This window comes from Legionella birminghamensis, from assembly GCF_900452515.1.
Lineage (GTDB): Bacteria > Pseudomonadota > Gammaproteobacteria > Legionellales > Legionellaceae > Legionella_C > Legionella_C birminghamensis.
Genome location: NZ_UGNW01000001.1, coordinates 2,998,909 through 3,056,579, shown reverse-complemented (window position 1 = coordinate 3,056,579; position 57,671 = coordinate 2,998,909). Strand labels below are relative to the sequence as shown.

Genomic DNA, 57,671 nt, shown 5'->3' with positions numbered 1-57,671 from the left:
CGGCAGGGTGTCCCGACCCGGTATGGTTTCTGGCTCAGGAAGGGGTAATGGCATGGAGTGAAATTCTTTGCATGGCAGTGAGGGTTTGATAGCCGGCCTTTTTGGAAGCGACCAACTGGGGTATTTCCTTGATATGCTGCCAAGCCTGGTACTTAATTCCTCAATTAGCTCAAAATATTTGGGCTGCGCATAACTATGGCCGCAGCAATCCAGATAACCAATGATAAGGGCTGGATGCTGATAAACCTTTTTTGCATAAAGCTGTTCAAAGTCGTGAACGGTGTTAGCTTCCTTATCGGCTTCAGCATTAATCCATCCTTCTAAATATAAGCCCCATGCTTTGCTGAACCTGTCATTGTTAAGGCCGGTAAAATAACCCTGGATATAATAAAAATCATAACCGCCGGCAAATAATTGCGACAATGGCATACATTGAGTCGTTAACTTATCTCGCATGGCGTCATTGATGCCCTGTACCTGTGACTGAATGTTTTTCTTGTTGAGCATGCCAGAAACAACATACTGATCGATTTGCTGAAATCCTTGCAAATAATTTGACCATGCTTCGATATAAGATAACCCCCCCAAACCTATAATGTACCCTCCTATATAGGCAGGGTTCATCCCAAGTAAGTGTTCAAAAGGCATGGGCTTGATCACTAGAGAATCATTTCGGCCTCTGCCAAGTCCCTCTCTTTGTTTTTTAATTTCGCTTAAAACAGGCATAAAACCTCAGTAAAGAGTTAAATAAATTTGAATTTCCGAATTCCGACTGGGTTATAAATGGACATGCGACCGGTCATAACCCATTGCTTTTTGCTAAAATTGCTGGCAGCAGGCAATTGTAAGCGTTTAAATAGCCCATTCGGGTTTAATCCCGCAGGAAGCTTCAGCTGGAGTAAAGATTCCATGCGCTCTGTCGTAATATCTAGCCGATAAGCGGGAAACTTGTTCGGAAATGATCCGGAAAGCGAAGCCTGGCGGTAATCCGGATAGCAAGGATCCCGATATACAAAACAGGGGGTTGGCTTGGGCATATTGCTCCCGTTTTGAATAACAAACGAACATTGTATACAAAAAATGATTTTTTTCCCAGCGTTTTTGTGAGATACGATAAGAAGATTATTGGCTTTGGCTGCGTCATAAAAACAGGTTAGGATAAGGCGTTTTTCTAATTAAGGATAAAATCAAATGGATCAACGCAAGAAGGGAATTGTAATGGCATGGGCGTTAATGCTGTTGCCATTGCATGGCTTTTCCAGCCCGCTGGATTATTATTATCAGCGATATCTGGATAAAAGAAGCCACATCAGGCTGGGGCAAAGTATTGAGGAGCATTACTTCAGCCAATTGATTAAACATGAGGATCCAGCTGCAGGCCGCTTTTCGCAACGTTATTATGTAGATGAAACCTATGCGAAATCGCCTGATTCACCTGTATTTTTTTACATCTGCGGCGAAGCAGCTTGCTCACCCTATGCTTTATATGGTGCTATCAGAACCTACGCTGAGCAATTTAATGCCAGGCTAGTAGCTCTTGAGCATCGATTTTATGGAAAAAGTCTCCCAGGTAAATTGTCTGTTGAGAATTTACAAAATCTCTCCACCCAGGCAGCACTCGATGATCTGGCTCATTTCCAGAAAAGCATGATGGCCGAAAAGAACTGGAAGGGCAAATGGGTTTCTTTTGGGGGCTCTTATCCCGGTTCCTTGTCTGCCTATTACCGTTTGCAGCACCCGGAGCTTGTAGTGGGGGCATTGGCCTCCTCGGCGCCGGTGAGGGCGAAAGAGGATTTTAATGAATATGATCAACATGTAACCCGAGTGGCTGGCGTGGAATGCGCAACACAAATGCGACAGGTTGTGCAGGAAGTGGAAAATGTGCTCGAACTGGATGATCAGCAGGCTATTGCACAGTTGAAAGAGCAATTCTCAGCTGGCGAATTAACGGATAATACGGATTTCCTCTACATGATTGCTGATGTGGGTGCCGCAGCCGTCCAGTATGGTATGCATGAAGAGTTTTGTACTTTGCTGTCAAAATCCACCACTGCGCTGGAAGGATATGCGACATTCACCAAAAAATTGTTCCGCCGATGGCAAATGACTGCCAGCGACATGACTCCGCAGGGTGCATTGAATGAAGATGGCGATTACTACAGTCAGGGTGTTGGCTCGCGGCAATGGTACTATCAATCCTGCACTGAATACGGCTATTGGCAGAATGCCCATCCTGATCCGCTGCAGTCGACACGCTCTGCAAGAATTAATGCAGAATACCATCGTAATGTATGCTGGCGTCTTTTCGGTATTGATGCAGGGGTAGATACCTCCTACATTAATCAGAATTTTTATTCGCCCTTACTGGATTCTATTGTGTCCAGAATCTATTTCACTAATGGCAGTAATGATCCCTGGTCAAAGTTATCGCTTTCACTCGCTAACGGAAATGCCAATAATCCGAATTTAAATTACAGCCTGATTGATGGTACTGCGCACTGTGATGATCTTCGGGCGCCTCTGAATACGGATGTTCCCGCCTTACGTGCGGCGAGGCAGACATTTGTGGGATTGTTAAGGGAGTGGTTGGGCGAGTCCAGTCATTGACAATTGATTTTCTAAAACATACCATCACAAAACAGATGGCGCGGGGTGTCGTTAACACGGCTGAGAATTACCCGTTGAACTTGAACTGGATCATACCAGCGTAAGGACTGCCTTTTCATTCAAATTCTTTGCGAATAGCGAGATTCTTGCTTGCCATCTTTTGTTTAATTTTTTAACAGGAGTTATGGCAAATGTCAGATCTGTCATCAAGAACCACATTACTGCTTAACTGGTACGCCAATCCCTACCATTGCCCCATTTTTGTTGCTCAGGGACTGGGATTTTATCAGCAGGAAAATATCAAATTAGCCATTTTGGAACCGAGCGACCCCAGTGATGTCACCGAAATTGTAGGGCTTGGCCATGTCGACTTCGGCGTTAAAGCGATGATTCATACAGTAGCTGCCAGGGCAAAAGGCTATCCGCTTACTTCCATCGGCACTTTGCTTGATGAACCCCCGACAGGCCTGATCGCGCTCAAATCCAGCGGTATTCGCAGCTTTCATGATATTGCAGGTAAACGGATTGGATATATCGGCGAATTTGGCAAAAAAATAATCGATGATTTAGCACGTTTGGCTGGAATTTCCGAACGCTATGAAACGGTACGGGTAGGAATGAATGTTAGTGATGCAATTTCTCGCGGTGTCATTGATGCAGGAATCGGATTTATCAATTTTCAGCGTGTAGAGCTTGAGCATTTATCAGGGGAAACCGTTTTTTTAAGGCTTGATGAGTTGGCAGGATTAGGCTGCTGCTGTTTTTGCTCAATTCAGTTCATTGTTCCCGAGCGCATGTTGCAGCAGGAACACACCCTCAAGGGGTTTTTAAGGGCGACCCAGCGCGGTGCAGCCTATACCGTAGAGAACCCGGAAGAAGCGTTTGAGTGCCTTTGCGCGCAAAAACCCCAATTACGAAATACACTAAACAAAACTATTTTTCTGCGCAGTTTGCCATTTTTCTCCCGTAATTTGCTCAATATTGAAAGAGACTGGAATAAAGTTGGTCGTTATACGAAACATCTTGGCATTACCGATGAGCAATTTACAGTAAGCGATTGCTATAGCAATGACTATCTTCCTGAGAAGCCCTATTCAGAATTGGAAGCCATTTCCTGTTGTATCGCTGGGGAAAAATAATGCTCTCTGCCCTGAGGTTCTGCTATATAAGCGATTATGCCAACCCTGATTTGTTATTATCAGCGGTTAAAGGCGGTGTGTTATCCGTGCAATATCGGGATAAAAACTCGTCTCGTAGTGTACGATATGTGAAAGCAAGACAGCTTAAGAAGCAATTGGACTGCTTTAATATCCCATTGATTATTAATGATGATGTGGACTTGGCTCATAAAATCAATGCGGCGGGAGTACATCTCGGGCAAGCGGATCAGCGCCCTGAGGCGGCAAGAAACATCCTCGGAGCGGGCAAAATCATCGGTTGGTCAATTGAAAGTGTCGCGCAGCTTAAAGAGGCAAATCGCTTATCCTGCCTGGACTATGTGGCGGCCAGCGCCATTTTTCCAAGTAGGAGCAAAGCGGATCTCAAAACCTTGTGGGGGCTTGAGGGGCTTGAGAAGTTGGTAGCTTTGTCCAGGCATCCGCTGATAGCTATTGGCGGGATCGATATGACTAATATTGCTGCAATCATGTCACGGGCTGTCTTTGGGGCAGCCGTGATTTCAGCAATTTCAAACGCCAATGACCCTGAGCGGGCAGCCAGGGCACTTCATGAAAGGATTATAGGAGTAAAGCATGATTCAAATCATCAATGACATTCTGAAGCAAATAAAAACAGCAAAGCCGCTGGTTCTTAATATTAGTAATCAGGTGACGATGGATTTGGTAGCGAATGGCTTATTGAGTCTGGGGGCATCGCCTATTATGACCCAAGCCATTCATGAGGTTGAAGATCTGATAAAACTGGCCAGTGCTGTGGTGATCAATACCGGTACTTTAAACGAAGAATTTTTATCGCTTGCAGATTATGCCTGCATGCAGGCGAATCGCTGGCAGAAACCCCTGGTCCTGGATCCAGTTGGTATTGGCGCAAGTGATTACCGAAGCAGCCACTGCGACCGTCTCCTGCGGCAGTTCAACTTCCAGCTTATTCGCGGGAACGCCAGTGAGATTGCCGCATTGGCAGGGTTGAAAATAAGCAGCCGTGGAGTCGATACCAGTCTTTGTACAGAGAGTGCGGTGGAAGGCGGAAAAAAACTGGTTGAAACGCATTCATCCATTACTGTTATCAGCGGCGCTATGGACGCAGTGATTAACCGAAACCAGATTCAGCATTTCGAGCGGGGGTCGGCATTGATGCCGCAAGTGACTGGCTCCGGATGTTTATTAACGGCGGTGATTGCGCTTTTCATGGCTGTTTGGAATGACCATTTTCAGGCCGCTTGTGCGGCAGTGCTTTTCTATAGCTTGTGCGGTGAGCTCGCTGAAAAAAATGCATCCGGCCCTGGTTCATTCAAAATGCATTTCCTGGATAGTCTCGCCGGCTGGGAGCGGCTTGTAGCATGAAAAAAATAGCTTGTGTTCTGAGCATCGCCGGCACGGATCCTTCTGGAGGTGCTGGCATTCAGGCGGATATTAAAACGATTTCAGCGACGGGAGCCTATGCGGCTTCGGTAATAACAGCACTGGTGGCACAAAATACCTGCGGGGTTATGGCGATTGAAGCAGTCTCAGCTGATTTTATCCAGCAACAGCTGAAGGCGGTCTTTAGCGATATGGAAATTGCAGCGGTAAAAGTCGGGATGGTTTATTCAAAAGAGGCCATTGAGGTAATCGCTTCTTGGCTTAAGGCCGCTAAACAAATGCCAGTGGTAATTGATCCGCTTATGTTTGCCAAAGACAATTCCTCTTTAATGGATAAGCGAAGCCTTTCCATTTTTAAAACACAGCTTTTGCCTCTGGCGAGTTTAATCACCCCCAATATTCCAGAGGCGGAAATGCTTTGCGGGAAAGAGATCACCTGCTGTGACGATATGCAGGAAGCCGCTCTGGCAATAAGCCAACACTATGAAACGAATGTCCTGCTTAAAGGCGGCCATTTACCAGGAGAAAATAGTACAGATATCCTCTGTTTACACAAACCAAAGCAACTATTTTTCTTTCGTCAAAAGCGAATTAACACAAATAATACACATGGGACAGGTTGCACTTTGTCATCAGCCATTGCTTCCTTTCTTGCACAGAAAATAAATTTGCATTCTGCTATCGAACAGGCAAAACGTTATTTAACTGCTGCTATTGTTTCAGGTCGACACTTAAAAATAGGGCAGGGGAATGGCCCGGTAGATCATTTCTTTATTCAGGACAAGTAAGTGTCTCCGCATTTATGGCTTTGATTTTCAGTGTTTACTAAGTATCATGTTTAGCATTTGATTGTTATTTCACTTTTACTATGGCCATAAGGGACTAAACCATGCAAGGTAATTACAAACTATTTGGGATAAAGAAGATACTGATTGTTCTTTTATTGGGATTGATGTCAAATGCTTTTGCAGGCAGCCCTTTGTGGACGTTTGAGCCGCTCACGGCCACCGCAATTACAGTGCCGACAAATGGCAAGGCCATCGTGCAATACCGGGTGACTAATCAATCTGCCAGACCCCACATCTTAACTATGCGGCCTATCCAGGGCATTACACAAATCACCTCAGGCCCTGGTCTTTGCGGAAATCCCTTTGTGCTCAGCGGCAAAACGGCCTGTATTTTGTCCTTAGAGATTAACGGTTCTCAGATAAACAGCGTGATTACAGAAGGTCCTGCGGTTTGCACGCAGGGGAATCCCAATCAATGTTACCAGCCAGGAATTAATAATCGCTTACACATTACCCGCAGCCAGGTTCCACCAGCCACGCTTAAGCTAAGCCCAACCACATTGCGTTTTACCCAAAACTCAACAGGCAATGTCATTGTTACCAATGATGCTAGCTCTCTGTCGCCAGCAATCAATATTGCAGCAACCATCCCTAATGGCAGCGCTATCAGCATACAAAGTACAACCTGTGGCAGCAGCCTTGCCGTTGGGGCAAGTTGCACAATTACCTTCGCTTCAGGTACGCCGGAGGGGCCTACAACGATTCGTATCGCAGGGGACAATACCAACATAACGAGTGTCGATGTCACCGTGTCTAATCAGGTGGAGATCAGTATTACTAATCCCTTGCAACAAGCCAGGATTGTGACAGTTTCAGGAATGACTCCTTTGTCATTAGAGATCACTAATAGTGCGAACAGCATCGATTATGCCAATGCGATTACAGTCAGCAACAACGCCGCCTGCCCCAACTTGTCTGTAAATGACAGCGATTGTGCCAGTGTTGCGCCGGGGGGGCACTGTACTTTGGAATTAAGTTCCAGCGCCCCCTATGCCCCCTGCATGATTACTATTAGCGGGACCAATACTACCAGCCCGCAAACCCTGATTGCTTTTTATTATTTGGGAGGCCTGGTGTTTGAAGAAAGCGGCGGTATTGGTAAGATTGTCATAGATCAAGCAGATAATTTTTTTAGCCTATGGACTGGTACTAGTAGTGATATAGTGGGTTCAACCAGCTTTGACGATGGGCTTGGTAATACGAATGCCATTGTGGTGGATGCCTCTTGCTCAAACGATCCAGGAAATTGTGCGGCTCAACGTTGTCGAGATATTGGTGCAGACTGGTACCTTCCGGCAAGAAGTGAGTTAACCGATATCCATAGTGCGCTATGCTCTAATGCGGCATTCCCCTGTAATTTTGGCGGATTATCAGGTGTTTATTGGAGCTCCACGCAACAAGTTCTCTTTTCCTTCGTTGCCTGGGGCGTAAGCTTTCCCTCAGGCGCTGACGGATTTGGGTATAACAAAGATTTAATTAATAATCGTGTTCGCTGTATTCGGGCTTTTGCCTGAGTCCTGGATATACTGTCATATAAAATCCCGGAATCAATACATTCCGGGAGCACTTGGTATTAAATGATAAAGTGAGTCTATTACTTATGTTTATTTTTTTTCCCTTTCTTTTTACCACCTTTGCCGCTTTTATTACTTTTACCGCCACCGCCAGAATTATAGTCTGGCTGTGATGCCAGGTAATCAGGATTATTGGCAAGAAATTGCTGTTTTCCTATTTCAATATGCAAAGGTAGGCCTGAGCCACCTGATAATTTTTCTAATTCGCTATCCGAAACTTTATTGGTTTGATCCAATTGTTGCTTTGTAGACATACATTTTCTCCCAAGGCATAAGTGGTTGCATTTTTAGCATAGGACCTGTGCATAAATTTATCAAGAAATCGATGGTTTTAATTCATGTCGAATTAGCGGACGGATTAGCGTATTCTGGGATAAATCATGAAGTTACTATTAATATTCACAGGAGAAAAAAATGAAAAAAAAATTAATGTGTATAATTGCGATCATTTTTAGTATTGCCAGCTTTGCTGAGACACAGTCTGAGATGACCGAGGATGCTTGTCAGCAATTCAAGGCAATAGATGCCTCATTAAATGCCATCTATAAACGGATTTTACAAAGCTATCAGGATGATAAACCCTTTATTTCCAGCTTTGTAACGGCCCAGAAAAAATGGCTTTCCTTCAGGGACGCGCATTTGGATTCTTTATATCCCAATGGAAGCGACAGCGGCAGCGTAAGCCCGATGTGCCGCTGCCTGGCTCTCTATCAATTGACAGCGGCAAGAGTTGAGCAACTCAAGAAATGGGATGAAGGAACTGAAGAAGGTGACGTTTGCAGCGGCAGTGTCAAACCCTGAGAGATCCACGCAAAGTTTGAACGAGCAGAAATAATCCAACCCAAATTGTATCAGCACCGTTCGGCCTGAGATATAAGCTTAAGTTTGGCTGTTCAAAAAATGCGAGGAACTCTCTTGTCAGACCGCGGTAAATTGACCTAAGCAATACCAATGTGGATGGCAACTTGTTCCGGACTGCTATAGGACTCAAAGTCGCTGACAAACTTTCGTTGGACTGCAGTATGGGCTTCAAAATAATTCCACACTGCTTTCCAGGCATTGATTACCGTTACTGGCATTGGCCCAGTGGCCTCAAAAACCAGGTATTTTCCGCCCGTGATCAATACTTTATTCAGCGTTTTATCAGGGATATTCTGAGAAACGCCTGCAGTCACTGTATAAAAGCCATTGGCATCCGATTCGTAATCGGAGTAGACACCGAACACCGGACTTTCTGTTGCCAGTTCGCTGGCAAAAAAATCCTGCCAGAGCATTGGGATTTTGGCCGTTTCCGGATTAAATTCCTCACTGTTCCTGGTTTTAACCCTAAAACCTGTCACCGTAAAAGGAGGAATAATTGTTTCCACTGCTTGAATTAACATTTTCAGTTTTCCTTATCATTTTTCCAGTGCGACAACCCGAAGACGGTTCAGATCGGGATCAAGCCCGGTAAATGTGTAGCCATAGGGTAGTACTGTGGGTGATTGGGCGATAGGAATGCCTTTCTTCTGCCATTGTGCAAATAAAGTATCGACCTGCTGATTGTTTGCCACCGTAAATGCTAATTCAAATCCGCCGCGCCCTTCAACAGGCGGTTCTACGCTTTGCATGCTTTTCAAGCCGATAGTCATGCCGTTCTGTAATTTGAATGCACTAAATACGGGAGACAGTTCATCAGGTTCTATCCCAGTTAATTCCTGATAAAACTGGCTGCTCACCGCAACATCATTCACATAAATAATAACAGCACTGGGTTCTAACATTTTATTTTCCTCATTAATAATCAGGAACTAGTGTAATGAGGAAGAGTGACAGTTTCTGTCAGCAGCGAATACTTACTGTTCAGGGATGTTGAAGGCTGCCCGCCATTGTTTTAGGAGCGCCTGACGGTTTTTGCCAAAGCCTGTTTCTATCAAACTCAGGCTGGTGATACGATCACTGCGAAAATGGCGAAAATCATTTCTCTTTTCACACCAGGCGATTACCACCCGGGTGCTTTCAAAAAAACCCAGAGCCAGCGGCCAAATGATGCGTGTGGTTGCTGCTTCTTTTGCATCAGAATAAGCGATTTCCAGCTTATATTCTTTACGGATTGCATGTCGAATCAGTGCTTCATAGCTGTCATTGGAGAGGACAGTATTGGCTGGCCCAACCAACAGGCCGGATGACTCAAGCTGTTGCCGCAGATCATGAGGGAGAACAGAGGATATTTTTGCCAGCGCACTGGCTGCAGCCAGTTGCAGCTTGTGATCTGCTCTTCTCGCAACCCAGCGCGACCCCAGGACTATGGCTTCAATTTCTTCCTCGGAAAACATCAGCGGGGGCAGCATAAAGCCAGGTTTCAAAACATAACCTACGCCCGGTTCTCCGCTAATATCTGCGCCTTGCGATTGTAATGCAGCAATATCGCGATAAAACGTCCGCAGACTAATGCCCAATTTTTCTGCCAGCAGTTTACCGCTCACTGGATAGCGATGCTGGCGTAAAAGCTGAAGAAGCTCTAATAGACGATTTGCCCGGGACAAAGCAGTGTACCAGATATGGATGTTGCCATATTTTGGCAGCATGTCATCAAAACGTCCAGTGATTAACGCCTTGTTTCCAATCCCGGAATGAATATTCCGGGAGAACAGTTGCTATTCATAGATTGAAAGTGAAATTACTTCTTCTTATGTTTTTTATCTTTTTTGCCACCGCCTTTACCACTTTTATTACCTTTACCGCCAGAATTATAATCCGGTTGTGCTGCTGACACTGGCGAGGAGGGGGTAAGGACATTATATTGCGCTAGTCCGTGTATGGGCAGGTGGGAAAAGTCAACCCCTCCTCCCGACAATTTTTCTAACTCGCTATCTGAGACTTTATTCACTTCATTTATTGCTTGCTTTTTAGACATAGATTTCTCCCGTGGCTGCTATTGTTGCGTTTTTAGCATAGAATATGTTCATAAATTAATCAATGAGTCTTGGTTTTAATTTATATCGAATTTGATTTCGGATTGGCATATTCTGGGATTAATCAGGATGTTAAATTCATATTTGCCAGTAGTAAAAGTGAAAAAAATAATATGTTTAATTGCTTTCTTTTTCAGTGTAGGTAGTTTCGCAGGGCTGCTGTGTGGGCTTCAAAATAACTCCATACTGCTTTCCATGCATTGTTTATTGTATAGCGATGCTGGCGTAAAAGCTGGAGAGGCTCTAATAGTCGGTTTGTGCGGGACAATGCAGTTCACCAGATGCTGATCCTGCCATATTTTGGCGGCATGTAATCAAAGCGTCCCGTTATTAATGTTATTGCTGTGCATATTTTGTCTATTTTGTGTATAATATCTTCTTTTTGTGTGATTGATTTGAGTTAATGGGAGAGTATATATGCCAGTTGAACAAATTAGAGTGCCTCAAAAATGGCTGAATAAACATGCAATTTTAATGAGTTATTGTTCTTACGAAGCAAAAGATACCTATCCGCATGCGCTGGCCTATGGAGTACAGCAAGGAGAAATAGGATTTATAGCTCCCAGGCAATTGCCTTTTGAGGTAAGGCATCTGGATTCTCTTCAAGAAGGTCAATATTTTATGCCTTTGAAAAAGGGCCTGCTGTATTATCCCCTATCCGAGGAAATTCCGGTTGAAGAAACAGGTGATATTGTTGATCTTTACCGTTATACGGATGAAAATGACGCATCCAATTCCCTCTTGTTTTTAACCAAAGACGGGCCTGGACTGTTTGCCCGGAAATATTCAAATGATAGCTGGTCCTGCGCCCTCTTTTCCTGCTGTAAAAGTAACGAAAAATCTTCAATACAAAAGTTTAAGCAAACTGCTCGTTTTAAAAAACCAGTATTTCATTTATTAGTTACAGAAGAACTCCTGCCAATATTCCATAAGGAAGCAAAACATAGCCCCCTTAAATATGAGATCCTTAGCGTTTACGGAGAGCTGCCAGACCGTAAAATAGAGGCAAAGTATTTCGAGACAGGCATGGATTGGTATGTAATTTGTTTCCATAAACAACTGACTCTTTCAGAGCTGACTGCCTGTTTTCCTGAAACAGTAGAGCGAAGTGCCGCCCTACAAAAACGCAGTACCACACCAGAATCAACGCAAATCGTTTGGTTTCTCGAGCCTAAATATCTGGCAATTTTCCGGAAAGAAAGCAGGGATTCGGATTTTAAAGAAGGTGTCGATTTCAAAATAGACGAAGGGATAGCCGGTGATGAAGAAATTCCTCTGCTCAAAATTACCTTCCTTCAGGCCACTTCAAAAAAGTTTGTACAGAGATATTATCAAGAAACCTGTAAAAAAGTGCTGACGACTGTTGTAGACGAACACAGGCACGATAAGGGTAAGGATCCGGATGATGTTGGTCATATGATTTCCGGTCTGCCCAATTTAGTGGGGTAGACTCATTTATAACCAGGCCTGTCGTTAAAGATCGCAAGAATCGGGTTTCCATGAATTGGCACGCAATCTATCATTAGCATTAATCATGCGCTTAGTGCTGCTGCCCTGGCCTATAATGAGTGAAGGAGTAAGGCAATGACAGATCAAAAACAGTTCGATTATGCCCGTATCGAAAAGGCCATTCATTACATCGGCGATCATTTCAGGAGTCAGCCCTCACTGGAGGAAATTGCAAATGCGGTCCATGTCAGCCCCTTTCATTTTCAACGAATGTTTAGTGAATGGGCTGGTATCAGCCCTAAGAAATTTATGCAGTATATCAGCCTGAACCATGCTAAAACCTTGCTGAAAAATCGAATAGCCTTGTTAGATGTTGCTTATGAAACCGGTTTGTCCAGCGGCGGACGTTTGCACGATTTATTTGTGAAAATCGAGGGAATGACGCCTGGTGAATTTAAAAATGGCGGGGCTGCGCTCTCGATTAACTATTGCTTTGCTGGAAGTCCGTTTGGAAAGCTGATAGTTGCATCCACTGCGAAGGGCGTATGCCACATTGCTTTTGAGGAAGATGAGCAAAAGGCCTTATCAGCTCTAAGAGCCCATTTTCCCAATGCAACATACCAGCAAATGACCGATAAGTTCCAGCAGGATGCCCTGTCTATTTTTCAAAAGGACTGGCAGCAGCTGGATAAAATTAAACTGCATCTCGCAGGAACGACATTTCAATTGAAAGTCTGGGAAAGTCTTTTGAAAATTCCAATGGGCTCTCTTGTAACCTATGGCGACATCGCCAGAAATATAGGCAATTCTGCGGCTTCACGGGCGGTAGGGACAGCTATTGGACGTAATCCAGTGGCATTTCTCATTCCCTGTCATCGGGTTATCCAAAGCAGTGGGAAATTGGGTGGCTATATGTGGGGCGAGGCAAAGAAAAAGGCCATCATCGGATGGGAAGCCGCCAGGTCAGAGATTTAATTATTAAGAGGTATGCGGTGTGGAGCTCAGCGGAAAAACAGATAATCAATTAGAGAACCTGCTTCCTTGCGATGGCATTGTCTATTACTATGGTCCGGTGATGCCCCTGCAAATGGCTGATGATTATTTTCAAATATTGATGAAAGAAGTGGCCTGGACACATGACGAGGCGATGGTTTTTGGAAAGAAGATTATCACCAGGCGCAAAGTAGCCTGGTATGCCGGGCAGGCATTTTCCTATACTTACTCGCAAATTACCAAAACAGCGCTACCATGGATTCCTGTTTTGGAAGAATTAAAAAGAATTGTCGAAAGGGAAAGCGGGGAAACATATAACTCATGCCTGCTCAATTTATATCATGATGGCAGCGAGGGAGTGGCCTGGCATAGCGATGGCGAAAAAGATCTGAAGAAAAACGGCGCTATTGGCTCGCTAAGTTTTGGCGCAGAAAGAAAATTTGCGTTTAGACATCAAAAAAGCAAGGAAGTTGTCTCAACGATACTTGAGCATGGCAGTTTATTAGTGATGAAAGGCAGCACCCAAAAGGATTGGCTGCATCGTCTACCGCCTACAAAAATGGTGCACACACCCCGAATTAATCTGACATTTCGAACAATTGAATCCCTCTAACTGCCGGCGAGACTCCGGCTACCGCGACGAAAAATGCCGACTCCCCGCGGCACCGCGGGGCCCATGCCTATTGAAGTAGTATGGTCCGCAGATAAGTTTCAATGTAGCCAAAAAATAGGGTTTAACAGGTAGTCATAAACAAGTGTGCTTCACATTAAATTGGCTTCGTGGGTCCCGCGGTCGCAGCCGCGGGGATTCGATAGCTTTTAATTCTCATGCACTTGTGTAGATAGCTATGGGCTTGACCACGGGGTCCAAACGAAGCCTTGTTTAAACTACACTGCCAACAATTCCCACTCCGTTACGCCTTAAATCTCTTCCCCCTGATTAACTAGCACAAGCTTTCATCAAATCCGCTGTAGGCTTCTCAAGTTCTTCCGCCTCTTTTTTCAGACTTAAGGATTCTTTGATTAATTCATCGCGCCTGACTTTATTCTTCCAGATCAACCGATGTGCGCCACTCTCAATCTCTTTATCGATAACCTTTATTTGCTTAGGGGTAAGCTCTCCTGTTTCTCGAAAATAAGCATAAAGCTGAGCGCATATTTCCTCTATTTTTTCCTCAGTACTGCGGGATGTATTTTCAGTCTCCAAGTGCCACTTAATTGGATCACAGCGGGTGACTCTTACATTATTCAGATGAAGTGCAGAAAAAAACACACGATACAAATTATGGTTTCGTATAAATAACGGGATAAGAGGGTTTTGCAAGCTCCAGAAACCATCCAGCCGGATCACCTCAACGGGAATATTATTCTCCACAGCAACCCGAGCGACGCCTGCATATACTCTATGCGGTTCCTCGCCTATTTTTGAAAAATTCCCCTGTGGGAACATTGCGACACAACCTTTTTTACGAATTGCATCATTCGCACTTTCGATAGCACCTCGATTAGCCGTCTGGCCATCTCTCCCCTTTGGTGCATGTGCTGCCACGGGAATTGCCTTAAACATCTCCAAAAAAGTCTTGACGCCTGGAATTCGGTTAAAATTAGTGGTGGCAAGAAACTGTGGCGGAGCAGCTCCATCCTTAAATTTCGAAGCAAAAACCCCCGCTTCCCATCCAGTTCGATGGGGTCCCAGAGCATAAAGAGTTCCCTCCGTATTCCTGATTTCAATATCACCGCCTTTCGTGTGCAGCAAATGCATCATAAAGGCCAGAAAGCCAGCAATAACACGCGCAGGGCGGCTTTCATAATTTAAGTGATTATTCGATTCAGCAAGTCTTGCAATGGTATAAGTCAAAACCGAAATTGCCGTGACAAGGTACATGAGAGTAAAGGCGCTTGATATATAATCAGATTCATTACCTGAATCTGCATGGGAGTCGAAGCCAGACATGTTGTTGCTCCTTGAAAGACTAATAGATTCTGCGGCCAATAATTCATCGCAGTTCCTGAGACAATGCTTTAGCCAGTGAAACAATACAAGAGCTAGTCATTGCCCGGAATTGATATAGTACATTTAAAATTTATGTTGTCAATTAATGGAGCAAGTCTCCCTCCGGAATATCTTAAGTGAGATTTTTATGGCCTAAAAATAGATAAGGAGGTTTATTTCAACAATAATTAAATAAAATTACCATTTCCATTGAAAAACATGTCATTAAGACGACAAATTGCAGAGTCCCTGGATCCCGCTCTAAGGCAAACTCCTGGTTTATCCTTACTCAATAAAATAATTACCATCATAATCCTTTTATCACTACTGCTGGCGATTGTTGAGACTGAGCGTTCAATCCATAAAGGGCATGAATGGATATTCCTGTTCTCCGAATGGGTTTTCACAATCATCTTTGCAATAGAATATGCAGCGCGGGTCTGGGCAAGTGTGGAAAATCCAAAATACTCGAGTCGCTTCGCTTATATGCTCACACCGGCAGCCATCCTGGATTTGCTAACCGTATTATTAATTTTTCTCACCACATTAGGTACTGAAGGATTTATCTTGAGATTGGCAAGGTTGCTTCGTGTATTAAGGATTGCAAAATTAGGACGTTACACTGTTGCCATGCAGAATATTGGACATGCCATTTATTCAAGACGATTTGAACTAATTATTAGTTTTGCTATTGGAGTATTTGCTTTAATGCTGTCCTCTTCAATATTGTATATTGTGGAGGGCGGAGTTCAACCTGATTACTTTGGAAGCATTCCGCGCGCAATGTGGTGGTCAGTAGCAACGTTAACAACTGTTGGCTATGGAGACGTTTACCCGATCACCCCGATAGGTAAGCTATTTGGCGCAATCACAGCCATTGCAGGTATTGGATTGATTGCGATGCCCACAGGAATACTGGCAGCTTCTTTTAGTGAGGCCATTCAGAATATCAGGAAGAATGATCGGGAGGAAGAATAGTGGCGCTTGTTAAGAACATAGCCTTATGCTAAATAGGGGGCAGGATTTTATTTCTTTACCTCAGGTTTTAAGAGTCATAGTACCACTGAGAGCTTATTGCAAAATATTTCTAATGCTGCAGAAAGGGCGGCATCATCACTTTTGATTTAGTAGTTAAACTCTAAGGCCTAATATGAATCCCATAATCGAGACAGCGCGACTGTCTTTGAGATCTTTTACTCACGAGGATATAGAACGATTCTCTGAAATTTGCGCAAACCCAAATGTGATGCGTTACATTGGTGATGGTCAGCCTGTTAGCCGCAAGGTTATTGCCGAGAAAATACCGGAGTGGATAGAGTTATATAAAAAACAAAAATACGGTTTAATGGCGCTCATTTTGAAAGAATCAAATGTATTAATTGGTTTTTGCGGTTTTATTCATCAGACAATCGATGGGGATCAGTACATTGAACTGGGCTATCGCCTGGATGAGCCATGCTGGGGAAGTGGTCTTGCAACCGAAGCTGCTGGGGCGGTCAGAGACTACGCCTTTAATGTGCTTCAGATTCCCCTGCTGGTTTCCATTATTCACTATCAAAATCATGCTTCGAAGCGTGTTGCACAAAAAATTGGCATGCGGCTGATGAAACAAACCCATTTTAAAAATGTTCTGGTTGATGTATTTTGTCTTAAAGCTGAAGAGTCAAGTTAACCTATGGAAGATATTATTATTCGTGAGCCTGAAATAGAGGATAAACAAAGTTTTTTACAGGCTATGCAGCATAGTCAATCCTTCCATTACCCCTGGGTCACACCGCCGCTGACTGCAAAAGAATATGATGACTTCTTTTTGCGCACTCTAAAGTCCAATCAAAAAAGTTTTTTTGTCTGTAATCGGTCAAATGACCTCTTGGGCGTTTTTAATATCACTGAAATTGTCCGCGGGCTCTTCCAGAACGCCTATCTGGGGTTTTATTCGGTTGCCGATTATACGGGCAAGGGCTATATGAGTGTGGGATTAAAACTGGTATTACACCAAGTGTTTAATGAATTGAAATTACACCGTCTGGAGGCAAATATACAGCCTGACAACAGGCGGTCAATTCAATTAGTGAAAAACAATGGTTTTCGTTATGAGGGATTTTCTCCGCGATATTTAAAAATAAACAATGAATGGCGTGGCCATGAACATTGGGCGATTACAGTGGAGGATTATATCGCCGAAAGCCCTGAGATCTTGAAAAAAGACCATGTGACTCTCGAACCTTACAATCCAGAATGGCCATCGCTGGCACAGAGAGAAATTGACAAAATAAAGTCAGTTTTTCCTGAGCATTCAATTATTGATATTCAGCATATCGGCAGTACAGCAATAGCTGGCCTATCTGCAAAGCCAATACTGGATATTCAAATTGCAGTTCCTTCTTTAGAAAGCACAAAACTGATAGCGGTTCCCATTTTACAAAAACTTGGTTATGAATACTGGGCTGACAATCCAGATCCAGGACGCATGTTCTTTGTTAAAGGCATGCCCCCGTATGGCGAAAAACGGACACATCATGTGCACATAGTTGAGCAAAATTCGGCTCATTGGCGCAATAAATTACTGTTCAGAGATTACCTGCGACTACATCCCGATGTTGCCAGTGAATATGAACAATTGAAGTTCAAATTGGCTCAGGAGCACCTGTATGACCGTGAAAAATATACGGATGAAAAGCTGAGTTTTGTTAGTAAGGTGTTACAGCTTGCTCAACGTTAAGCCCATGATCACAAATAATATCCTATAAACAGGTTTTTCAAGGTTTCTTTCTCTCTGGTTAGGCTCAGAGCAATTGATAATAGAATACTGACCTTATGAGCGGAACCGACCCGGGCCTTATCCATTAAGTTTGATTAGTCGCCAAAGGATAAATCCCTGCTTAGGCGGATTACGACATCGGCTGCCATTTCATCGTGTGAACCGAAATATCTGGATGGCTTGGAAGTGGTTTCTCTTCCCCAATAAAAACAAAGCCATGCTTTTTATAAAATCGGGTGGCTTTCACGTTATCCGGTGATACATCTAGAAATACATGTTTGAACTCTCTACTTATCGCATCAGATTTAACTGCATTTACTAAACCCTCGGCGACACCAAATTCTCGTGATTCTGGTTTCACCCACATCCCGATCAAGTTGTATCGATTTGTTTGGTCTACACCAGCACCAACCATTCCTATTGCATTATCATCAAGGAATGCCAACCAGAATATTGGATAGGTTAAAGGCGATGCACGTTGTTTCCATTCTTCAATCAATAAAGAGTAGCTCTTCTTCAGTTGGCACATCGTCAACAAAACTGTAATGGATATACTGGAGACTAAAAAACACATCATTTATATGTGCTTGTACTGAACGATCGCCACGTTGGACGAATTTGTATTCAAGGTGGTGGTTAAAAAATAAGCTCATAGTTATTGCAAGCACTGTTTCATCTTGTTCGGCCATATTCGTCAAGGCAGTCATATGCCGACTAAACTTTTCAAGAAATTGCTTATGAAAATTCTGGATATTTCCTTTTCTTAGCCCCCAAAAAAGCATGTAAAAACGCGAATCTGTATCGATTGCCAGCATAACATTTCTGGTCGAGCAACATGATTTCCAATTGTATTTAGCGATTAACAATATCGAGCATACAAAAACCAAGGCCTCAAACCAATGGTATCTGTGAGCGCTCCCATAAAACAATTTTACAGGAGTTTTACCAAGTGACATTCCGTAAGAAACTTTACGATAATCCTTGATGAACTTCAGAAAGAGGACGAATGCCTTTATTACTACAATAATGAGCGAACCCATCAGGGCAAAATGTGTTGTGGACGAACCCCAATGCAAACTTTGGTGGATAGGAAATAAATCTGGATGGAAAAATTTATAAACTGAATTTGACCTGACAGACACTTCTGAAAAAACCGGCAACTGTCAGATCAAGTTTGAACTACTACAGCTTATGAATGCCTAACTTTAATTTAGTATATTCATCATATTTATATACAGAAATCATATTTTTGTTCAAATAATTGAATAGCTCATATGATCTTGCTTCTTTGCATATATATGTAGATTGATAAACAGGATAATAATCTGTCATAAGTGCAATGTTGCGAATTATAGCCTTATGGTTAATTAAGGAATGTTGGTCGATGGATTTTATGCATGACCAGTTAGAGGATGGTCGTAGCTATCGCTTGTTAAATGTGATTGATGACTTCAACCGCGAAGGCCTTGCCATAGAGGTCGATCTGTCCTTGCCGGCAGAGCGCGTGGTTCGACGCTTAATCAAATCATCGAGTGGCGGGGTAAACCCCGGCAAATACGTTGTGATAATGGCCCTGAATATATTAGCAAACTGCTGCAACAATGGGCGGATAAAAATCAGATACAGTTGGTTTTTATTCAGCCTGGAAATCCGCAGCAAAATGCCTATATTTAACGCTATAATCGCACCGTTAGGTATGACTGGTTAAGTCAATTTTTATTTGAAAGTATTGCAGAAGTTCAACTTCATGCGACACAATGGTTATGGACGTACAACAATGAACGCCCAAAAACGGCTATTGGAGGCATTCCTCCAAGGCGAAAATTGGCCTTAGTGGCATAATCCTCTACTTTTGACTTCGGTTAAAAATGGGGGGATTACCATTCCATGCTTGGCTATAAATCGCCCGCAGCATTTGAAACCCAAAAAGTGGCTTAGTAATGTGTCCGATTTTGACGGGTAAGATCAGAATTCTGGTATAAAAAATTGTGGAATATTAATCTTCCTGATGTGGTTGATGGACATGCACTCTTAATTTTTAAGATGATAAATTTTCTTTAGAGACTTATTCACGTGGAATTACATTCAAGAATTGAGTTTCCAGAAATTATCATCTTTCCAATGCATATTTAATCCCATGCTATTTAAAGGTATACCGGGGAAAGCATCAAATAAATCAAATAAATTTTTACACCAATTTGTATCTGGACTGACTTGCTGCATCATATGATGAAGCATGGCCAATACAGTCGCAATTCGTGTATGTTGATGATCTTTATTTAGATATAAAGGCCAGAGAAAGTTTTTTTGTGTTGGCCGGGCTGGTTTAATTCCTAATTCTCTATTCCAAAGGCGAGCATGGTGAGCGCATATATTACGAATGACAGTTAAAGTATGAAGCCAACTTTCCAGAAGAGGCGGATATAAGTTAAATCCTTTGGCTATAATTTTTTTATCTTTATCTTTTGCAAGACCCTTGAATAAATGAGAAAGCTCTCCTAAGGAGAGTTCTTCAAGCATTGCCCACCCTGGCATCAATGACGGTTGATCATAAGTTAGGGCATAATGGCGAGCATAGCTTTCTTGCTTGCGTTTCAGTTTTAATTTTTGTTTATGGCTTTCAACAATCGTTTGTAGTTTGTTTATACGTGCACATTCACGGTTATAGTCATCAAGAGCTGATTGTTGTTTGTCTTTAATCGACTGGATTAATCGTTGATGGTCATAAGTGCTTTTGAAGTGGCAATTATCAAGATACCAATGTGGTCCATATTTCTTGCATAATGTATTGGATATATGAGCACGTACTGCAACTTCCGTTCGTTCGATTGCATCAATTATGAGTAACCGAAGTTTTCTATCAAAATTGTATAATTGGGTTAATTGGCTAAATTTTGTATTGTCTTTAAAAAGATGGCTATTATCTTCATGTTGAAAGGGCGCATATAGGGTGTTAATCGAAAAAAACTGACTGCCTCCAGAAAACAGAGTGCGCGCGACTCATCTAGAATAGCTAAGCCCCGTTTTTTTAAAAGTTCCATCTGTTCTTTAGGAGTAATAGCCGGTTTGGTAAAGACGGTTGCCAAGTTTGAACACCTTATTGAAAGACAAAAAAAACCCGCGCGATTTGAGCTTAAAGACCGAAGTCTACATAGGCTTGGCGGGTGTGTTACTTACAATTGTAATTAGATAAATATAATTATGCAAATATAAGCGATTAAATTCGTTAGTCTTACTTTTCAACGAGGTATCCTAAGCATCGTCTATTATGGATTATTGGTCCGTCTAATATGGAATATAACTTCGTCCAAAATGGAATGTATATGAAATTTTGTTCATGTTCTTTAATACACGTTTAATTTTTAAAGAGGATAAATGTTCATTGGAGATCTCTTCAAATGGAATTAAATTCAGCAATTGGTCTAATAGAAGCGACCACATCAGTGGCTGGATCAAGAGTTATTGTCAAATCTGGTGTATGCCCATTAGGCGGCCACTCTGTCTGACTGTTTACTAATTTGTACTCCATCTACAAATTTCACATTATTAATAACCAAAGTTAATAAGTTAAACCCTCTGATTTTAATCCAGCGTTTTTGAGCGACCTCCATCAGTTTAAATACCATGGCCAAAGTGGTGTCTCTAGAGCCGCAGTTTCTAGACTTATGAGTTCTCAAGCGTACTGTGGAGAAGGCTGATTCAATAGGATTAGTTGTCCGTATGTGGATCCAGTGCTCTGCTGGAAAGTCATAGAAAGCCAGCAGCTCCTCTTTGTCTTTGACAAGGCACTCCATGGCCTTTGGGTATTTAGCACTGTAGAGCGCAACTGTATTATCAAACGCCTTATAGGCATCTTCTCGCTTTTCAGCCATCCAAATCTCATGTAGCGAGGCTTTTACCTTAGGCTGCATAGACTTGGGAAGTTTGTTCAACACATTAGCTGTTTTGTGCACCCAGCATCGTTGATGCCGGGTTTCTGGATAAACCTTGCTTATCGCTCCCCAAAACCCTAAGGCACCATCCCCAATCGCTAATTTAGGCGCTGTAGGAAGACCGCGTTGACGTAAGTTTAACAGCACTTCTTCCCAGCTAGCCGTTGATTCCCGATAGCCATCACAAACGGCAACAAGTTCCTTTAATCCGCTCTCGGTGACACCAATAATCACTAGAAGGCACAGTTTATCATCCATACGAACCTTGCTGTAAATACCATCTGCCCACCAATAAACATAGCGTTTGCTCCTTAAATCCTGGCGCTGCCACTCCTTGTGCTCATCAAGCCATTTTTCCTTTAAGCGGGATACTGTATTGGCCGATAAACCTCGCGCACTCTCTCCAACCAATGCCGATAAGGCATCCGTATAATCACCCGTGGATAACCCCTTTAAATACAGCCAGGGAATGAGTTCTTCCAGGCTTTTAGTACGTCTTAAATAAGGCGGCAATAGCTGGCTGTTAAAGTGAATGCCTGAGCCACTGCGGTCCCTTACCTTAGGTACCTGAACTTCCACCTCGCCGATTCCTGTCTGAATCTGGCGAGAAGGCAGATAACCATTCCTAACCACTGAAGGACGGCCATCCAGTAAACGCACTTCAGAATAGGCTGACAGCATCTCGGATAACTCCGCTTCTACTGCTTTTCTTATTAATTCCTTGGCTCCTTCCCTTAACACCTCAGTTAACGGGTCTTCTAGACCTCTTTCTCTCTCTGGTGCTGACGCAAGCTTTAGACTACAATCCTTCATGGCGTATCTCCTTTGTTGATTTTTGTTCCCGCTAAGAACAATCAACAGAATACGCCACCTAACTTAACTTGTCATACACCACTTTCGACTATAACTCCTGGATCAATCCATCCTGCGAGATAAGCACTGGTTATCCAGTGTTGATTTTTGTTTTGCATTGTTGCCATTTGTTGTTTCTGAGTGCCCCATCAGTGCCCCTCAGAGGTTTTCACTTTTTTCGAACTACACGTAACTACTTGATTTTATTGGTGGGCCCACTAGGACTTGAACCTAGGACCAACGGATTATGAGCCCCCAACCTTAAAATTAACTCATTGATTTTTAAATAATAATCTGTCGCGAGATGCCACTACAAATGTCGTACAGAGTATAATAGTGTCGTACTCAAACACGCAAATCTCACGCAAGGATAAAATGATTAAAGAAAAAGATAATTCTCTTTATTAAACTGTAAAAACAATTTTTGCTTTTGGTAATGTATTGATTTAACTAAAAAGATTCCGCGTTCGTCTTTATTTGCTTGTTGCTGAGGTTCTATATGAATCACGTGTGTGAAATGCCTGCTGATTGAACGTCCGCCTGCAATATACTCCAAAGATTCAAAATTAAATTCTTTATTGACTTGGCTGAGTATTAATACTCTCAATGCATGTTGTTGTGCAATTAATTTCAACTCACGCACAAAATCATTATATGGATCCATTTCTCTATGGGGCACAATGGCTTGTAAATAATCAACAATTAATAAAGAACCAGGTTTATCTTTTTTAATTTTTTCAATTAAAGTTTTTTGATCAAAACATTTTTCCACTACCTCCATGTATTGCTCTTGTTGCGAACAACTCCCTAAATTTGAACATGAAATTTTATTTAAACGCTCAAAAATGAAGGATTCATTAAAATGCATAGAGTAATATTTAACCGGTAATTTTATTTGTGCTGCATACAAAGCAAGGTTAAGAGCAAAAGATAATTTCCCCGCACCTTCCGCGGCAGATAACAATAACATTTCTCCAGGAAGAAATGATTGCCAAATGGACTCAAGATTATTTATGCGTATTGATTTAAAATATTTATGCATCAATGTCCAATGAGTAAATCCATAATCATTGGCGACAAGATCAAGAGCTTGGCTTAGTGGAATGCTCTTAGTTGAGGCTATTTGTTTTGCAGATAATTTAAGAGACCTTATTGAAGGAATACTTTTAGACAAAGACATTATTTCGATCCTCATATTAGCGAAAAATAAACACTCCCTCCCTAATATTTATTTTTCTAAATATAAAAATCGAATTTCCTACTCACTGAGAGTTTTGCACTGGAAGGGGGCACGCTTAGGAAAAGCGTTACTTTGTAAGTTATAAAAAATAGTTTTATTTGTCAATTGAAAAAATTGCGCTTAATTTTAAGAGGGCCAAACTAGGCATCATTCAATAATATGGGCTATCAATTTTTGATGATTTTGTTGGGCTCTGTATTTTGTATTACACATCTTCCTGTTTTATCTCTGCATCAGATTAGAACTTAGTGATAATTTATTAGAAGATTTACCACGCACTGCGTGGTGAATTTTTTTGATTAATTATATAGTTTCAGATAAATGCCCATGTTAAGAATACTTAAAAATGTTAACATGACTTACTTGTCATGTTAACAAAATCAGATTTTCTTAACATGACTGAAATTAAAACTACAGGTCTTAAAGTGCGCAGAATCCTACTAATCAGTGATACCCACGGAAATTTGGATATCATCAATCAGATGGTAGCTCAAACTAATGCAGACATGGTGATTCATGCCGGTGATTTTGGGTTTTATGATGAACAGAGCATTTATCGACTCAGCCCTAGGGAACTACGCTTGTTAGTATCTCACTCGCCAGTTTGGCGACAATATGAGGTTGATAAACAAACGAGTCGCGAAAGGTTAATAGAAATCGTCAAAGAAAATCGATTATTAGGTGACTTTCCAGATTATATCTCAGGTAAAAAGAAGTTCGCCGTTCCTATATATGCTGTTTGGGGAAATCATGAAGATGTGCAAGTTTTAAGGCAATTAAATACTAATCTCAATGTTAAAAATCTGCACGTGCTTGACGAACACCACTTTTATCAATTTCACACCAGTGAAAGTGAGCTTGAATTTTCTCTTTATGGCTTAGGAGGAAATTTTTTAGTAAGTAAAAAGCTATTCGATAAACCCATTGCAGGAAATGGGGGAAAGGTATGGACTGTATTAAATCAATTTGGCGTTTTGTATCAGCAGGTTAAAAATAAAAGTAAACCTTCAATATTTGTTTCGCATGTCAGTCCAGGGAAAGAACCACTATTATCCCGTCTAATCATGCATTTTATGCCTAACTTTTGGATCAGTGGTCATATGGGTGCACCGTTTACCTGTACCTGGAATCAATTTACTATCCGGGAAATGAATGAATCCTTAGATTGGCTAGAGAGCGATATTGATTTAATAGAAGAACAATACCAGCAAGGTCGCCTTACAGATGAGGCCATATTAGCTTATGAGATAATAAAAAGGCCTATCGATAGGGATGAATCCTGGTATAAAAAATTGTGGAATATTAATCTTCCTGATGTGGTTGATGGGCATGCACTTCTAATTTTGAAGGATGGTAAATTTTCCTTAGAGACCTATTCAAACGGAATTAAATTCAATAATTGAATGCTGCTATTTGCAGACATAGGAAACCATCTGTGAACGACAAAATAATCCTTAAATATAAAATTCCTCTGGCTCTGATTTGCCATCTAATAACGCCATCAATTCGAATAACAATAATTGAGTTTCATTAATCAAAAACTCTTTAAACTTATCTTTTTTTAGAGTTCTTTCCTGAACATCTAAAGGAATAAAGCGTGATAGCTCATTATGGAATGCTTCGCTATAGATGATTTTTTCAATATTTGCAATTGTGCTTTCAAGTTTGGCTGGGTAATCACTAATTTTATAATCATTGATTTTGGATAAAATGAATTGTTTGTTAATAGAACTTCCGCGTTGCTGTAGCCAGCGTAAATCCCAAATGTCTCTATGACGTACATATTTGGTTGTATTAACCAAAGAGATTAATTTATCGGCCATAATTTCATCTGGACTTTCTGTCATGATCAGTACATCGCCATAACCGTCAGGTAAAAAATCATAATTAGCATTTAGAGCCTGTGGTGTTCTTGTATATGCGGGGACATTGCATACCTCGATTTTAATTTTTTGCTTTGGCAAGTCCTTTCGAGTTGGTGATGTAGTAATGGCAATTTGCCATTTATCAACTTTAATATCTTGATACTCAGGCTCAATAGACATTTCTGCCGGTTCTTTCACCGTTACATCCAAACCATACCGAGAAGCGATATAGCCTTCAATGCACTCTTTCATAGCCAGTAGTTTTGACGTGGTAAAATCATGACCTCCAGCAAAATCGAGATCTTCGCTAAAACGTGAAGAGCCATAACATAGACGAAGTGATGTACCGCCTTGAAAGGTCAATTTATCCAACAACCCTTGTTTATCCAGAGCAAAAAGCAAATCATAGTGTAATAATTCTTTTTCAATGACAGGCCTCATATGCGAATAACCTTCTTCCCGCATGGCAAGTTCTACTAATAAATTAAAATCTTCCCTGTTAATGGCAGTAGGTTTAATCATACTAATTCATCCAAATTAACTAAATTCATATTTCGACCAACTCGTTTTAGGTCTCTTAAAGCGGCTTGTTTAGTAGCCATTCTAAGCGGTCGTTCATTGATTTTGGTGGTGTTATTGAGAATATCTTTGACTGTCCGCTTAGTATGTGTAAATTCAATAACTCCATAGGAAGTGTTGTAGATACCTTTTCTGCCTGTTGTCATGATCGTTATTCTATCTATAGGAATTTGTGAGATGACGCCATATTCGGATAGCATGGACTCCAAACTGACATAATTGTACTCGCCTCGTCTAAGTGTTTTCGCAATACGTTCGATGACATAACTGTCAAATTGTCTGGCATCTTCATTAACATATATATCTCGGCAAGCGCGCTTAAGTATTCCTGATTTTACCAGACGTTTCAGTCCTTCATTGAACGTTTTAAAAGAGTCTTCTGGAAATAGCTTAGAGAGATCGCGATTAGTAAAGATGTATTTGCTTTGTTTATCTTGTTCTCTCAGTACATTAATGGCGTGTTCTTTATTCATAAGTGTATTTAAGTGGACGTTTATTCCATATAATTATAGTATAAATGTCTACTTAAGGCGATTATTTAATTAAGTATACAGAAACTCTATATTTATATGGTATTTCTGTATACTTTTATCAATAGTACGCTCAGTCCCTGCATACTGGTTAAAGCTTTTGGATTGGTTGAATCATGAGTAGAGTTGATTGAATTACATACATTTTGAAGCAGAGGACTAATAACCCGTTGGTTATAAAAATAAATTCCATATAATACAATAAGTTATATTGGTTTTGGATTCTGGTTTGAGTGATTTTGCGTGAGTAATTTTCCCAAAAATCCCCATCTGGTTTTCGAGGTGGTTAGAAGAATTTATTATAATCTATTGATTTTACTTACTTTAATTGGTGGGCCCACTAGGACTTGAACCTAGGACCAACGGATTATGAGCCCTCTTCCTATAAAATAACTCGTTGATTTTAAAGTAATAATTTGCAACGGGATACCACTACAAATGTCGTACTGAGTATAACAGTGTCGTACTCAAACACGCAAATCTCACGCAAGGATATTTTAGCTCTTTATTGGTAATTTACATAAAGTCATTTGGTTTTAATAAAAATGACTATTTGTGACGTAGTGGTGAATAAGCTATAAGCATAAAGAACATTACAACAAGGCCTTTCGTAATGAGTTAAGAAATAAAATTAATCGTATTCGAAGCTGTGTATTTTCGAGAGATGATTTTACCCAAGATTATCTAATCGAGAGCAATTACGTTTAAATCGTGCGCTGAGTCCTTTTATAGATGAAGGTATTATCATTAACATCGCACATGGTTGATTTGCCTAGGCTGAGCTCATGCCAATTCCTGAGCTAGATACTCTAAGCCATTTGAAGTTATAGCGACTGAAGCATTAGATAAGTTGGGTATCAAATGGAAGTTGGAAAGTGACTGCTTTCATTATTACGGTCGGCAACGAAGGGTCTGAGTGTGGTGAAAAATAGTTACATGCCCTAAGTTTTAAAGCTTTTATTTTACTTAGTAACCAATTGATATCAAAGTAATATTACACGTAAATTAAAAACAGTTTGAAGAAAAAAAGACCATATGATAGTATTCATGGCGCAGTAGTACTGCATTTTTAAATTTAACTGAAGGAGATGTTATGGAAAATCAAGTTAACTCTATTGATGAAATTTTTGAAATTTCTGAAATTGAAAAAGATATGAATGGTGTTGTCGCTCGTCAGGGTTGTATTTCTGTTCAGACTCCAAATGCAAGTGAATCAAAAGAAGAAGCCAATGCTAATTAAGCATTAATTCTAAATTTTAGGAAGGAGTTAATCTTCTTCCTTTTTGCTAATTTGGGTTTAAAATATGGAAATGATTTGTTTCGATAGACAATTAAGAATACTCTGCGTAAACGACGAGGTATTCTTGCATAATCCAGGCAAGCTGGTTAGTTACAACCTTAAGTCACTTGTTAATAAGCCATTTCTTGATGTTATTGCTTATTTGGCCAAACCTCAATCAATTGCAAATGCAATCGACTATATTTCAATAATTAATCAAAATATAAATGATAAAAATTTTGCAGAAAAAACAATTTTTCATTTAATATCTCGTGGATTTTTACGTAAATACAATTCAGATAGCGCAGAAGAATTATGGTACAAAAATGGTTGGTCTGAAGCGTGGAGCTTTCATACTCACACCAACAACCTTCCTAAGATTCAATACAATACCAAAATGCTTGATAAAGAAGATGTTGGATTTATGGAGGAGTATGTAGCTGTAGAAAACACGCCTTCAAATTATAAGTCCTATGAAGATGATCAAGTCCTCTTAGAAAAGCCAGCGATTGATCAAAAATATAAAATAATCCCTAGCCATTTAAAAACAGCAGAGCCACGCAACTTAAATTTTCAATTGTTAAGTAGACTGATTTATTTTGCTTTTGGGCAAATTGGTGACCGTTATATGAAAGTAACGGGTAAACACATACGAAAAACAGTTCCGTCTGGAGGAGCTAGGCACCCGATTGAAACCTATTTTTTTATTAAAAATCCGGATCTGAATTTAACGCCAGGAATATATCATTACAACGTAGAAAAACATGCCTTAAATTTAGTAAAAGAATATTCGGAATCAGAGATAGATAATTTAATCAGATCGAAACTTTTACTTGATGAAAAAAGAGGACAGTTCGATTTTTCTTTGGCTATTGTTTATACCTGCATTTTCGAAAGAAGCATGTTTCGCTATAGAGAGAGCAGAAGTTATCGAGTCATGCAGTTTGATCTTGGCCATTTAACACAAAATTTAGCTCTTTTAACCAAAACATATGGTTTAAATTTATATGTAGGCTATTCGTGTTTAGAAAAAGAAGTAGAAAATATCATAGGCGTTGATAATTATCTTGAATCATGTTTAGGCTACTCAATATTATGAAATTAAATCCATTAATTAAAATAGAAAATCTAGAGCAAGATAAATGCTTAATAAATTTACTTATTGATAGAAAAAAATTTGAAGTAAATAAAGATCTCTTTATGCTTTTTTTAGATTGTTATAATAGCGGCCTAACTAGAGACAATATAGAATTACATATTGCTGATAACTTAAAAGTTAAAAAAGAAGAAGTATCATCGTTTATTAGTAGTTTACTTGATAAAAAAATTTTACTAGATACCACAGAAGGTTATCCTGTTGATCAAATTAATCATTGGGCGAAAAGGAAATGGCTTAATGCATTAATTTATCATCTCGAGAGTCAAAATGTTGAATGCATAGATGATGGCAATAGTATTTATGAAGATAAAAAAGAATATTTTTTTGACAATAAAGAGCCTCATAACATATGGAAAATATATTCTGATTTACCCACATGCATTTTACCTACTCCTAACTTAAGTGTTTTTGAAGAAAGATCTTTAGAAGAGGTCTTATTAAAAAGAGATTCTTTCTCACCTTTTAAGAAAAAGAGTATTTTATTAAGTGACTTATCCAATATCTTAGCCGCAGCTAATTCTGAACTATTGAATAATCGGTTAAACTTAGAAAATAGCACGAAAAATTTATATAAATCCAGCTTTAGCGCTCTTGAAACCTATATCTTTATCTTTGATGTGGAAGGGATAGACAAGGGGTTGTATCATTATGATCCAAAAAATCACAATTTAATATTACTCAAATCAGGTAACTTTGAGGAAACTGTTGCTGATATGTGTATTGGACAAAAGAAGGCTTCAATGGGAGGTTGTCTGTTTTTAATAACAGCAAATTCTACGAGGTATATGGCACGATATAAACATGAAAGAGCATATCGTAATATGTTGGTCAACGTAGCGGAATTTGCCCACCAATATATATTTTATAGTACAGCTATTGATTACAGTACTTTTTTAACTCCAGCTATAAAAGATGAACTAGCGAGTAATCTTCTCAATATTGATGGTTTTGAGGAAATTCCATTATACACAGTGGCGATTGGGTAATGAGTAATAAAAAAACAGCCTCCGAATTACTATTTCAAATATGCTCATATGAGCACTTAGGGGCTGCTGCTAATTATGAGCATGATAACCATCCTGATTTTTCAGATTTTGATGCTCATCGCTACTTAAATGCACGTAATAAGAATCATAAAAACATACTTTCAAACGCTATACATGAAAGGGAGAGTTGCAGAAAATTCTGTGAAAACCAAGTCAGCGTAACTATGCTGCAAGAAATTCTGTTTAATTCTTACTCACTAAAAAATGACCAAGGGTCGTATACCATTCCCCAAGCAGGGGGGTTACCAACTATGAATCTTATAGTTCTGAGTAATACTAAAGGCGAAGAGGTAAAATTATATAATTATGATCCTAAAACTTATGAGTTAAATTATGCAAACTCTCTGGCAACTTCATTAGAAGCATTGTTTTATTCAAAAAGCATAGACTTTAACTCTGCCAACTACTGCATAATAATTTGTTCTGATTTACAGACACTTTCCAAGCAGTACTTGGCCAGAGGCTTTAAATTTGCTTGTTTTCAAGCGGGTCATATTGCACAAAATATTTTGCTAAATGCTGCTGCCCTAGGTATCAGTGCAATTTCTCTAGGTTCTTTAATCGAAAAAGATATTTCAACACATTGTTTATCAACTGATGATTATCCGTTATATGCAGTAGTAATGTAAGGACATAAAATGGATGTGGTATATGTCTGGAATTATTTAAACAAAAACTACAACATTGATCGTTTTAATGTTACTCAATTTGAGAAATTATTTATAACTGATATCAGAGTGGTTTTAGATAATGAGCTACTTAATCAGAAATATGTTTATGCATCGGGCTGCCATTACACTAAAGATCTTTCTCTTATAAAGGCCCTATCGGAATTAATTGAAAGATTGGTTTTTCTTTCTCCATTTGTTGGTCCAATAGAGTTTATTAATGACGCGCACTATACTCCCGATATTAATCAACAACTTGTTCCTTTATCCCTTGTTACCCCTTATTTCTCCATTAAAGCTACTTTTAGTACTCATGGACATGCTTGCCACACTGAATCACATCTAGCAATCGTTGCTGCTGAAAACGAATATTATGAGCATCATATTAAAAATGCGTTACTAGAGACTTTGGCGCAAGGAACATTATCAGAAGTGAAAGAATCGGATATTAAAATTCATGGAGTGGATGATATCTCCATACTGAAATCTTTCAAAAAAATAATAATATATTATCCCTCATTTTATTTTTGCCTTGTATGGCATCCGCTTTATAAACATGTAATAGGGGCAGCTTGTAATCAAAGCCTGAAAAAAACAATTGAAAAAGCATTTTTTGAGGGCCTTTCCCTACTACAGGCGACAAGTAAGGTAAAAGATAATACGGAGTTCATGGAAGAGTGTGCCGACTATACAGATATTTATCCTGGTAAATATCTATCTACCCAAGTTATACCCAGACCTCTCATTATTAGACGGCATTCTCAAATCTTAACAGATTTAAAACTTTGCCTTTTCCAGGCAGTAGATCATGTTTAAAGATATTCATCTTAAACTTATTTCAAACTCAAAAACAATTAAGGCATCTCAGAGGATTTATTCTGGTGATTGTGAGCCAATCCTTCTATCAAGTAATGAAACCTTTATAAATTTAGTAAGCGATTATAATGAGCAAGCATTTTTGAATGATAGTGAAATTTGGCACATCTTATTTAATGGGAAACAAATTAAACAGCCATTAAAAACAAAAAAAACAGGGATAGCAATCCAGAAAGGGCCATATAAGGATATTTATGAAGAGTTATCTGGCCTTAAACCTTTTAGTATCAATCACCAGGAATACAATTTAATACCCGTTGATAATATAGTTTTATGTGATCTATTATTTGCCCAAGGTGGTGTTTTTGAAATAAACGAAATCCATTCCGCCCTTTTTTTTCCATATTTTCTAGATCAAGCTAAAGATGGATTTAAATTAACTTTCATATTTATTAACCTTTTAATGAGCAGATTTAAAGAAATCGCATGTAAGGTTATTTCTTCCTTGGGCTATGACATTTATTTGGATGGAAATAATTTGTTGTTAAACACTCTAACGGCTAATGATTTCGCTCGCTGGTTGTTACTTCACGAATATTGTCATAATAGTGGGCCGTTACCTCTATTTAGCCAAAATGTTAATAAATTTTCGAAAAAAAGTTATGGTTTTATTGAGGAACTCAGAGTTGATTTAACAACGATTAAAATCATCATTGAAAATATTAGTTTGGGAATTCTTTCATCAGAATTTTATAATGTCATTGCAATTATTATGGCAGAGCGAATCTTCAGAGCATCTATTTATAATTTTAATCAGCATTGGACATCAGATAAAGGCATGTTTTCAAAAGAAGTAGAGGGAGATACCGCAATAGCCTTCCTAGTTCTTTTAACTAAATTCAATATATTCGATCCCGCCAACAAAATTCTAAATATAGATATCGCAAATACATTGCAGGTTGTCGATATGATTTTGTCTGATATTTATAAATATGAACACTTAGCAAATGAAAAAAGTGGATTTAACAGTACTCACCACATTTTTTCTAAATTTTTTAGAGATAAATATTTTAAAATGCCAGTGAGTGCTTATGATTTCTTGATTGCTAATTCCGTTCAAGATTGTAATTTTTACCTTAATTTTATGAGCGAATATGAATAATTATATTTCTACAATAAAAAAAGCATTACCGTTATTTTTGTCTAGTATTGGCTTATTATGTATGGGTATTACCGATACTATTTTTTGCTCTTGGGTGGATACAAATGCTCTTATCGCCCAATCACTAGCTTCTTTTATATATTTAACGGAATTTATGACTCTTGTTGCCTTCGTATTTCCGATTGCAAATTTAGTTGCCCTTAATCCTAAAGACAGTTGTAGTATATTGAAGTCAGGATTAATTCTAATATGCTCTCTCGCCTTATTAATTATCTTCACTAATAGTATTTTTAATTCATATATAAGCACTTATTACTTACCAAAAATTTCACAAGGGCTTTTCCAACAATATTTTCAAATAGTTTCGATGGGGCTTTTAACAGGTATCATTTTTATTTATGTAAGAATGACGAGTACGTTGTTAGACTCTCCTGTTTCCTTTTTTCGTGAAATGAGCTATGCCTTCGTGTTTAACGTTTTCTTTGATCTCCTTATATATAAATGCTGCACTGATAAAGCGGTGGCAGTGAAACTTATTGCTCTAAGTACGGTGTTTATTTTTTTGTTTCTAGCAAACAGAATAAATACTAAATTATCGCCAAAATATAATATAGGGGATTATTTAAGATTCGGGAATATCACTATATCTACATTGAGACAAATATTCACTAATTCAATTCCTTCAGCACTAATAACCCTTTGTGAGTTTTCGTTCTTTTGTCTAATGGGGTTTTTTGTAACAAAATATCTATATCATTTATCGGGATTGTATCGAATAGTCATTCAAATTGAAGAAATACTTATTCTTCCAATTTATTCAATTTTAACAATTGTTTCTATTGACATTTCGAAATCTATAGAAAGCTCTAGTGGATTAGGAGGGGTGAAAAGAAATATAAAATTTTTGATGTTAACTTTAGCATTTATTTCTTTATTCCTGTATGCACTCTATCCATACATAATAAAGTTGTACCAAATAGACGCAAATGTTTCTCAAAATAATATTGCTATAATTGTCGCACTCTTTCTGTCTGAATCATTGATGTTAATTTGTATAACGCCATTAAAGGGTATTTCTAAATACAATACTATTTTTTATATTGTTTTCTTAATTAACATGCTCATGATAGCCATTGTATATTCTTTATCATTTGAAAGTTTTAATGAACTTTTATCCTTACTGATTTTAAATAATATTTTAATAGCAATGGGCTCCCTATGGATTTGGAAAGTAAAATATTATAAAGCAAATCAGCTATTGGATTTATCAGGAAATTTAACTTAATGGATATATTATTAGTTAACGATAAATTATTAGTATTGGATTACGAACGAGATAAAGAATATGTGGTTGAAAAAAACTTAGGCACATTCATAAAGAGCTTCTTTACTAATGGGGAGCAATTTTCTAAAGCAATTCAGCGCAGATTAGGGGAAAAATCGACTACTCACAGGAAAGAAATCGGTCATAAATTTTCTTTATTGTATTCTGAGAAGCGTTATGTAAATTACGCTGATTTACAAGCAGTAACAGAGGTAGAGGATAAAGCAACTGCTAGGCATGAAATATATAGAGAAACCTTTTCAAGTGATGAAATAATAGGAGATTATTATTTTTTAAATCCTATTTTATTTAAAAACAAACTCGCCAAGGAAGATCTTTTAGGCGCAATATTATATTTTTCGTCGGGTATAAAATGCTCAGCCAAATTTAATTCTCAACCCCATATAAAAAAATTTATCCCTTCTAATGGAGCAAGGTATCCTTTCTTTCCAATTATTCATATAAACAATGGGGGAAATATCACGCCAGGTATTTATAAATATCATCCCTATTTACATTCACTAATTTGCGTTCAAAACAAGCAGTATTGTAAGGACGTTGATATTCGAATTGTATTTAAAGGAACCATTGAACGAGTAATGTCTAGATACCCAAATGGGGTAGCTTATCAGGATCTATTATTTGATTTGGGACACTTAATTACAACATTAAAAATGTGCTTTTCTCACTATGGGATAAGCTATACTTTGCGTACTTCTATAGATGCTAATTCTGAAGTGAATCTAATGGACTTGGAGTTGTTAACCATTGATCTACGCATTAATTGGAAGTTATAACTATGCGGTATTTAGATGCTTTATTAGAGGGAAATCCCCTAAGATGTCACCTACATATTCAGGTTCGCCATTTTTAACAAAACCATTCCTTTCATAAAAGTTTTTTGCTGTTATTGTACTTACAACTGAAAGTGCTTGGATTCCTGATGATTTGGCAATATGTTCCATTTCCTTCAATAAGACTTTACCAACGCCCTTATAGATATAAGAAGGAAGAACATAATTTAATAATATTTCCCCATCTTTATTCATTAAAGCAAAACCTGAAAGTTTACTTTTAGGGGTATCAAGCGCGGCTAACGATATATTATTAGTTGAGTTGATCCATTGAGAAATATTTTCTGGGGTTTTATTTGCCAGCCATTCTTTCATAATCTGAGGGTCATTATTATAATCAGCTGCACAATTCATAGTTATAGATTCTATTAATAGGTCGCATAGCTCTTTACTCTGTTCTGAAGATGGAGTGATAACTTTTAAATTGGCTAACATATGGGCAGCTCATCGTTAATATTTACGTATAATATCTGTAAACGCTAATTGTTTCCAAATATCTTTAAAGTAAATGTTCAAAAGAATTAGGATAAGGGCTTAGGAAACATGTAAATGAGACAAATATATCTTTTGTCACCCTAAGAATTAAATATTTATACATTAATTATCTCACATATACTGTAGTAAATAATACTTGTAAGAAATAAAGAGAGAAATATGAGCGAATTGTTTGATGATAAGATTAATCAGATTTTCCAAAATGCATTTGAAATGCTTGGCTATAATACCCAGCATGCAAAAGTTGTATTATCGTCTCGTCCTGAATTAGGACACTTTCAATGCAATGCCGCTATGTCTTTAGCAAAGGAAGTTGGTAAAAATCCTTTGGAAATAGCAAATCATATTGTCGAACTTATTACTAAAAACGAATGGTTCACCAATATTAACATTGCTCGGCCAGGATTTATAAATTTCTCGGTCTCATCTGATTATTTAGCAGATTGGTGCAATCAACTGGTTTTGGATCATCGTTCTGGTTGTCCTATTGTTGCTAATAAAAAGAAAGTGGTTATTGATTTTGGTGGCCCTAACATTGCTAAGCCAATGCATGTAGGACATATCAGATCTACTGTAATTGGGGATTGTTTACAGCGTTTATATCGATTTTGTGGTGATGAAGTAATAAGTGATATTCATTTGGGCGATTGGGGCACACAAATGGGTATGCTAATTGAAGCTATGAAAAAGAAGATGCCTGAAGCAGACTATTTCAATGACGCCTTTGAATATGATTACCCTGATTCATCACCTGTCACTGTGGATGAACTAGCGGCTCTCTATCCTCAAGCCGCAGCTTTATGTAAAGCCGATGAAATAGAAATGCAAAAAGCCAGAACATCAACTTTAGAGCTACAAAAAAAGAAAAGAGGTTTAGTCGCTTTATGGACTCATTTTTCCCGTATTTCAATCGAATCATTAAAAAAAGATTTTAATGAATTAGGTGTTACATTTGATTTATGGAATGGGGAAAGCACCGTTCATGATCTGGCAGAGAGGTTAATTGAAAGGCTGATAGAAAATAAAACTGCTGTAGAAAGCAATGGCGCAACTATAATTGAATTAGAGGAAGATATGCCTCCTTTAATATTAAAAAAGTCTGATGGGGCTTTTATGTACGGCACAACAGATTTAGCTACTATAGTTGAAAGAGTTAATACTATTAATCCAGATTTAATTTTATATGTAGTCGATAAACGCCAGTCTCTTCATTTCAAGCAAGTGTTTCAAGCAGCAAAAAAATGCCAGCTAGCTGATTCCGTTATTTTAGAGCACGTGGGTTTTGGCACGGTCAATGGTTCGGACGGTAAACCATTCAAGACCAGAGGTGGCGGAACTATGAGCCTGAAGGATTTAATTAAAGAAGCCAAAGTTAACGCTGGCTCTCGTTTTAACAATATTGATATAGACGAGAATTTAAAAAATGACATAGTTAACAAAATTGCCTTATCTACATTAAAAATTGCCGACTTATCAAACCCTAGAATCTCTGATTATATATTTGATTTAAATGTTGCCTCACAATTTGAAGGTAAAACAGGCCCCTATCTTTTATATTCAGCAGTACGTATTAAATCCATGCTTCAAAAAGCTAATAACCTTAATCAAAACGATCTAAAGATTTTACCCGCCGTAAATTTATTAGAAGAGAATCTTCAATTAACATTTACCAAGTTACCTAAAGCTATAGGTACTGCTTATACTAAATTTGAACCGCATCACCTGTGCGATTTTGCCTTCGAACTTGCCTCAGCTTATAACCGCTTCTATGCGTCATGTAACGTACTAACGGAAGAAAACTTAGTAATTCGTAATTCACGTTTAGCCATGTCAGCTTTAACGCTAAAGCAAATGCTTTTAACCTTTGATATTTTAGGCTTGGAAGTTCCAGATAGAATGTAAATAAATCAATTAAAATTCAAGACGTTAAGTTAAGTTCTGGCGGAACGTGAACACCTGTTCTGTTAATGTGAACACTCATTCTGAAATTTTTGGAAAAGTGTTCACGTTCCGCCAGAATCAGTGTTCACATTCAATTAGAATGAGTGTTTATTTTGGGGCAGAATATCCATACGGTACTTATTTACAAAACAATGAGAGAATTATACAAGAGGCAGCAAGCAATGTGGCTGATGATACCAATGCAAATCGACTAAATTTTTGCGTCTTTTGTGTTAAAGAGTGAGCTTCAATCAATGAGTCCGAGATCAATTTCTTCATGGCTTGAACCGATTCTTTAGTAGATTCTTGCAGTAATCTAGCTATAGCTTCTTTACTACTAGCTAATGCTGCATTGAGAACCTTTTCAGCTTTTTCCTTGGCATCATCTTTCCATTGAGAGGAAATAGCTTCCATTTCCTCTCTGAACTGTACCAGAAAATCCTGTTGGGCTTTGCGATTTTCCTCTATCAGTTGTTCATTCATGGTCTGAAGCATGAGTATTGGATCGTCTTTACCCAAAAGTACACCATGTTTGACGGTGATGTCTTGAATGATTTTATCGAGTTTCTCTGACATTAGATCACCCTGGCGCTATCTAGCTGTCCAAACAGTTGATCGCGAACGATTTTTAAGCGTTGGCGGGTCATAATGTTTTTCTCTGGCGTACCCAAAACTTCATCGAAGGTCAGTTTCTGTTGAAGCATCTCGGTTAGATCCCGGCCATAGGTTTCTTTTTTCAGATCGGGGATATGAATTAAAGCTGATATTCTGTCTTTGTGATCTCGATAGGCTTTCAGTTGCTCAAATGCTTTGCCTTCATGTTCAATGGCTCCCCAATAGGGATTGAGCCAGACTACAAACTGAGTTTCATTTGCAAACTGGTCAATCAGCTGTGCAAAGCCATTAATGGTATCGAATAAGGCCTGCCCACCGGTGATGACAGTATGAATCACCATTTTTTCCTTGTTGCGTACGTTCCGCAATATCTAAACCTTGTTTTTCCTGACTCGATAGCTTGGGTACAGTATCCGAAAAATAATGCTCGGCCAGAATGGTGTTATCCAATGCAAAACTTGTGAGCGGTGTTAATAGGCAAAATAGCTGCATTATTCTTTTCATTGTTGTTCTCCATGCTTTAATTCGTAGGACCAGTTAAAATCACGTACATAAATCAGGTGGGGATTTTTCAAAATGGACTCACTGGTAGCATCATTGATTTCATTCTCCTGATACATCGTAACCATCGCTTTCATCATGCGAGGCTTTTCTTTAAGCGACCCATCACGATTTCTCACCGTTTCAATCCAGTCGACTTGCCAGGTCTCATCGGATTCTTGAAGTACTGAGCGAATGTCTATGCTTACAATCTCAAAGGCAGCTCTTTCAAAGGGATTAGATTGCTGTTTGACGCTGTAGAATTCTTGAACCTTGGCGAGGGCTGCATCATTGGCATTTAAATAGGAATACACTTGAAAAACTGCTTTCTTTTGCAGTTCCGTATCAAGGCTCACCATGCGAACGTTTTCAATAAAATGGGCAGCTGCAGCACGATAATCGTCAATGCTTGCGTCACCAACCTTATCAGCACGGGTAACTGACAAGGTATTGCCATTGGCATCTTGTTGAAACACCAAAGGGATAAATTTGGATTGGCTACCTATCGCAATGAGCCCACCAACTGCTGCCAATGCGATTAACAGGCTACCTAATCCCACTAATTGCCAAACTTGTACTGATTTCATAAGACCTGCGGTATGAACATTCCAGGCGCGCCTGGCGTTGAGGTAGGGGTTATTCGTTATACTTTTTTTCATGCTGCTTCTCCGTACTGAGCCAAATGAATACCTTTTTCTGAAAGCCATTGAGAGACCCATCCATCTTCATATTTCGACTCCAATTGCTTCATACGCGCAATCGAATCGGGATCTGTTGCACCCACAAACGCTAAGGCATAAGGGCCTAATGCCAATTGATAAAGTCTTTGGCCTTTTTCACTGACATAGTAGTAATCACGTTTGGGAAGGGCTGCGGCTATGATGTCTATCTGGCGTGGATTTAAGCCCATGCGCTCATAAATGAGTCGGGTCTCAGGATCTCTTGCATACAGATTGGGTAAAAAGATTTTGGTGGCAGTTGATTCAACAATAATATCTAAGATTCCAGAGTTGGCTGCATGATATAAATGTTGTGTTGCCATAAACACCACGCAGTTTTTCTTAGCCATGGAATCAAGCCATTCAGCAATCTTGTTTTTAAACACAGGATGCGCCAGCATTAACCAGGCTTCATCAAGCAAGATTAAGGTGGGGCGACCATCTAATGAGGTTTCAATTCGCCTAAAGAGATAAAGCAATACAGGCAATGCAAATTTTTCACCCAAGCCCATTAAATGCTCGATTTCAAAAGTCATAAAGGAAGACAAACCAAGCCCATCACTTTCTGCATCCAGTAAATGCCCCATCAAACCATCAATAGTGTACTGCTTTAATGTTTCTCTAATGGGTTCATCCTGAATCGTCATGACAAATTCAGATATGGTTTTAGAGCCACTTTGGTGCATGCTTAGAATGGCATGGCCGATTTCATTGCGTTGAGCTGGTGTGGTATTCAAACCATTCAAAGCTAAAATGGTATCAATCCACTCCATAGCCCAAGCTCTATCTGCTTTAGTTTCTAAAAACTGCAAGGGCGCAAAGGCAAGGCGTGAATCTTTGCCTGCGATAGTGAAATGCTCCCCACCTGTTGCTTTACAAGTTGGATACATAGACATACCTTTATCAAAAGAATAAATACGCGCATCTTTATATCGACGCCAGGAAAATGCTAATAAACCAAGATGGGTTGATTTACCAGAGCGTGTTGGACCAAACATAATGCCGTGACCTAAGTCTCTGACATGAAGATTCAAACGAAATGGCGCATTACCACTGGTGACACAGTGAAGCAGAGGCGGTGATTGAGGTGGAAACAGGGGACAAGGTGCTTTATTTTCACCCGTCCAAATGCTGGATGTTGGCAACAAGTCTGCCAGATTCATGGTGTTCATCAGAGGCCTTCTGATGTTTTCCACACCATGGCCGGGTAGACTACCCATGTAGGCATCCATAGTATTAATGGTTTCTGTTCGTGCGCTAAAGCCTAAAGCGTTGATATTCTTTTCAATAAATAGGGCGGCTTTCTCAACGCTCGTTCTATCCCCATCCATTAATACAACGACGGATGTATAGTAGCCTTGACCCACCATTCCTGAATTGGTTTCGGCAATGGCTGCTTGCGCGTCAGGATCAGGTTAAAACAAGAACGATTAATCATGGTCTAAAAATCGTACGTCGCATCTGTAATTTGGCTGCAACCGAGTGGATTGATGAATTTGGGCTAACTTGGTTGCTGAATGCACCTAAAATTAAATTATTGCCAGAAGATGATTTGCGTAAGCCTTATCCGCTAAGTTGGGATGAACAACATAAGCTTTTTGCTGAGTTACCATCGCATTTGGAGCAAATGGCGCTATTTGCAGTGAATACGGGATGCAGAGAGAGTGAAGTGTGCCACTTACAATGGGATTGGGAAATTAAGATTCCTCAATTGTCACATTTAATGGTGTTCATCATACCGCCTGAAATGGTTAAAAATGGTGAAGAGCGCTTGGTTGTCTGTAATCAAACGGCAAAATCGGTAGTCGATAACCAAAGAGGAAAACATAAGCAGTTTGTGTTTACCTTTAAAGGTAATCCGGTTACCCGTATAAATAATACAGGTTGGAAAGAGGCTCGCAAGAAAGCTGGTTTAGAGTTTGTACGAGTTCACGATCTAAAACATACCTTTGGTCGGCGATTAAGATCTGTCGGTGTGAGTTTTGAAGACAGGCAAGATTTGCTGGGGCATCGTTCAGGTCGTATTACAACGCATTACTCATCAGCCGAATTGCAAAATCTATATGAAGCTGGAAACAAGGTTTGCCAAAAGCAACAAAGTGGGGTAGTTCTCACGTTGCTTCGTAATCCAAATAATAGGAAAGAAAAAGATACATCTCATGGACGTAAGGTAGTTAGTTTATGAGTTTGTGTCTGCTGTGCCCCACAAAATCCCCACAATGGTTTTTGAGGGGTTGGGATAGTCGATTGCAACTTGTTGATTTTACTGGCTTTAATTGGTGGGCCCACTAGGACTTGAACCTAGGACCAACGGATTATGAGTCTGTAAAATACGGGTTTTAAGCACTTTTACTAAATTTTAAATTCTATCAAAATCCTTTTAAAATCAACGTTTATAAGCCATAATTTGCCATATTGGAATTTATTTAGTTTTAAATAAAGTGTCTACATGGCGTCTACATGGAATTTTTGAGGTGTATTATGGCGGAAGCTGAAAAGGGTGTTAAATTAACCAAAACCATCGTTGATAAACTCGAACATATTCCAGATAAAACCCAAACTTTTTATCGTGATCATGACTTAAAAGGTTTTGCTTTAAGAATTACTTCAGGTGGTGTTAAAAGTTTTATCGTTGAAACGAGAATCAATGGTAAGGTAAAAAGAGTCACTTTAGGCAAATACGGCAACTTGACGGTTGAGGAAGCTAGAAAGCAAGCCAAGAGTCTTTTGGGGAGTGTGGCCAAAGGTGATGATCCCATTGCCGAAAAGAAAACCAAGAAAGTTCATGCCATGACTTTACAGCAGGTGTTGAATGATTACCTCAAAGCAAGAAAGGATTTAAAGCCACGTACCTTAAACGATTATCAATGTGTGTTGCATGAAGTCGTACCTGACTGGCTTGATAAACCTCTAGTGAATATCACCCGCGAGATGATTGCCAAACGCCACACTAAGCATGGCCAGGCAAACAGTAAAGCACGAGCTAATAATGCCATGAGAGTATTAAGAGCCATTTTTAATTACGCCATGTATGAATATCAAGACGGTAACGGCCATCCAATTATTACTATTAACCCAGTCAAATACCTATCGCATACCCGGGCATGGTATCGAGTGGATCGAAAACAAACGGTTATCAAACCGCATCAATTAGCAGACTGGTATAAAGCGGTTATTATATTGGTGGAAACCGATAACTATCGCAACGCTTTACTGTGGCATGATTATTTTTTATTACTCCTATTCACTGGCATGCGAAAAATGGAAGCAGCCTCTTTGCGCTGGGAAGATATTGATCTCAAATCCAAAACCATCACTCTGCAAGATACCAAAAACCACGAAATCCACACCTTGCCTATGTCTGACTTTGTTTATGAGTTGATGGAACGCAGAAGCCGGAATAAAACCAGTGAATTTGTTTTCCCAGCTGAAAGTAAAACGGGTTATATCTATGAGCCTAAAAAGGCGGTGAATAGGGTGGTGGAATTATCAGGTGTTCCATTTACTTTGCATGATCTGAGAAGAACTTTTGCGACTATCGCAGATAGCCTTGATTTACCTGCTTATGCTTTAAAGCGTTTGCTTAACCATAAAATGAATAATGATGTTACGGCAGGATATATCATGAAAGATGTTGAGCGGTTGCGTAAGCCAATGCAACAGGTTACTAATTTTTTGCTTAAGCATATGAATGAATCGGTGACGCATTCTCTTGTTTAACTATAAATTTGCATATAATTGCAAAATATCTCATTTTGAGATAAACTTAAGTTTACTAGTGGTGATTAATTATTATGCACATAATAACAAAAAGAAGAATTGAAGAAGCAAGTGTCTTGCATCCTGAATGTGCGACTGCTTTGCTTGGCTGGCATAAAATTGTGAAAAACAACGAGTTCAAAAGTTATGCTGATTTAAAAGCATCTTTTAATAGTGTTGATAAAGTTGGAGATCTGTATGTCTTTGATATTGGGGGGAACAAGCTGAGACTCATAGCAAGCATCCATTTTAATCGAAAGAAATTATATATTCGCCACATTTTAACCCATAAAGAATATGATAAGGGCGACTGGAGGAAATGAATATGACTGCTTTAGCACATAATGATTTTATACAAGACACTATTCAATGCTGGAAAAAAATTTCTCCTGTTATTCATGAGCCTCAAAATACTGATGATTATGAAAAATTATCTAGCTTACTTGATAACCTTCTTGATGTTGTTGGAGAAGATGAATCTCATGAGCTCATGGGGCTTATAGATGTGATAAGTCATATGATCTCTGTTTATGATGATGAGCACTATCAGTTCTTAGAAGAAGGAACTGGTATTGATGCTTTGAAATTCTTAATGGAACAACATGATTTAAATCAAAATGATTTGAAAAATGAAATTGGAAGTCAGGGAGTTGTTTCGGAGATTTTAAATGGTAAGCGTCAATTGAATGTTACACAGATAAGAAAACTTTCCGAGCGGTTTAAAGTATCCCCTGCAACTTTTATTGATTAGTTACCTACGAGAATTATTGTATCTGCAAATTAAGTACACAGAAATACTATACAAATATAGTATTTCTGTGTACTTAAGCACGTTTCATGTTAACAAAATACGATTTTTTTAACATGAGGTGATAGACGTGTTAAATATTTCGGATTTTCTTAACATGACATTAAAATATGGTAGAGCTCTATGCTCAAAGCTCTATGAATTAAATCCTTATGCCAATTAATTTATCATTTAATACAGCTAGCAATAAACTTACTAAAAGGAATAATATTCTGATGAACACTAGCTTGCTCTAGCGCTTCCATATATTCGTTTCTTCTCTCAACAGGAATAATAGTCCATGGATAATGGCCACTCGCTAGCATCACATTCATCAGGAACCGACCTATCCGGCCATTCCCATCCGAATAAGGGTGGATATAAACAAAAAAGAAATGTCCGAGAACAACTCTAACAGCAGGCTCCTTTTCCTGAATTATTAATTGAAAAAACTCTTCCATTAGTTCACTAACAATTTGCCAACGTGGAGGAATATGTTTTGATTGGCGTATAAATACAGGGCTTCGTCTATATCCTGCCAGATCAGTTGGTTTTAAAAGACCTACAGCAACGCTGGGTTGAAATAATTCTCTATACCAATCCCCATGTTCTTTTTGTATTATTTTTCCGGGGTTGTCTCCATTCAATATTTCCATAAGGCTCTTTTTTACTGCTTGGAATGCTTGCCAGTAGCCACGGGCGGCTAATGCACTACGGTGATTTCGATCTTGTTCTGTAGCATCAGGATTCCATTGTCCAGAACGAACTTTTTCAATTAAATCAGGGCTTACTTGATAACCTTCAATAGATAGAGAATGATAAGCGTCTGAGACATAATTTTCGTCAACTTGTTCTAGATATCTTTTAATATCAATTGTTGTAGGACGAGGTCTCGGGAAGTTTTCTCGAACTATATCGCGCATATCATGCCACATAACTTGCAAACGACTTCGATATGCTGGCTTATAGGTTGCGGAAAAATCTATTGGTGTATTTGTTAAAAATGGATCTTCTTCCCGTATTTGATAACCGGCACTTTCCATGGTTTTTTTGATCTCTTCTGCCACGTGAGATTTGCCGATATTTTGAAGCGCACCGCAAATTCTTCCTGCTATCCAAGAATGTCCTTCCTCTAATAGATAATGCAGAAGATCAGATGCACTATTAAACATTGAAAGAACAGAGCGTGCTTCAGTAGGATATTGAGAAAAAAACTTAGGTGAACAATAGAGCAATGCTGGCACTATTGAATACACTCGCATGTCCTGCTTAATCTCTATATCCTGAGCAGCTGGCATTTTGTATTGTACTGAAAATAAGGCTGTGTTGTGAGGCAACTCCATATTACGGTTTGTTCCGTTGGGGCTGCGTATCATTAGTTGTTTAGGCACAGTCCAATTTTCTGAATGAAGAAGTAAAGATTGTTCTGGGGAAAGGCACCATTCGTCACCAAATCGTTCATTTAAATATGAAGCACAAAAACTCCAGAAAGAAGCATACCAAGCCGTACTTTCGCCTTTTTGTTCATCAGGTTTTATCGGTACATACCAACCTTTTACAACCTCTTCTAAAAATGCATTTTCTACAAGTCGTTCTCTATGAGTACGGCTTATATCTTTTGATTGGATAGCGTACTTACCTTGCTTTTGTAGATTGTGTAAAACTTCTAGTGACTGTGCTAGTTTTTCTGATGGTTTCATAATATTTCAATTTATAGGTGTATGTAGAAATTATAGTATATTATGTTGTGGAAATCATAGTATATAATGTTGTTGAGATTATAGTTTATTCGGTTGTTGGAATTATAGTTTATTGTGTCATGATTTTTGTAAAGATAGTAAAAGTAATTATTAAACATACGGTTACATCCGTCTAAAATGGAATATAACCTCGTCTAAAATGGAATATAGAGAATTAAAAACCCACTTGGCTTTTAATGATGAAAAAGGTGGGACGAAGGGGATAAGTGGGTCACCCGCGTCATTGCTGGGCTATTGCCGTCCCCAACTTAATTTGCTTGTGTGGGGCGTAGGGGACATTCGTTGATTTTATAGCGATTAGGTATTTTCTGAAAAAAAATATGAATAGCTAGCCAATTACTTACTAATACAAGTCTAAATTTAATGCTGTCACGTTTTATATTATACTTCGTGACAAATGTAGGGATAAACCGGATGCCAGCATGATTCTAAAAATTGAAACTGAGAGGACTTTGCTCAGACAGATAAAACTTTCTGATTTAGATAATATTGCTGAGTTAAACTCAGATCCTGAAGTTAGGAAGTTTTTTCCAGATGGTACTCAAAATAGGGAACAAACTGCAGAGCGGCTTAAAGAGTTTATATCTTTTTATAAAACAAAAGGACTTCCTGGATTTGTTATATTAGATAAGAAAAGTGGTGAGTTTTTAGGCCGTTGTGGATTTGGCCCTTTGGATACAGGTGAGGTTGAAGTTGGGTATCTAATAGTTAAAAAATTATGGGGAAAAGGATATGCCTCGGAAGTATTAAATGCCTTGCTATCATGGAGCAAAAATAATATTAACAAAGATTATATTCTTGCCTTTGCCCCATTAAATCATAAAGCCTCTCATCGCGTGATGGAAAAAAGCGGCATGGAGTATTACAAAACTGGTTTTGGGCATGGCGTTGAGTGTAAGTTTTATAAAATGCAAAATAAATAGTATCTTGCATTAGTAAGTTGTATCCACTATTTATTCAAAAATAGAAAAATGTGAGGCACAAAGGGGACAAGTGGGACATCCTCGTCATTACTGGGTTAGACACGTCCCCATCTTATTTTTCAACCATGGGACGTATGGGACACCTTCATTTTTAAAGAGATTTTCAGTATCAATCAATCTCGTTTGATAACACCTCTTTTAATTCGAGCTTTTTTGCTTGACAGAGTTTTAGCAAACCAGCAATACTCTGGTCGAGCTTGAAGTTAAAGCCAGACCTGCTAACCATTCGTAATGGGCAGGAAAGAGTCGCAAGCATCGCTCAACTGTTTAATACAGTGTGCTGTGTTTGTTAAATAATATTAATCAAAGGATTGCATAATGAAAAATACATTAAAAAGTCAGCTCTATGCTGAATGTATTATGAAACGGAGGTATTCATGTCTTCACCAAAAACAACTCGGTTACACCTATTAAATGAATTTGAGTTAGCCCCCCAATCAGCTCTTTTCAATCAACAAACCATTGCCGCAGTTCTTAGTTGTTCTACTCACTTGCTTGAACGTAATCGTTGGGCTGGTGGCGGTGTCCCCTACATCAAAATTGGTCGTAAAGTTCTATATCGCAAAAGCGATGTACTCGAATATATTCAACAGAAAATTTATAGCTCAACAAGTCAACAAAGCTATTCATAGCACACATCAACTTGTCTGGAATTAAATATCAGCAAAGGTTGCCTTGTGTCGTCTTTGCAAGCATATGTTGGAGAATATTATGAGCAACAATCAAATCATAGCCTTTGATGCAAAAGTCAAACAAGCAGACCATCAATCGCAAATAACCTACTGTGACTATGCCGGTGGCAAGTTTCATATAAACAATAAGGGTGTATTTTATTTGGGTATAGATAAAGATGGCAATGAACTTGCACCACGGTGGATCTGCTCGCCACTATACGTAACTGCAAAAACGCGTGATGCGCATAATGGTGAATGGGGTCGCTTATTAGAATGGCAAGATGATGATGGTATAACACACCAATGGGCAATGCCACTAGCTTTATTACAAGGGGATGCCTCAGATGTACGGCGTGAGTTAGTTAGATTAGGTTTAACCATTTCGCCAGGTCATCATGCACGGGATTTATTAGCATCTTATGTGCAAGTCTTTCCTGTAGAAGCGCGAGCACGTTGTGTAGATAAGCTAGGTTGGCATAACAAAGTATTTGTTACACCTAAGCATGCTATTGGCCAATCGGAAGAAAAAATCGTTTTTCAAAATACCAATGCAATTGAATCATCACTATCAACATTAGGGAGTGCTGAAGAATGGAAAAACTATATAGCCAAGCTTGCCATAGGTAATTCAAGACTGGTGTTTGCTATTGCCAGTGCCTTTGCTCCAACCATTGCACGACTTGCTGGTGAAGACTCTGGTGGTTTTCATTTTCGGGGTGCTTCATCTTCTGGCAAAAGCACAGCACTGAATGTGGCTGCATCGGTATGGGGTAAACCTAATTCATATATACGCTTATGGCGTGCCACTGCTAATGGCTTAGAAGGATTGGCAGCAATGCATAACGATGGCTTATTGATTCTTGATGAGCTCAGTCAGCTCGATCCTCGAGAGGCGGGTGAAGCTGCTTATCTGCTTGCAAATGGCCAAGGTAAAAATAGAGCTTCAAAGTTAGGTACGCTCAAAGCAGCGAATAAGTGGGCTTTGATATTTCTATCTGCAGGTGAGGAGTCTCTTGCTACCTTAATGGCACGAATTGGCCAGCGTTGTAATGCAGGGCAAGAAATTCGTTTAGCGGATATTGAAGCTGACGCTGGTTGCGGCATGGGACTATTTGAAACCTTACATCAACAACTAAGCCCAGCTAGCCTTGCGCTAACGCTTAAGAACTATTCAAGCAAGTATTATGGAGCAGTGGGAGATGCATGGCTGCATCAAGTGGTCACAAACCAAGATGTTCTTGCTCGGTTGCTTAACCAAGGGATTCAGCAGTTTGTCGATACAGTTATTGATTCGGATGTAACCGGTCAAGTCATCCGAGTTGCCAGACGTTTTGCTTTGGTGGGCGCGGCCGGTGAGCTTGCTACTCAATTTAATCTGACTGGTTGGCAGAAAGGTGAATCCTACGCCGCGGCAAAGAAATGCTTTAAAGCATGGTTGCTTGCTTTTGGTGATAAGGGTAATCGAGAAGACCGTGCCATTAAAGCGCAGGTAAGGGCATTCTTTGAGCTACATGGTGCCAGCCGTTTTGATAACGCTAACGCTCCTAATAATGAGAAAGTAATTAATCGAGCAGGCTTTTATAAAACCGATGATCAAGGTTTTCGCCGCTTTATGGTATTGACTGAAGTTTATAAAAATGAGCTTTGTCAGGGCTTTGATCAACGCACAGTAACCAAAATATTATTAGAGTGCGGTTGGTTGATTCCAACCAATGATGGTAAGGCCTCCCACAAGCCAAGAATCAAAGGGGTAGGTACGCCACGGTTGTACGTCTTCTCTAATAAAGTACTGGATGCTGAATAGTTAATTATTTGGGCACTTTTTGGGAGGATTTTATGTTTTATACATTGAGCACCGCAGGTGCGAATAAGCTAAGTGAATTAGGTCACCTGCTTGCAGGTTAGCTAACTTCACCTATCTTGCCCTGCATTTTGAAATTTATTTTGGAACCATATTTTGGTAATTATTCGTAATTGTTCGTTATATAACGATTAGTAACGAAAATAATCATCAATAAACAGAAATAAATAATAAATTACCGAAAATTACCAAAAAGGGCTTTGCCAGTGACCAAAAAGGTCGAAAATAAATAGAAATAAACGATAAAACTCAAAGGATTGAATAACCAGTAATATGGAGAGTAGATTATGAAAAAATCCTTAACAGAAAACATAATGACTTCTAAACAGGGGCAACAAAGAACGAACGTCAGAAAAAATAAAGTGGAATTCCTGGCTTTACGTGAAGACATATCCGAAGCCTTAGAAAAAGGATGGTCAATTACCGTTATATGGGAAACGCTCAGGGATGAGGGAAGTTTCACTGCAACTTACAATACTTTTCGGCTATATGTATTGAAATACCTAAATGGTCAAAGGCCTGGTTATTCGCAAAAAGAATCTGTTTAAGTTCCAATTAAGAAGCCAGCTGGATACTCCAGTAAGAAAAAGGATATCTCTATACCCTCGTTTAAATATAATCCTATTCCAAATATAAAAAATTTATTGTGATAGCTGGCTTTCCATTAGAAGAACTGTACTTCATCAATATAACCAAATAATTATTATTTGTCCCTTATGCCCCCACTTCAATTTTTAAGCTGGGGACGTATTGAAACCTTTATTTATTGGGGGTCCCCGTTGTCCCATTTGTCCCGTGTATTTTTTATGTGTTTGTAAATTAATTGCTATTTTGTTAAGGGGTGAACGTTTGATTTCCCCGTTTGCAAGCAAACGGGCTACTTGCTATTTAGAAATGCTATAATTATTTCATATTGTAATAAGGAAATTAAATGGATTTTCAACCTAAGGTTATTGATTTCACAGATGCAGATGACTTTTTGTATTACATTAAGGATGGCATTTGGGAAGTTAGCAATTCTGATTGTGAGCTAAGTTGCCTCGTTGAAAAAAACTGGGTATTTAGAGGAGTAGGGAGTTGTGATTTTGAATTAATTCCTAGTGCCTGGAGATGTCAGCGATTCCAAAATCAAAGTTGGGCTCATATAGATTTAATCAACCCTGATAGACCATGGGTAAATATTGTTGCAGACCGTTATCGTGAGCTTAATCTAAACATTGAACACATCAACCAATTGTTTCAGCAAATTTTTCTTGAAATGTACATTGTGCAAGATTTTATAACTTTATCAAACAGGGTAAGACTACCAGTTGAATCAGTATTTCCATTTAACATAAATTTGAGTTTCAATACTTTTGATAAAAAGAATTTGTTTTGGCATAGGGTGTGTAATGAATTTATAGATTGGATTCAAAAGTTTGACGAGTTTGATATTTCAACTGACAACCTGGATGAGCGTGATATCATATTTGACACAAACAAATTCTTTTTCCCATATCTATGCCCTCAATATGATGAGCATGCGGTGGCTTACGCGCAGCATCATGGTATCCCAACTAGACTTCTTGATTTCACATACAATCCATTAAAAGCAACATGGTTTGCTCTTAAGCAACACACAGATATTATGAATCAGTCTAAGGCTAATATGCCTGCATATTTTTCTGTTATTGCTATAAATAAAGGGATGATGGGATCTGCTAGTGAGACAGCATCTTCATACATCATGGAGGCTTTGGACTTTGTTGATGGGTTTAAAATGTCAAATTTCCACAATCTTTTCAATCAAGAAGGGGTCTTTTTGTCTATGGTTTATGCAAACAAATATTTTTATAAAAATGGACAATGGCCTAATTTAAATCAATATTTGTCTCAATATCAACATATGCTTGATATGGATAATATTGGTAATTACTACTTACAGTTAAATATACCTAATACAGTAGTTGAAGATTTAAAGACTAAACTAGAAAAAATTGATATTTCAAGGCCATATTGTAACCCTCCCGTAAAATAGCACCATTCAAAAATAGAGTTTCTCCGGCATAATAGGCAAGAGGAGGAGAAACGATGAAACGCAGCCGATTTACAGAGCATCAAATATTAAATATTTTAAAATATGTAGAGAATGGCCGTCTGGTAAAGGATGTCTGCCGTGAGCATGGAATATCCGATGCCACGTATTACAACTGGAAAGCTAAATATGGCGGGATGGAGGCCTCAGATATTAAACGAATGAAGCAACTTGAGGAAGAAAATGCAAAGCTGAAACGGATGTTCGCTGATTTGTCGCTGGAAAACCGTGCGTTGAAGGATGTGATAGAAAAAAAGCTTTAAAGCCGGCAGAGAAAAGGGAAATGGCTGATTATCTGGTAAATGAATACGGCATGAGTCTTAGACAGAGCTGTGCCGCCTTAAGCCTGAGTCGCACAGGTTACTATTATCAGCCGGCAGTAAATAAGGATGAGACGGTGATTAAAGAGCTGATGGAAGTTACCGAACGCTATCCGCGTTATGGCTTCAGGAAAGTGTTTGTCAAACTGAGGCAGGCGGGGTTTACATGGAATCACAAAAGGGTTTACCGGGTTTACTGTGAATTGCAGTTGAATATCCGCCGTAAAGGAAAGCGGAGATTGCCTACACGCAACCCAGAGCCTCTTGCGGTTCCCGCTACAGTTAACCATACTTGGTCTGCTGATTTTATGAGCGACGCATTGAACTGTGGCAGACGATTCAGGACATTTAATGTGGTTGATGATTTCAACCGGGAAGCACTGGCCATTGAAGTGGATCTGAGCCTGCCTGCCCGACGGGTTACCCGGGTGCTTGACAGCATTGCTGCCAGTCGAGGATATCCGGCAAAACTGCGTCTTGATAATGGGCCTGAGTTTATCTCTCTGGTATTGGCTGACTGGGCTGAAAAACACGGAGTTACTCTTGAGTTTATTCAACCCGGAAAACCTACTCAAAATTCATTTATTGAACGGTTTAATCGAACTTATCGCAATGAAATACTGGATTTTTATTTGTTCAGAAATCTCAATGAAGTTCGGGAAATAACCGGGAAATGGATGAAAGAATATAACGAAGAAAGACCGCATGAATCACTGGGAGATCTGTCACCATTTGATTATAGATTGATTAAAAATAAGTCGGAAAACTCTAGTTTCGGTTGGCACTAATAAGGGGAGGTTTACAATATCTTATGCCATCCTATGACCATGTTGCAGCGCAGATATTGAGCTTAGGGATATATAAAAACAGCTAATAATTATGGTTTATTCATTTGCAAAACAGGATAGGTCCATATATAGGCTGGGCATAATTGATATCAAAATTTGGGAAAATTGGGTAGAGTCTCAAAACGTTATCTTTAAGATACACGCTAACAATTTCAGTCAGAGAGAGTACAGTATTCAATATTTCTTAAAGAAACTTCCATATACCCTAATTTCAGAGAATAGCTTATATTGTTAGAAACAGCATCTGAAAAACTATGAGAACATTATATTGAATATCCTAGATAGTATTTCTACCTTTTTTTTAAATCTCACTATAAAAGAATTTAGTGATCTGCTAATTGGTATTGGAACAATATTGATAGGATTGTTAGGTTATAATCTGGCAAAAAAAGAATATAAGCCTTTAATAAAAGCAAGATTATTAAATACTTTTTATGGGCAACCTGGGAGCCGATATTTGGATCAACATGTCTTATCAATTAACGCATTTAATTACGGGAAAAGATCGATAAAAATTAAAAATGTGGTGTTCAGTTATTCTAAACTCCCTTTTAGTAAGAGAGTTGAGGGGCATGATTTATACATTTTAGATAGTGATTTCAGTTTTTCAGATAGACTTCCTCATGTGCTGAAAGATGGAGATTCCTTACAGTTGATATATCCACATGATATTTTTATGACTTATAAAATTGGCGACGAGCAAATTAAATCTAATAAATATTTTTTGGATTTGTATCGCATATTATTTTTTAAAATATATTTGATTACCTCAATTGAATATAGAGTAAAAGTGAAAATCTCACTAAAAATGAGGCTGCAAATTATGGGTTTAAAGTAATTGCACAAGGCATTTTGATCCATCCTCGAAAAACCGGACACCAAAATTATGCAACCATTATATGAATTTTAACCGAGAAATATTTTAATTATAGAAGGTAATGATAAAAAATTACTAATCTAAATCATGGCATGAACCACAGGAGAAGAAGTGTCTACTTATTCAAACGTCATAAAAAGTATTTTGGGAGAAATAATTAAAGTCCGTGATTCAGGGGCTATAAGTGCAACAGTGATAATGACCTACGTAGCAATTGATACGATGGCTTTTTTATCGATGCCTCTAAATCAAACAAAAAATGGTAAAAAGGAATTTATAAGCTGGGTTAATAAATATATGAAAACTGATGAGATGCAAAGTTATCAGTATAGTGGTAAGGACATGTATGCAGCTCGTTGTGGAAAATTACATAGTTACTCTGCGTTTAGTGATTATGCAAATAATAATGGCTGTAAATTATATGGTTACACTGGTGAAACAGAGCATCTATATAACCCAAAAGAAAGTGAGAGACTTGTTCTGATTAGCGTACCTCGCTTAGTAAATGATTTTATCACCGGTTTAAAGAACTTTTTTCAAGATGCTTTAAAAGACAAGACTCTACAACAAAATATAGATAGCCGAATAAAATTTGTTTATCAGCAATTTGATATTAATCAAGAAGAAATTTCTGATAAAGTACCCTAATTGGGAAGAGCCGAAAATTATAGAACCCGTGTTAGGGTGTTGTATTGTTAATTGGGGAGTGCCCCCGTAATTGGGAAAGAGCCAGTTTTGTGCTCTTGATTAGTGCCCCCGGAAATGGGGAAGAGCCCATAATATGTCTACATTGCGTCTACATGACTTTTTCGAACTTTCTGAAAACTACCGTAACTACTTGATTTTATTGGTGGGCCCACTAGGACTTGAACCTAGGACCAACGGATTATGAGCCCCCAACCTTAAAATTAACTCGTTGATTTTAAAGTAATAATATGCTGCGGCAAACCACTACAAATGTCGTACAGTGTATGACTGTGTCGTACTCAAACACGCAAATCTCACGCAAGGATATTTTAGATATTTTACTGGAAAAGCCATTCTGATTTTATAAAAAATTACTATTTGTGACGTAATAAAAGACAAACCTATTTGATACAAATATTCATTATTAATTTTTAATTAACGAAATAATGTATCCCATTTTCTTTGGCAGAATATCTCATGCTGATTGATACCAGATAACTGCATTGGTAATTATTAGACTCATCAGCTAACACAAATGTGGATTTTGGAATGCATGTAGCAATAATTCATGCATCTCTGATCACCATGCCTGTCAATGTATCTAATTCACCATATCACAAAGTCTTACTCTAAAAGGATTGCATCAGTGATCATGCAATTATTTTAACAAATATTTAGGTGAATTACTTGACGTATACCCTGTGGGGGTATATACCTATAGGGGTATAGGAGAAAAATATGAATAATCACTCAACCCATGAAAAAGAATTGCATCGGTTAAATCGTGCAATTGGCCAACTTGAAGGCATTAAACGCATGATTGAAGAGAAGCGGTATTGTATTGATATCTTAACGCAAATTCGTGCAGCGCGTAGTGCTTTAAAAACCATCGAGTTAAGTGTTTTAGATACTCACATTAAAGGTTGCTTAGGTCATATTGCCACGTTACATGATGAAGTAATACGTGATCAAAAATTGAATGAAATAATTGAGTTATTAAAAAAATACGAGTAGGTGCATTATGAATAACCATCATCATCACACTGGACATCACACAGCTGAAGCGAAGTCTGCTTCGTGTTGCCATAGCCCCAAAACACCTAAAGATATAGAAGTAAGGGAGTCAAGTGGTTTTTATATTTGTCCAATGCATCCAGAGGTGCGCCAAAATCGACCTGGTAATTGCCCTATTTGTGGGATGGCTTTGGAGCAAGAAACTGTGAGCATTGAAGCGGAGGTCAGTTCAGAATATCTGGATATGAGGCGCCGTTTTTGGATAGCACTTATTTTAACTTTACCACTATTTCTCTTGGAGATGGGGGGGCATTTTCTAGCACATAGTATTCCTGCAGGCTTATCTATCTGGTTGCAACTAATCTTGGCAACTCCGGTAGTTTTATGGTGCGGCTGGCCATTTTTTCAACGTGGATATTCTTCTCTTAAAACACGTCAACTGAATATGTTTACCTTAATTTCTATGGGTATTGGCGTGTCTTGGATCTACAGCTTGGTTGCAACCATAATACCTGGCTTGTTTCCTGCGGCATTTCAAACAGCAAATGGACATGTTGCTGTTTATTTTGAGGCTGCGGCAGTCATTACGACCTTGGTTCTATTAGGACAGGTTCTTGAGCTAAAAGCTCGAGAGCAAACTGGAAGTGCAATTCGTGCTCTATTGAGTTTAGCCCCAGAAACAGCCCATCGTATGGGAGCAGAGGGCAATGAAGAAGAGGTTTCATTGGACAAAGTCCAGGTAGGTGATTTATTACGTGTTCGTCCAGGCGAAAAAGTACCAGTCGATGGAGTCCTATTGGAGGGGAAAAGCTACATTGATGAATCAATGATAACTGGTGAATCTATGCCAGTGGGTAAAGTGGTTGGTTCAAAATTAATAGGTGCTACGATAAACCAAACTGGTAGTTTTGTGATGAAAGCCTCACATGTGGGAAGTGAGACCGTACTTTCACGCATCGTACAGATGGTTAGTGAAGCACAACGAAGTCGGGCTCCTATAGCGCGCTTGGCAGATAAAGTCTCAGGATGGTTTGTACCTATTGTTATTTTGACAGCGTTATTTACATTTATCCTATGGGCGTTGGTAGGGCCAGAACCTTCATTCACTTATGGATTGATTGCAGCAGTATCGGTTCTGATTATCGCTTGTCCTTGTGCCTTAGGTTTGGCAACACCGATGTCGATTATGATTGGTGTGGGGCAAGGTGCACGAGAAGGAGTTTTGATTAAAAATGCCCAAGCTTTAGAACAAATGGAGAAAGTTAATGTGTTGGTTGTGGATAAAACCGGTACTTTAACAGAAGGGCGTCCAACATTGACTCGAATTATTACCATTGACTCAATCAATGAGCAAGAAGTTCTTGCAATGGCTGCCTCACTTGAGCATCAGAGCGAGCATCCGCTGGCTAAGGCAATTGTTACTGCCGCAAAAGATCAGAAACTAACCTTAGCTCCTGTAGAAGAATTTAACGCTCATACGGGTAAAGGAGTTACCGGTAGAGTGGGAAGCCACCAAATGGCTATTGGCACACTTTATTTCATGCGTGAAGCTGACATTGAGGTTAACCCGGATTTGTGTCGAATTGCAGATGAAGAACGGGCAGATGGCGCAACGGTGGTATTTGTCGCCATAGACAAAACACTGACTTCGATTTTAATTATTAAAGATCCGGTTAAATCGAATACTCTGGCAGTGCTTAATGAGCTGCAACGAAGTGGGATAGAGCTCTATATGTTGACAGGGGACAGTAAAAAAACAGCCTTAAGTGTAGCAAAAAACCTCGGTATCAAGAACGTGATTGCAGAAGTCCTGCCTGAAGACAAAAGCAGGCAAGTGCGTGAATTAAAAAACAAAGGGTTTGTGGTGGCTATGGCCGGAGATGGAGTGAATGATGCGCCTGCACTTGCTGAAGCCGATATTGGTATTGCAATGGGAACTGGCACCGATGTTGCCATTGAAAGTGCAGGCATTACTTTATTGCATGGTGATTTAGGCGGTATTCTTAAGGCACGTCGTTTATCGGTTGGGACCATGGGAAATATTAGGCAAAATTTATTTTTTGCCTTTATTTATAATGGATTAGGAGTCCCTGTGGCTGCTGGGCTTTTGTATCCAATGACTGGATTATTATTAAGCCCAGTTATTGCAGCGGCTGCCATGTCATTAAGTTCGGTTTCAGTAATTGGTAATGCACTACGATTGCGCAGGCTTAAACTCAACGTTACAAGTGAAAAAAATGATTAAAAAACATATTGTACTTTGTTTGCTTTGTTTTTACTCCTTTGCTCAGGCCAAAACCTTGAGCATTGGTGAAGCGGAACATTTGGCACTGAATTTGTCACCAGAAATCAAACAGTTTAGGGCAAAAGCGCATGGTTTGATGGAGCAATCGATTGCCGATGGACAACTGTCAGATCCGCAATTAATGGCGGGTGTTATTAATGTGCCAACCAATACCTTCAGTTTTACGCAAGATGAAATGACTATGTTGGCAGTGGGAGTACAGCAACAGTTACCACGAGGACGTTCATTGACGTTTAAATCCAGACAAACACAAGCTCTTGCTACTGCAGAGAAAAGAAAAGCAAAGGAGCAAATAGCTCTTTTGCTGCGTAGTTTGCGTGAAACCTGGCTTGATCTGTATTATTGGAATCAAGTGTTACATATTATCCATGACAATCAAAAAATCTA

The 57,671-nt window shown here is 39.0% G+C and carries 56 protein-coding genes, 5 pseudogenes and 1 riboswitch (2 of these 62 only partly in view); of the genes and pseudogenes, 40 read left to right on the top strand and 21 right to left on the bottom strand.

The features are described from left to right. Positions 1–726: the 5' end (the start) of a hypothetical protein gene (locus DYH42_RS13090; protein ID WP_058523419.1), read on the bottom strand. The gene continues 738 nt to the left of window position 1, outside the view; the window shows 726 of its 1,464 coding nt (coding positions 1–726); the start codon lies at positions 724–726; its stop codon lies beyond the left edge, outside the window. A 465-nt stretch (positions 727–1,191) separates the two neighbouring features. On the opposite strand from DYH42_RS13090, the gene DYH42_RS13080 reads away from it, so the two are divergent. The 6 genes from DYH42_RS13080 (at position 1,192) to DYH42_RS13055 (ending at position 7,509) form a co-directional block, all read left to right on the top strand. Next, the gene (locus DYH42_RS13080) at positions 1,192–2,607 is read left to right on the top strand and encodes a S28 family serine protease (protein WP_083503100.1); all 1,416 of its coding nucleotides are present in this window, start codon (positions 1,192–1,194) and stop codon (positions 2,605–2,607) included. A gap of 31 nt (positions 2,608–2,638) precedes the next feature. Beyond that, positions 2,639–2,732: riboswitch (TPP riboswitch) on the top strand. A gap of 66 nt (positions 2,733–2,798) precedes the next feature. Further along, a complete protein-coding gene (locus DYH42_RS13075) occupies positions 2,799–3,746 on the top strand; it encodes an ABC transporter substrate-binding protein (RefSeq protein ID WP_058523417.1) in 948 nt (315 codons plus the stop codon). Then, positions 3,746–4,378 carry a thiamine phosphate synthase gene (gene thiE / locus DYH42_RS13070; protein ID WP_058523416.1) on the top strand — a complete coding sequence of 211 codons (633 nt, stop codon included), beginning with the start codon at positions 3,746–3,748 and terminating at the stop codon, positions 4,376–4,378. The genes DYH42_RS13075 and thiE overlap by 1 nt, the downstream gene beginning before the upstream one ends. Next, positions 4,359–5,129: a hydroxyethylthiazole kinase gene (thiM, locus tag DYH42_RS13065; RefSeq protein ID WP_058523415.1), complete on the top strand. Its 771-nt coding sequence runs from the start codon at positions 4,359–4,361 to the stop codon at positions 5,127–5,129. The genes thiE and thiM overlap by 20 nt, the downstream gene beginning before the upstream one ends. After that, entirely contained in the window at positions 5,126–5,935 is an 810-nt protein-coding gene (gene thiD, locus DYH42_RS13060) for a bifunctional hydroxymethylpyrimidine kinase/phosphomethylpyrimidine kinase (RefSeq protein WP_058523414.1), read from the top strand. Before thiM ends, thiD begins: the two co-directional genes overlap by 4 nt. A gap of 101 nt (positions 5,936–6,036) precedes the next feature. Continuing rightward, complete coding sequence (locus tag DYH42_RS13055) at positions 6,037–7,509, top strand: Lcl C-terminal domain-containing protein (RefSeq protein WP_058523413.1); 1,473 nt, start codon at positions 6,037–6,039, stop codon at positions 7,507–7,509. Between the two features lie 80 nt (positions 7,510–7,589). Here DYH42_RS13055 and DYH42_RS13050 read toward each other — a convergent pair whose 3' ends face one another. Beyond that, on the bottom strand, positions 7,590–7,823 hold the full coding sequence (locus tag DYH42_RS13050; RefSeq protein WP_058523412.1) for a hypothetical protein: 234 nt from the start codon (positions 7,821–7,823) through the stop codon (positions 7,590–7,592). Between the two features lie 160 nt (positions 7,824–7,983). Between DYH42_RS13050 and DYH42_RS13045 the strand changes: the two genes are divergently transcribed. Continuing rightward, positions 7,984–8,370, top strand: coding sequence for a lysozyme inhibitor LprI family protein (locus tag DYH42_RS13045; protein WP_058523411.1), 387 nt, complete (start codon positions 7,984–7,986; stop codon positions 8,368–8,370). Positions 8,371–8,507: 137 nt separating this feature from the next. Here DYH42_RS13045 and DYH42_RS13040 read toward each other — a convergent pair whose 3' ends face one another. The 4 genes from DYH42_RS13040 to DYH42_RS13025 all read right to left on the bottom strand — a co-directional run bounded on the left by DYH42_RS13040 (position 8,508) and on the right by DYH42_RS13025 (position 10,465). Continuing rightward, on the bottom strand, positions 8,508–8,951 hold the full coding sequence (locus DYH42_RS13040) for a GyrI-like domain-containing protein (protein ID WP_058523410.1): 444 nt from the start codon (positions 8,949–8,951) through the stop codon (positions 8,508–8,510). A gap of 15 nt (positions 8,952–8,966) precedes the next feature. Beyond that, on the bottom strand, positions 8,967–9,332 hold the full coding sequence (locus DYH42_RS13035; protein ID WP_058523409.1) for a VOC family protein: 366 nt from the start codon (positions 9,330–9,332) through the stop codon (positions 8,967–8,969). 72 nt (positions 9,333–9,404) lie between these two features. Then, positions 9,405–10,136 carry a helix-turn-helix transcriptional regulator gene (locus tag DYH42_RS13030; protein ID WP_237758999.1) on the bottom strand — a complete coding sequence of 244 codons (732 nt, stop codon included), beginning with the start codon at positions 10,134–10,136 and terminating at the stop codon, positions 9,405–9,407. Positions 10,137–10,228: 92 nt separating this feature from the next. Next, on the bottom strand, positions 10,229–10,465 hold the full coding sequence (locus tag DYH42_RS13025) for a hypothetical protein (protein WP_058523408.1): 237 nt from the start codon (positions 10,463–10,465) through the stop codon (positions 10,229–10,231). Between the two features lie 475 nt (positions 10,466–10,940). On the opposite strand from DYH42_RS13025, the gene DYH42_RS13020 reads away from it, so the two are divergent. The 3 genes from DYH42_RS13020 to DYH42_RS13010 all read left to right on the top strand — a co-directional run bounded on the left by DYH42_RS13020 (position 10,941) and on the right by DYH42_RS13010 (position 13,578). After that, positions 10,941–11,972, top strand: coding sequence for a hypothetical protein (locus tag DYH42_RS13020; protein ID WP_058523407.1), 1,032 nt, complete (start codon positions 10,941–10,943; stop codon positions 11,970–11,972). 135 nt (positions 11,973–12,107) lie between these two features. Next, on the top strand, positions 12,108–12,947 hold the full coding sequence (locus tag DYH42_RS13015) for a methylated-DNA--[protein]-cysteine S-methyltransferase (protein WP_058523406.1): 840 nt from the start codon (positions 12,108–12,110) through the stop codon (positions 12,945–12,947). A 19-nt stretch (positions 12,948–12,966) separates the two neighbouring features. Further along, positions 12,967–13,578: an alpha-ketoglutarate-dependent dioxygenase AlkB family protein gene (locus DYH42_RS13010; RefSeq protein WP_058523405.1), complete on the top strand. Its 612-nt coding sequence runs from the start codon at positions 12,967–12,969 to the stop codon at positions 13,576–13,578. A gap of 327 nt (positions 13,579–13,905) precedes the next feature. On the opposite strand, the gene DYH42_RS13005 is transcribed toward DYH42_RS13010, so the two are convergent. Then, on the bottom strand, positions 13,906–14,919 hold the full coding sequence (locus tag DYH42_RS13005; RefSeq protein ID WP_058523404.1) for a lysophospholipid acyltransferase family protein: 1,014 nt from the start codon (positions 14,917–14,919) through the stop codon (positions 13,906–13,908). 258 nt (positions 14,920–15,177) lie between these two features. On the opposite strand from DYH42_RS13005, the gene DYH42_RS13000 reads away from it, so the two are divergent. The 3 genes from DYH42_RS13000 to DYH42_RS12990 all read left to right on the top strand — a co-directional run bounded on the left by DYH42_RS13000 (position 15,178) and on the right by DYH42_RS12990 (position 17,680). Then, a complete protein-coding gene (locus DYH42_RS13000; RefSeq protein WP_058523403.1) occupies positions 15,178–15,936 on the top strand; it encodes an ion transporter in 759 nt (252 codons plus the stop codon). Between the two features lie 172 nt (positions 15,937–16,108). After that, positions 16,109–16,630 carry a GNAT family N-acetyltransferase gene (locus tag DYH42_RS12995; RefSeq protein WP_065232806.1) on the top strand — a complete coding sequence of 174 codons (522 nt, stop codon included), beginning with the start codon at positions 16,109–16,111 and terminating at the stop codon, positions 16,628–16,630. A gap of 3 nt (positions 16,631–16,633) precedes the next feature. Then, positions 16,634–17,680 (top strand): GNAT family N-acetyltransferase, encoded by a 1,047-nt coding sequence (locus DYH42_RS12990; protein ID WP_058523401.1) that lies wholly within the window; start codon positions 16,634–16,636, stop codon positions 17,678–17,680. A gap of 169 nt (positions 17,681–17,849) precedes the next feature. Here the strand turns inward: DYH42_RS12990 and DYH42_RS12985 are convergent, their stop codons facing one another. Both DYH42_RS12985 and DYH42_RS16465 read right to left on the bottom strand, forming a co-directional pair. Further along, complete coding sequence (locus DYH42_RS12985; RefSeq protein WP_058523400.1) at positions 17,850–18,218, bottom strand: GNAT family N-acetyltransferase; 369 nt, start codon at positions 18,216–18,218, stop codon at positions 17,850–17,852. After that, a complete protein-coding gene (locus DYH42_RS16465) occupies positions 18,211–18,534 on the bottom strand; it encodes a DUF6933 domain-containing protein (protein ID WP_147287641.1) in 324 nt (107 codons plus the stop codon). Before DYH42_RS16465 ends, DYH42_RS12985 begins: the two co-directional genes overlap by 8 nt. Positions 18,535–18,544: 10 nt before the next feature. Between DYH42_RS16465 and DYH42_RS12980 the strand changes: the two are divergent. Continuing rightward, positions 18,545–18,816: pseudogene (locus DYH42_RS12980) on the top strand (integrase core domain-containing protein); the annotation flags it as partial. Positions 18,817–19,091: 275 nt separating this feature from the next. Then, positions 19,092–19,561, top strand: a pseudogene (locus DYH42_RS12975) (DDE-type integrase/transposase/recombinase); the annotation flags it as partial. A 243-nt stretch (positions 19,562–19,804) separates the two neighbouring features. On the opposite strand, the gene DYH42_RS12965 reads toward DYH42_RS12975, so the two are convergent. The 3 genes from DYH42_RS12965 to DYH42_RS12955 form a co-directional block, all read right to left on the bottom strand. Beyond that, positions 19,805–20,677: an Abi family protein gene (locus DYH42_RS12965; protein ID WP_237759002.1), complete on the bottom strand. Its 873-nt coding sequence runs from the start codon at positions 20,675–20,677 to the stop codon at positions 19,805–19,807. 527 nt (positions 20,678–21,204) lie between these two features. Beyond that, positions 21,205–22,464, bottom strand: coding sequence for an IS256 family transposase (locus DYH42_RS12960; protein WP_058506442.1), 1,260 nt, complete (start codon positions 22,462–22,464; stop codon positions 21,205–21,207). A 418-nt stretch (positions 22,465–22,882) separates the two neighbouring features. Further along, positions 22,883–23,683 carry a P-loop NTPase family protein gene (locus DYH42_RS12955; protein ID WP_058523439.1) on the bottom strand — a complete coding sequence of 267 codons (801 nt, stop codon included), beginning with the start codon at positions 23,681–23,683 and terminating at the stop codon, positions 22,883–22,885. Between the two features lie 428 nt (positions 23,684–24,111). Here DYH42_RS12955 and DYH42_RS12950 point away from each other — a divergent pair, with 428 nt between their 5' ends. After that, the gene (locus DYH42_RS12950) at positions 24,112–25,146 is read left to right on the top strand and encodes a metallophosphoesterase family protein (protein ID WP_058523440.1); all 1,035 of its coding nucleotides are present in this window, start codon (positions 24,112–24,114) and stop codon (positions 25,144–25,146) included. A 51-nt stretch (positions 25,147–25,197) separates the two neighbouring features. On the opposite strand, the gene DYH42_RS12945 is transcribed toward DYH42_RS12950, so the two are convergent. Together DYH42_RS12945 and abiEi are read right to left on the bottom strand one after the other, a co-directional pair. Then, positions 25,198–26,130, bottom strand: a complete 933-nt coding sequence (locus DYH42_RS12945; protein ID WP_058523441.1) for a nucleotidyl transferase AbiEii/AbiGii toxin family protein — start codon at positions 26,128–26,130, stop codon at positions 25,198–25,200. Then, positions 26,127–26,660 carry a type IV toxin-antitoxin system AbiEi family antitoxin gene (abiEi, locus tag DYH42_RS12940; protein ID WP_058523442.1) on the bottom strand — a complete coding sequence of 178 codons (534 nt, stop codon included), beginning with the start codon at positions 26,658–26,660 and terminating at the stop codon, positions 26,127–26,129. Before abiEi ends, DYH42_RS12945 begins: the two co-directional genes overlap by 4 nt. Before the next feature lie 1,150 nt (positions 26,661–27,810). On the opposite strand from abiEi, the gene DYH42_RS16640 reads away from it, so the two are divergent. The 8 genes from DYH42_RS16640 to DYH42_RS12900 all read left to right on the top strand — a co-directional run bounded on the left by DYH42_RS16640 (position 27,811) and on the right by DYH42_RS12900 (position 34,968). Continuing rightward, positions 27,811–27,957: a hypothetical protein gene (locus tag DYH42_RS16640; protein ID WP_157062388.1), complete on the top strand. Its 147-nt coding sequence runs from the start codon at positions 27,811–27,813 to the stop codon at positions 27,955–27,957. A gap of 64 nt (positions 27,958–28,021) precedes the next feature. Beyond that, positions 28,022–29,095: a SagB/ThcOx family dehydrogenase gene (locus DYH42_RS12930; protein WP_058523443.1), complete on the top strand. Its 1,074-nt coding sequence runs from the start codon at positions 28,022–28,024 to the stop codon at positions 29,093–29,095. Beyond that, entirely contained in the window at positions 29,092–30,141 is a 1,050-nt protein-coding gene (locus tag DYH42_RS12925; protein ID WP_058523444.1) for a SagB/ThcOx family dehydrogenase, read from the top strand. The genes DYH42_RS12930 and DYH42_RS12925 overlap by 4 nt, the downstream gene beginning before the upstream one ends. Beyond that, positions 30,141–30,830: a nitroreductase family protein gene (locus DYH42_RS12920; protein ID WP_058523445.1), complete on the top strand. Its 690-nt coding sequence runs from the start codon at positions 30,141–30,143 to the stop codon at positions 30,828–30,830. Before DYH42_RS12925 ends, DYH42_RS12920 begins: the two co-directional genes overlap by 1 nt. A gap of 9 nt (positions 30,831–30,839) precedes the next feature. Next, positions 30,840–31,685, top strand: coding sequence for a hypothetical protein (locus DYH42_RS12915; protein ID WP_058523446.1), 846 nt, complete (start codon positions 30,840–30,842; stop codon positions 31,683–31,685). After that, positions 31,678–32,847 (top strand): hypothetical protein, encoded by a 1,170-nt coding sequence (locus DYH42_RS12910; protein WP_058523447.1) that lies wholly within the window; start codon positions 31,678–31,680, stop codon positions 32,845–32,847. The genes DYH42_RS12915 and DYH42_RS12910 overlap by 8 nt, the downstream gene beginning before the upstream one ends. Next, positions 32,840–34,132, top strand: a complete 1,293-nt coding sequence (locus DYH42_RS12905; RefSeq protein ID WP_058523448.1) for an MATE family efflux transporter — start codon at positions 32,840–32,842, stop codon at positions 34,130–34,132. The genes DYH42_RS12910 and DYH42_RS12905 overlap by 8 nt, the downstream gene beginning before the upstream one ends. Beyond that, positions 34,132–34,968, top strand: a complete 837-nt coding sequence (locus DYH42_RS12900) for a nitroreductase family protein (protein ID WP_058523449.1) — start codon at positions 34,132–34,134, stop codon at positions 34,966–34,968. The genes DYH42_RS12905 and DYH42_RS12900 overlap by 1 nt, the downstream gene beginning before the upstream one ends. On the opposite strand, the gene DYH42_RS12895 is transcribed toward DYH42_RS12900, so the two are convergent. Then, on the bottom strand, positions 34,969–35,460 hold the full coding sequence (locus tag DYH42_RS12895; RefSeq protein WP_083503107.1) for a GNAT family N-acetyltransferase: 492 nt from the start codon (positions 35,458–35,460) through the stop codon (positions 34,969–34,971). A 219-nt stretch (positions 35,461–35,679) separates the two neighbouring features. Between DYH42_RS12895 and argS the strand changes: the two genes are divergently transcribed. After that, positions 35,680–37,422 (top strand): arginine--tRNA ligase, encoded by a 1,743-nt coding sequence (gene argS / locus DYH42_RS12890; RefSeq protein ID WP_058523451.1) that lies wholly within the window; start codon positions 35,680–35,682, stop codon positions 37,420–37,422. 177 nt (positions 37,423–37,599) lie between these two features. Here the strand turns inward: argS and DYH42_RS12885 are convergent, their stop codons facing one another. The 5 genes and pseudogenes from DYH42_RS12885 to DYH42_RS12865 form a co-directional block, all read right to left on the bottom strand. Continuing rightward, positions 37,600–38,037, bottom strand: a complete 438-nt coding sequence (locus DYH42_RS12885) for a conjugal transfer protein TraM (RefSeq protein WP_058523452.1) — start codon at positions 38,035–38,037, stop codon at positions 37,600–37,602. Further along, positions 38,037–38,420, bottom strand: a pseudogene (locus tag DYH42_RS12880) (P-loop NTPase family protein); the annotation flags it as partial. The pseudogene DYH42_RS12880 and the gene DYH42_RS12885, both read right to left, overlap by 1 nt. Continuing rightward, positions 38,365–38,580 carry a hypothetical protein gene (locus DYH42_RS12875; protein ID WP_244923632.1) on the bottom strand — a complete coding sequence of 72 codons (216 nt, stop codon included), beginning with the start codon at positions 38,578–38,580 and terminating at the stop codon, positions 38,365–38,367. The pseudogene DYH42_RS12880 and the gene DYH42_RS12875, both read right to left, overlap by 56 nt. Then, complete coding sequence (locus tag DYH42_RS12870) at positions 38,577–39,275, bottom strand: conjugal transfer protein TrbF (protein ID WP_058523891.1); 699 nt, start codon at positions 39,273–39,275, stop codon at positions 38,577–38,579. Before DYH42_RS12870 ends, DYH42_RS12875 begins: the two co-directional genes overlap by 4 nt. Further along, positions 39,272–40,741 (bottom strand): annotated as a pseudogene (locus DYH42_RS12865) (VirB4 family type IV secretion/conjugal transfer ATPase); the annotation flags it as partial. The gene DYH42_RS12870 and the pseudogene DYH42_RS12865, both read right to left, overlap by 4 nt. Here DYH42_RS12865 and DYH42_RS12860 point away from each other — a divergent pair. The 4 genes from DYH42_RS12860 (at position 40,681) to DYH42_RS12845 (ending at position 43,845) form a co-directional block, all read left to right on the top strand. Next, a complete protein-coding gene (locus DYH42_RS12860) occupies positions 40,681–41,520 on the top strand; it encodes a tyrosine-type recombinase/integrase (protein ID WP_083503133.1) in 840 nt (279 codons plus the stop codon). The pseudogene DYH42_RS12865 and the gene DYH42_RS12860 sit on opposite strands and share 61 nt — an antisense overlap. A 296-nt stretch (positions 41,521–41,816) precedes the next feature. Continuing rightward, the gene (locus DYH42_RS12855; RefSeq protein WP_058523896.1) at positions 41,817–43,055 is read left to right on the top strand and encodes a tyrosine-type recombinase/integrase; all 1,239 of its coding nucleotides are present in this window, start codon (positions 41,817–41,819) and stop codon (positions 43,053–43,055) included. A gap of 74 nt (positions 43,056–43,129) precedes the next feature. Then, positions 43,130–43,417 (top strand): type II toxin-antitoxin system HigB family toxin, encoded by a 288-nt coding sequence (locus DYH42_RS12850; RefSeq protein WP_027269471.1) that lies wholly within the window; start codon positions 43,130–43,132, stop codon positions 43,415–43,417. A 2-nt stretch (positions 43,418–43,419) separates the two neighbouring features. Beyond that, positions 43,420–43,845: a helix-turn-helix domain-containing protein gene (locus DYH42_RS12845; protein WP_058523892.1), complete on the top strand. Its 426-nt coding sequence runs from the start codon at positions 43,420–43,422 to the stop codon at positions 43,843–43,845. 224 nt (positions 43,846–44,069) lie between these two features. On the opposite strand, the gene DYH42_RS12840 is transcribed toward DYH42_RS12845, so the two are convergent. Then, the gene (locus DYH42_RS12840) at positions 44,070–45,581 is read right to left on the bottom strand and encodes a Fic family protein (protein WP_058523893.1); all 1,512 of its coding nucleotides are present in this window, start codon (positions 45,579–45,581) and stop codon (positions 44,070–44,072) included. A gap of 482 nt (positions 45,582–46,063) precedes the next feature. On the opposite strand from DYH42_RS12840, the gene DYH42_RS12835 reads away from it, so the two are divergent. From DYH42_RS12835 to DYH42_RS12780, 11 genes and pseudogenes are all read left to right on the top strand, one after another. After that, positions 46,064–46,564 (top strand): GNAT family N-acetyltransferase, encoded by a 501-nt coding sequence (locus DYH42_RS12835; RefSeq protein WP_027269474.1) that lies wholly within the window; start codon positions 46,064–46,066, stop codon positions 46,562–46,564. Between the two features lie 437 nt (positions 46,565–47,001). Beyond that, positions 47,002–47,256, top strand: coding sequence for a MerR family transcriptional regulator (locus DYH42_RS12830; protein ID WP_035891040.1), 255 nt, complete (start codon positions 47,002–47,004; stop codon positions 47,254–47,256). A gap of 79 nt (positions 47,257–47,335) precedes the next feature. Then, a complete protein-coding gene (locus DYH42_RS12825; RefSeq protein ID WP_058523894.1) occupies positions 47,336–49,102 on the top strand; it encodes a DUF927 domain-containing protein in 1,767 nt (588 codons plus the stop codon). A 344-nt stretch (positions 49,103–49,446) separates the two neighbouring features. Further along, a pseudogene (locus DYH42_RS12820) lies at positions 49,447–49,809 on the top strand (TraK family protein). Positions 49,810–50,090: 281 nt separating this feature from the next. Continuing rightward, a complete protein-coding gene (locus DYH42_RS12815; protein ID WP_058523895.1) occupies positions 50,091–51,176 on the top strand; it encodes an FRG domain-containing protein in 1,086 nt (361 codons plus the stop codon). A 53-nt stretch (positions 51,177–51,229) separates the two neighbouring features. Beyond that, positions 51,230–52,341, top strand: a protein-coding gene (locus DYH42_RS12810; RefSeq protein WP_115316899.1) for an IS3 family transposase whose coding sequence is annotated in 2 segments (ribosomal slippage) — positions 51,230–51,482 and positions 51,482–52,341 — 1,113 coding nt in all. Because the reading frame shifts where the segments join, the coding sequence is not laid out codon by codon here. Between the two features lie 328 nt (positions 52,342–52,669). After that, entirely contained in the window at positions 52,670–53,239 is a 570-nt protein-coding gene (locus DYH42_RS12800; RefSeq protein WP_058523485.1) for a hypothetical protein, read from the top strand. A 150-nt stretch (positions 53,240–53,389) separates the two neighbouring features. After that, entirely contained in the window at positions 53,390–53,926 is a 537-nt protein-coding gene (locus tag DYH42_RS12795) for a hypothetical protein (protein WP_058523484.1), read from the top strand. A gap of 777 nt (positions 53,927–54,703) precedes the next feature. After that, positions 54,704–54,979 carry a metal-sensitive transcriptional regulator gene (locus DYH42_RS12790; protein WP_058523483.1) on the top strand — a complete coding sequence of 92 codons (276 nt, stop codon included), beginning with the start codon at positions 54,704–54,706 and terminating at the stop codon, positions 54,977–54,979. Positions 54,980–54,986: 7 nt separating this feature from the next. After that, positions 54,987–57,224, top strand: a complete 2,238-nt coding sequence (locus DYH42_RS12785; RefSeq protein ID WP_058523482.1) for a copper-transporting P-type ATPase — start codon at positions 54,987–54,989, stop codon at positions 57,222–57,224. Beyond that, on the top strand, positions 57,217–57,671 hold the 5' end (the start) of the coding sequence (locus DYH42_RS12780) for a TolC family protein (protein ID WP_058523481.1). 793 nt of this gene lie beyond the right edge of the window; the window shows 455 of its 1,248 coding nt (coding positions 1–455); it begins with the start codon at positions 57,217–57,219; its stop codon lies off the right edge, out of view. The genes DYH42_RS12785 and DYH42_RS12780 overlap by 8 nt, the downstream gene beginning before the upstream one ends.

What these genes read in the sequence shown, in the direction of transcription:
- DYH42_RS13080 (WP_083503100.1), top strand. Translation starts at nt 1,192, where the DNA reads ATGGATCAACGCAAGAAGGGAATTGTAATGGCATGGGCGTTAATGCTG.
- DYH42_RS13075 (WP_058523417.1), top strand. Translation starts at nt 2,799, where the DNA reads ATGTCAGATCTGTCATCAAGAACCACATTACTGCTTAACTGGTACGCC.
- thiE (WP_058523416.1), top strand. Translation starts at nt 3,746, where the DNA reads ATGCTCTCTGCCCTGAGGTTCTGCTATATAAGCGATTATGCCAACCCT.
- thiM (WP_058523415.1), top strand. Translation starts at nt 4,359, where the DNA reads ATGATTCAAATCATCAATGACATTCTGAAGCAAATAAAAACAGCAAAG.
- thiD (WP_058523414.1), top strand. Translation starts at nt 5,126, where the DNA reads ATGAAAAAAATAGCTTGTGTTCTGAGCATCGCCGGCACGGATCCTTCT.
- DYH42_RS13055 (WP_058523413.1), top strand. Translation starts at nt 6,037, where the DNA reads ATGCAAGGTAATTACAAACTATTTGGGATAAAGAAGATACTGATTGTT.
- DYH42_RS13050 (WP_058523412.1), bottom strand. Translation starts at nt 7,823, where the DNA reads ATGTCTACAAAGCAACAATTGGATCAAACCAATAAAGTTTCGGATAGC.
- DYH42_RS13045 (WP_058523411.1), top strand. Translation starts at nt 7,984, where the DNA reads ATGAAAAAAAAATTAATGTGTATAATTGCGATCATTTTTAGTATTGCC.
- DYH42_RS13040 (WP_058523410.1), bottom strand. Translation starts at nt 8,951, where the DNA reads ATGTTAATTCAAGCAGTGGAAACAATTATTCCTCCTTTTACGGTGACA.
- DYH42_RS13035 (WP_058523409.1), bottom strand. Translation starts at nt 9,332, where the DNA reads ATGTTAGAACCCAGTGCTGTTATTATTTATGTGAATGATGTTGCGGTG.
- DYH42_RS13030 (WP_237758999.1), bottom strand. Translation starts at nt 10,136, where the DNA reads ATGCTGCCAAAATATGGCAACATCCATATCTGGTACACTGCTTTGTCC.
- DYH42_RS13025 (WP_058523408.1), bottom strand. Translation starts at nt 10,465, where the DNA reads ATGTCTAAAAAGCAAGCAATAAATGAAGTGAATAAAGTCTCAGATAGC.
- DYH42_RS13020 (WP_058523407.1), top strand. Translation starts at nt 10,941, where the DNA reads ATGCCAGTTGAACAAATTAGAGTGCCTCAAAAATGGCTGAATAAACAT.
- DYH42_RS13015 (WP_058523406.1), top strand. Translation starts at nt 12,108, where the DNA reads ATGACAGATCAAAAACAGTTCGATTATGCCCGTATCGAAAAGGCCATT.
- DYH42_RS13005 (WP_058523404.1), bottom strand. Translation starts at nt 14,919, where the DNA reads ATGTCTGGCTTCGACTCCCATGCAGATTCAGGTAATGAATCTGATTAT.
- DYH42_RS13000 (WP_058523403.1), top strand. Translation starts at nt 15,178, where the DNA reads ATGTCATTAAGACGACAAATTGCAGAGTCCCTGGATCCCGCTCTAAGG.
- DYH42_RS12995 (WP_065232806.1), top strand. Translation starts at nt 16,109, where the DNA reads ATGAATCCCATAATCGAGACAGCGCGACTGTCTTTGAGATCTTTTACT.
- DYH42_RS12990 (WP_058523401.1), top strand. Translation starts at nt 16,634, where the DNA reads ATGGAAGATATTATTATTCGTGAGCCTGAAATAGAGGATAAACAAAGT.
- DYH42_RS16465 (WP_147287641.1), bottom strand. Translation starts at nt 18,534, where the DNA reads ATGCTGGCAATCGATACAGATTCGCGTTTTTACATGCTTTTTTGGGGG.
- DYH42_RS12960 (WP_058506442.1), bottom strand. Translation starts at nt 22,464, where the DNA reads ATGAAGGATTGTAGTCTAAAGCTTGCGTCAGCACCAGAGAGAGAAAGA.
- DYH42_RS12955 (WP_058523439.1), bottom strand. Translation starts at nt 23,683, where the DNA reads ATGTCTTTGTCTAAAAGTATTCCTTCAATAAGGTCTCTTAAATTATCT.
- DYH42_RS12950 (WP_058523440.1), top strand. Translation starts at nt 24,112, where the DNA reads ATGTTAACAAAATCAGATTTTCTTAACATGACTGAAATTAAAACTACA.
- DYH42_RS12945 (WP_058523441.1), bottom strand. Translation starts at nt 26,130, where the DNA reads ATGATTAAACCTACTGCCATTAACAGGGAAGATTTTAATTTATTAGTA.
- abiEi (WP_058523442.1), bottom strand. Translation starts at nt 26,660, where the DNA reads ATGAATAAAGAACACGCCATTAATGTACTGAGAGAACAAGATAAACAA.
- DYH42_RS16640 (WP_157062388.1), top strand. Translation starts at nt 27,811, where the DNA reads ATGGAAAATCAAGTTAACTCTATTGATGAAATTTTTGAAATTTCTGAA.
- DYH42_RS12930 (WP_058523443.1), top strand. Translation starts at nt 28,022, where the DNA reads ATGGAAATGATTTGTTTCGATAGACAATTAAGAATACTCTGCGTAAAC.
- DYH42_RS12925 (WP_058523444.1), top strand. Translation starts at nt 29,092, where the DNA reads ATGAAATTAAATCCATTAATTAAAATAGAAAATCTAGAGCAAGATAAA.
- DYH42_RS12920 (WP_058523445.1), top strand. Translation starts at nt 30,141, where the DNA reads ATGAGTAATAAAAAAACAGCCTCCGAATTACTATTTCAAATATGCTCA.
- DYH42_RS12915 (WP_058523446.1), top strand. Translation starts at nt 30,840, where the DNA reads ATGGATGTGGTATATGTCTGGAATTATTTAAACAAAAACTACAACATT.
- DYH42_RS12910 (WP_058523447.1), top strand. Translation starts at nt 31,678, where the DNA reads ATGTTTAAAGATATTCATCTTAAACTTATTTCAAACTCAAAAACAATT.
- DYH42_RS12905 (WP_058523448.1), top strand. Translation starts at nt 32,840, where the DNA reads ATGAATAATTATATTTCTACAATAAAAAAAGCATTACCGTTATTTTTG.
- DYH42_RS12900 (WP_058523449.1), top strand. Translation starts at nt 34,132, where the DNA reads ATGGATATATTATTAGTTAACGATAAATTATTAGTATTGGATTACGAA.
- DYH42_RS12895 (WP_083503107.1), bottom strand. Translation starts at nt 35,460, where the DNA reads ATGTTAGCCAATTTAAAAGTTATCACTCCATCTTCAGAACAGAGTAAA.
- argS (WP_058523451.1), top strand. Translation starts at nt 35,680, where the DNA reads ATGAGCGAATTGTTTGATGATAAGATTAATCAGATTTTCCAAAATGCA.
- DYH42_RS12885 (WP_058523452.1), bottom strand. Translation starts at nt 38,037, where the DNA reads ATGTCAGAGAAACTCGATAAAATCATTCAAGACATCACCGTCAAACAT.
- DYH42_RS12875 (WP_244923632.1), bottom strand. Translation starts at nt 38,580, where the DNA reads ATGAAAAGAATAATGCAGCTATTTTGCCTATTAACACCGCTCACAAGT.
- DYH42_RS12870 (WP_058523891.1), bottom strand. Translation starts at nt 39,275, where the DNA reads ATGAAAAAAAGTATAACGAATAACCCCTACCTCAACGCCAGGCGCGCC.
- DYH42_RS12860 (WP_083503133.1), top strand. Translation starts at nt 40,681, where the DNA reads ATGTATAGTAGCCTTGACCCACCATTCCTGAATTGGTTTCGGCAATGG.
- DYH42_RS12855 (WP_058523896.1), top strand. Translation starts at nt 41,817, where the DNA reads ATGGCGGAAGCTGAAAAGGGTGTTAAATTAACCAAAACCATCGTTGAT.
- DYH42_RS12850 (WP_027269471.1), top strand. Translation starts at nt 43,130, where the DNA reads ATGCACATAATAACAAAAAGAAGAATTGAAGAAGCAAGTGTCTTGCAT.
- DYH42_RS12845 (WP_058523892.1), top strand. Translation starts at nt 43,420, where the DNA reads ATGACTGCTTTAGCACATAATGATTTTATACAAGACACTATTCAATGC.
- DYH42_RS12840 (WP_058523893.1), bottom strand. Translation starts at nt 45,581, where the DNA reads ATGAAACCATCAGAAAAACTAGCACAGTCACTAGAAGTTTTACACAAT.
- DYH42_RS12835 (WP_027269474.1), top strand. Translation starts at nt 46,064, where the DNA reads ATGATTCTAAAAATTGAAACTGAGAGGACTTTGCTCAGACAGATAAAA.
- DYH42_RS12830 (WP_035891040.1), top strand. Translation starts at nt 47,002, where the DNA reads ATGTCTTCACCAAAAACAACTCGGTTACACCTATTAAATGAATTTGAG.
- DYH42_RS12825 (WP_058523894.1), top strand. Translation starts at nt 47,336, where the DNA reads ATGAGCAACAATCAAATCATAGCCTTTGATGCAAAAGTCAAACAAGCA.
- DYH42_RS12815 (WP_058523895.1), top strand. Translation starts at nt 50,091, where the DNA reads ATGGATTTTCAACCTAAGGTTATTGATTTCACAGATGCAGATGACTTT.
- DYH42_RS12790 (WP_058523483.1), top strand. Translation starts at nt 54,704, where the DNA reads ATGAATAATCACTCAACCCATGAAAAAGAATTGCATCGGTTAAATCGT.
- DYH42_RS12785 (WP_058523482.1), top strand. Translation starts at nt 54,987, where the DNA reads ATGAATAACCATCATCATCACACTGGACATCACACAGCTGAAGCGAAG.